This is a genomic window from Geodermatophilus sp. SYSU D00867 (assembly GCF_054050315.1).
Window position 1 is genome coordinate 1 of sequence record NZ_JBJGZC010000020.1, and the last position, 57,671, is coordinate 57,671.

General features: G+C 76.6%; 49 protein-coding genes (1 of these 49 running past the window's edge). 29 read left to right on the forward strand and 20 right to left on the reverse strand.

Annotation, left to right across the window (positions count from 1 at the left end; all coding sequences use genetic code 11):
* Positions 1-51 precede the first annotated feature (51 nt).
* The 4 genes from ACI8AK_RS18095 to serS form a co-directional block, all read right to left on the reverse strand.
* On the reverse strand, positions 52-1,692 hold the full coding sequence (locus ACI8AK_RS18095) for a methyl-accepting chemotaxis protein (protein ID WP_456957373.1): 1,641 nt from the start codon (positions 1,690-1,692) through the stop codon (positions 52-54).
* Positions 1,693-1,761: 69 nt separating this feature from the next.
* The gene (locus tag ACI8AK_RS18100) at positions 1,762-2,565 is read right to left on the reverse strand and encodes a Cof-type HAD-IIB family hydrolase (RefSeq protein ID WP_387990545.1); all 804 of its coding nucleotides are present in this window, start codon (positions 2,563-2,565) and stop codon (positions 1,762-1,764) included.
* Positions 2,558-3,484, reverse strand: coding sequence for an HAD family hydrolase (locus ACI8AK_RS18105; RefSeq protein ID WP_387990547.1), 927 nt, complete (start codon positions 3,482-3,484; stop codon positions 2,558-2,560). The genes ACI8AK_RS18100 and ACI8AK_RS18105 overlap by 8 nt, the downstream gene beginning before the upstream one ends.
* Positions 3,481-4,773, reverse strand: coding sequence for a serine--tRNA ligase (gene serS / locus ACI8AK_RS18110; RefSeq protein ID WP_456901508.1), 1,293 nt, complete (start codon positions 4,771-4,773; stop codon positions 3,481-3,483). The genes ACI8AK_RS18105 and serS overlap by 4 nt, the downstream gene beginning before the upstream one ends.
* A gap of 89 nt (positions 4,774-4,862) precedes the next feature.
* Between serS and ACI8AK_RS18115 the strand changes: the two genes are divergently transcribed.
* From ACI8AK_RS18115 to ACI8AK_RS18125, 3 genes are all read left to right on the forward strand, one after another.
* Positions 4,863-6,296 (forward strand): GuaB1 family IMP dehydrogenase-related protein, encoded by a 1,434-nt coding sequence (locus ACI8AK_RS18115; protein ID WP_387990553.1) that lies wholly within the window; start codon positions 4,863-4,865, stop codon positions 6,294-6,296.
* Positions 6,293-6,640, forward strand: a complete 348-nt coding sequence (locus tag ACI8AK_RS18120; protein WP_387990556.1) for a metallopeptidase family protein — start codon at positions 6,293-6,295, stop codon at positions 6,638-6,640. The genes ACI8AK_RS18115 and ACI8AK_RS18120 overlap by 4 nt, the downstream gene beginning before the upstream one ends.
* A 94-nt stretch (positions 6,641-6,734) precedes the next feature.
* Positions 6,735-7,070 (forward strand): GroES family chaperonin, encoded by a 336-nt coding sequence (locus tag ACI8AK_RS18125; RefSeq protein WP_387990558.1) that lies wholly within the window; start codon positions 6,735-6,737, stop codon positions 7,068-7,070.
* 90 nt (positions 7,071-7,160) lie between these two features.
* Here ACI8AK_RS18125 and ACI8AK_RS18130 read toward each other — a convergent pair whose 3' ends face one another.
* Positions 7,161-7,619, reverse strand: coding sequence for a MarR family winged helix-turn-helix transcriptional regulator (locus ACI8AK_RS18130; protein ID WP_387990561.1), 459 nt, complete (start codon positions 7,617-7,619; stop codon positions 7,161-7,163).
* Between the two features lie 58 nt (positions 7,620-7,677).
* Here ACI8AK_RS18130 and ACI8AK_RS18135 point away from each other — a divergent pair, with 58 nt between their 5' ends.
* The gene (locus tag ACI8AK_RS18135; RefSeq protein WP_456957375.1) at positions 7,678-9,774 is read left to right on the forward strand and encodes an MMPL family transporter; all 2,097 of its coding nucleotides are present in this window, start codon (positions 7,678-7,680) and stop codon (positions 9,772-9,774) included.
* A 61-nt stretch (positions 9,775-9,835) separates the two neighbouring features.
* Here ACI8AK_RS18135 and pheA read toward each other — a convergent pair whose 3' ends face one another.
* Positions 9,836-10,771: a prephenate dehydratase gene (pheA, locus tag ACI8AK_RS18140; RefSeq protein WP_456901504.1), complete on the reverse strand. Its 936-nt coding sequence runs from the start codon at positions 10,769-10,771 to the stop codon at positions 9,836-9,838.
* Between the two features lie 106 nt (positions 10,772-10,877).
* Here pheA and ACI8AK_RS18145 point away from each other — a divergent pair, with 106 nt between their 5' ends.
* Together ACI8AK_RS18145 and ACI8AK_RS18150 are read left to right on the forward strand one after the other, a co-directional pair.
* A complete protein-coding gene (locus tag ACI8AK_RS18145; protein ID WP_456957377.1) occupies positions 10,878-12,611 on the forward strand; it encodes a GGDEF domain-containing protein in 1,734 nt (577 codons plus the stop codon).
* Between the two features lie 113 nt (positions 12,612-12,724).
* Positions 12,725-15,349, forward strand: coding sequence for a diguanylate cyclase domain-containing protein (locus ACI8AK_RS18150; RefSeq protein ID WP_456957379.1), 2,625 nt, complete (start codon positions 12,725-12,727; stop codon positions 15,347-15,349).
* Positions 15,350-15,443: 94 nt separating this feature from the next.
* Here ACI8AK_RS18150 and ACI8AK_RS18155 read toward each other — a convergent pair whose 3' ends face one another.
* Positions 15,444-16,565 carry an MFS transporter gene (locus ACI8AK_RS18155; RefSeq protein ID WP_456957381.1) on the reverse strand — a complete coding sequence of 374 codons (1,122 nt, stop codon included), beginning with the start codon at positions 16,563-16,565 and terminating at the stop codon, positions 15,444-15,446.
* A gap of 323 nt (positions 16,566-16,888) precedes the next feature.
* Between ACI8AK_RS18155 and ACI8AK_RS18160 the strand changes: the two genes are divergently transcribed.
* The gene (locus ACI8AK_RS18160) at positions 16,889-17,488 is read left to right on the forward strand and encodes a TMEM165/GDT1 family protein (RefSeq protein ID WP_387990578.1); all 600 of its coding nucleotides are present in this window, start codon (positions 16,889-16,891) and stop codon (positions 17,486-17,488) included.
* Positions 17,489-17,549: 61 nt separating this feature from the next.
* A complete protein-coding gene (locus tag ACI8AK_RS18165; protein WP_456957383.1) occupies positions 17,550-18,986 on the forward strand; it encodes a diguanylate cyclase domain-containing protein in 1,437 nt (478 codons plus the stop codon).
* Between the two features lie 84 nt (positions 18,987-19,070).
* Here ACI8AK_RS18165 and ACI8AK_RS18170 read toward each other — a convergent pair whose 3' ends face one another.
* Entirely contained in the window at positions 19,071-19,961 is an 891-nt protein-coding gene (locus ACI8AK_RS18170; RefSeq protein ID WP_456957385.1) for a haloalkane dehalogenase, read from the reverse strand.
* Positions 19,962-20,117: 156 nt separating this feature from the next.
* Here ACI8AK_RS18170 and ACI8AK_RS18175 point away from each other — a divergent pair, with 156 nt between their 5' ends.
* A complete protein-coding gene (locus ACI8AK_RS18175) occupies positions 20,118-20,870 on the forward strand; it encodes a MerR family transcriptional regulator (protein ID WP_387990587.1) in 753 nt (250 codons plus the stop codon).
* A 45-nt stretch (positions 20,871-20,915) separates the two neighbouring features.
* Here ACI8AK_RS18175 and ACI8AK_RS18180 read toward each other — a convergent pair whose 3' ends face one another.
* From ACI8AK_RS18180 to ACI8AK_RS18190, 3 genes are all read right to left on the reverse strand, one after another.
* Positions 20,916-21,710: a methyltransferase domain-containing protein gene (locus tag ACI8AK_RS18180; protein ID WP_456957387.1), complete on the reverse strand. Its 795-nt coding sequence runs from the start codon at positions 21,708-21,710 to the stop codon at positions 20,916-20,918.
* Between the two features lie 74 nt (positions 21,711-21,784).
* Entirely contained in the window at positions 21,785-24,115 is a 2,331-nt protein-coding gene (locus ACI8AK_RS18185; RefSeq protein WP_387990593.1) for a glycoside hydrolase family 65 protein, read from the reverse strand.
* Between the two features lie 145 nt (positions 24,116-24,260).
* Positions 24,261-25,766, reverse strand: coding sequence for a glycerol-3-phosphate dehydrogenase/oxidase (locus tag ACI8AK_RS18190; protein ID WP_456957388.1), 1,506 nt, complete (start codon positions 25,764-25,766; stop codon positions 24,261-24,263).
* A 38-nt stretch (positions 25,767-25,804) separates the two neighbouring features.
* Here ACI8AK_RS18190 and ACI8AK_RS18195 point away from each other — a divergent pair, with 38 nt between their 5' ends.
* Entirely contained in the window at positions 25,805-27,508 is a 1,704-nt protein-coding gene (locus ACI8AK_RS18195; protein ID WP_456957390.1) for an FAD-binding oxidoreductase, read from the forward strand.
* Positions 27,509-27,697: 189 nt separating this feature from the next.
* Here ACI8AK_RS18195 and ACI8AK_RS18200 read toward each other — a convergent pair whose 3' ends face one another.
* Positions 27,698-29,149 (reverse strand): FAD-binding oxidoreductase, encoded by a 1,452-nt coding sequence (locus ACI8AK_RS18200; protein ID WP_456957392.1) that lies wholly within the window; start codon positions 29,147-29,149, stop codon positions 27,698-27,700.
* 130 nt (positions 29,150-29,279) lie between these two features.
* On the opposite strand from ACI8AK_RS18200, the gene ACI8AK_RS18205 reads away from it, so the two are divergent.
* Entirely contained in the window at positions 29,280-32,711 is a 3,432-nt protein-coding gene (locus tag ACI8AK_RS18205; protein ID WP_387990604.1) for a BTAD domain-containing putative transcriptional regulator, read from the forward strand.
* Here the strand turns inward: ACI8AK_RS18205 and ACI8AK_RS18210 are convergent.
* The gene (locus ACI8AK_RS18210) at positions 32,708-33,211 is read right to left on the reverse strand and encodes a GbsR/MarR family transcriptional regulator (RefSeq protein ID WP_456957394.1); all 504 of its coding nucleotides are present in this window, start codon (positions 33,209-33,211) and stop codon (positions 32,708-32,710) included. The genes ACI8AK_RS18205 and ACI8AK_RS18210 overlap by 4 nt on opposite strands.
* A gap of 74 nt (positions 33,212-33,285) precedes the next feature.
* On the opposite strand from ACI8AK_RS18210, the gene ACI8AK_RS18215 reads away from it, so the two are divergent.
* Together ACI8AK_RS18215 and ACI8AK_RS18220 are read left to right on the forward strand one after the other, a co-directional pair.
* Positions 33,286-34,212: an ATP-binding cassette domain-containing protein gene (locus tag ACI8AK_RS18215; protein WP_456957396.1), complete on the forward strand. Its 927-nt coding sequence runs from the start codon at positions 33,286-33,288 to the stop codon at positions 34,210-34,212.
* Positions 34,209-35,861 carry an ABC transporter permease gene (locus ACI8AK_RS18220; RefSeq protein ID WP_456957398.1) on the forward strand — a complete coding sequence of 551 codons (1,653 nt, stop codon included), beginning with the start codon at positions 34,209-34,211 and terminating at the stop codon, positions 35,859-35,861. Before ACI8AK_RS18215 ends, ACI8AK_RS18220 begins: the two co-directional genes overlap by 4 nt.
* Here the strand turns inward: ACI8AK_RS18220 and ACI8AK_RS18225 are convergent.
* A complete protein-coding gene (locus tag ACI8AK_RS18225; RefSeq protein ID WP_387990616.1) occupies positions 35,858-36,625 on the reverse strand; it encodes an SDR family oxidoreductase in 768 nt (255 codons plus the stop codon). The genes ACI8AK_RS18220 and ACI8AK_RS18225 overlap by 4 nt on opposite strands.
* A gap of 63 nt (positions 36,626-36,688) precedes the next feature.
* Between ACI8AK_RS18225 and ACI8AK_RS18230 the strand changes: the two genes are divergently transcribed.
* The 3 genes from ACI8AK_RS18230 to ACI8AK_RS18240 all read left to right on the forward strand — a co-directional run bounded on the left by ACI8AK_RS18230 (position 36,689) and on the right by ACI8AK_RS18240 (position 40,929).
* On the forward strand, positions 36,689-37,915 hold the full coding sequence (locus tag ACI8AK_RS18230) for an arginine deiminase (protein ID WP_387990619.1): 1,227 nt from the start codon (positions 36,689-36,691) through the stop codon (positions 37,913-37,915).
* Between the two features lie 96 nt (positions 37,916-38,011).
* Positions 38,012-39,496, forward strand: coding sequence for an MFS transporter (locus ACI8AK_RS18235; protein WP_456957400.1), 1,485 nt, complete (start codon positions 38,012-38,014; stop codon positions 39,494-39,496).
* Positions 39,493-40,929 (forward strand): M20/M25/M40 family metallo-hydrolase, encoded by a 1,437-nt coding sequence (locus ACI8AK_RS18240; RefSeq protein WP_456957402.1) that lies wholly within the window; start codon positions 39,493-39,495, stop codon positions 40,927-40,929. The genes ACI8AK_RS18235 and ACI8AK_RS18240 overlap by 4 nt, the downstream gene beginning before the upstream one ends.
* A 60-nt stretch (positions 40,930-40,989) precedes the next feature.
* Here the strand turns inward: ACI8AK_RS18240 and ACI8AK_RS18245 are convergent, their stop codons facing one another.
* Positions 40,990-41,925: a DUF5926 family protein gene (locus tag ACI8AK_RS18245; RefSeq protein ID WP_456957404.1), complete on the reverse strand. Its 936-nt coding sequence runs from the start codon at positions 41,923-41,925 to the stop codon at positions 40,990-40,992.
* 57 nt (positions 41,926-41,982) lie between these two features.
* On the opposite strand from ACI8AK_RS18245, the gene ACI8AK_RS18250 reads away from it, so the two are divergent.
* From ACI8AK_RS18250 to ACI8AK_RS18270, 5 genes are all read left to right on the forward strand, one after another.
* Complete coding sequence (locus tag ACI8AK_RS18250; protein WP_456957406.1) at positions 41,983-43,191, forward strand: cytochrome P450; 1,209 nt, start codon at positions 41,983-41,985, stop codon at positions 43,189-43,191.
* Positions 43,191-43,850 carry a DNA alkylation repair protein gene (locus ACI8AK_RS18255; RefSeq protein ID WP_456957408.1) on the forward strand — a complete coding sequence of 220 codons (660 nt, stop codon included), beginning with the start codon at positions 43,191-43,193 and terminating at the stop codon, positions 43,848-43,850. Before ACI8AK_RS18250 ends, ACI8AK_RS18255 begins: the two co-directional genes overlap by 1 nt.
* A gap of 93 nt (positions 43,851-43,943) precedes the next feature.
* On the forward strand, positions 43,944-44,480 hold the full coding sequence (locus ACI8AK_RS18260; RefSeq protein ID WP_456957410.1) for a SigE family RNA polymerase sigma factor: 537 nt from the start codon (positions 43,944-43,946) through the stop codon (positions 44,478-44,480).
* Complete coding sequence (locus ACI8AK_RS18265) at positions 44,477-45,418, forward strand: hypothetical protein (protein WP_456957412.1); 942 nt, start codon at positions 44,477-44,479, stop codon at positions 45,416-45,418. Before ACI8AK_RS18260 ends, ACI8AK_RS18265 begins: the two co-directional genes overlap by 4 nt.
* A gap of 49 nt (positions 45,419-45,467) precedes the next feature.
* Positions 45,468-47,084, forward strand: a complete 1,617-nt coding sequence (locus ACI8AK_RS18270; RefSeq protein ID WP_387990637.1) for a long-chain fatty acid--CoA ligase — start codon at positions 45,468-45,470, stop codon at positions 47,082-47,084.
* On the opposite strand, the gene ACI8AK_RS18275 is transcribed toward ACI8AK_RS18270, so the two are convergent.
* Positions 47,081-47,413: a rhodanese-like domain-containing protein gene (locus ACI8AK_RS18275; RefSeq protein ID WP_387990640.1), complete on the reverse strand. Its 333-nt coding sequence runs from the start codon at positions 47,411-47,413 to the stop codon at positions 47,081-47,083. The genes ACI8AK_RS18270 and ACI8AK_RS18275 overlap by 4 nt on opposite strands.
* A 64-nt stretch (positions 47,414-47,477) precedes the next feature.
* On the opposite strand from ACI8AK_RS18275, the gene ACI8AK_RS18280 reads away from it, so the two are divergent.
* Together ACI8AK_RS18280 and ACI8AK_RS18285 are read left to right on the forward strand one after the other, a co-directional pair.
* Entirely contained in the window at positions 47,478-47,996 is a 519-nt protein-coding gene (locus ACI8AK_RS18280; RefSeq protein WP_387990643.1) for a PH domain-containing protein, read from the forward strand.
* Positions 47,993-49,501 (forward strand): PH domain-containing protein, encoded by a 1,509-nt coding sequence (locus ACI8AK_RS18285; protein WP_456957414.1) that lies wholly within the window; start codon positions 47,993-47,995, stop codon positions 49,499-49,501. The genes ACI8AK_RS18280 and ACI8AK_RS18285 overlap by 4 nt, the downstream gene beginning before the upstream one ends.
* Positions 49,502-49,609: 108 nt before the next feature.
* Here the strand turns inward: ACI8AK_RS18285 and ACI8AK_RS18290 are convergent, their stop codons facing one another.
* Positions 49,610-50,251 carry a response regulator gene (locus ACI8AK_RS18290; RefSeq protein ID WP_387990649.1) on the reverse strand — a complete coding sequence of 214 codons (642 nt, stop codon included), beginning with the start codon at positions 50,249-50,251 and terminating at the stop codon, positions 49,610-49,612.
* 114 nt (positions 50,252-50,365) lie between these two features.
* Here ACI8AK_RS18290 and ACI8AK_RS18295 point away from each other — a divergent pair, with 114 nt between their 5' ends.
* From ACI8AK_RS18295 to ACI8AK_RS18305, 3 genes are all read left to right on the forward strand, one after another.
* Positions 50,366-51,112, forward strand: a complete 747-nt coding sequence (locus tag ACI8AK_RS18295; protein WP_387990652.1) for a sensor histidine kinase — start codon at positions 50,366-50,368, stop codon at positions 51,110-51,112.
* 192 nt (positions 51,113-51,304) lie between these two features.
* Positions 51,305-52,168 (forward strand): manganese catalase, encoded by an 864-nt coding sequence (locus ACI8AK_RS18300; protein ID WP_387990655.1) that lies wholly within the window; start codon positions 51,305-51,307, stop codon positions 52,166-52,168.
* 64 nt (positions 52,169-52,232) lie between these two features.
* Positions 52,233-52,490, forward strand: coding sequence for a hypothetical protein (locus tag ACI8AK_RS18305; protein ID WP_387990657.1), 258 nt, complete (start codon positions 52,233-52,235; stop codon positions 52,488-52,490).
* 117 nt (positions 52,491-52,607) lie between these two features.
* On the opposite strand, the gene ACI8AK_RS18310 is transcribed toward ACI8AK_RS18305, so the two are convergent.
* A complete protein-coding gene (locus ACI8AK_RS18310; RefSeq protein ID WP_387990660.1) occupies positions 52,608-54,251 on the reverse strand; it encodes a solute symporter family protein in 1,644 nt (547 codons plus the stop codon).
* Entirely contained in the window at positions 54,241-54,636 is a 396-nt protein-coding gene (locus tag ACI8AK_RS18315; RefSeq protein ID WP_387990663.1) for a DUF485 domain-containing protein, read from the reverse strand. The genes ACI8AK_RS18310 and ACI8AK_RS18315 overlap by 11 nt, the downstream gene beginning before the upstream one ends.
* Before the next feature lie 163 nt (positions 54,637-54,799).
* On the opposite strand from ACI8AK_RS18315, the gene ACI8AK_RS18320 reads away from it, so the two are divergent.
* The gene (locus ACI8AK_RS18320) at positions 54,800-56,038 is read left to right on the forward strand and encodes a Rieske 2Fe-2S domain-containing protein (protein WP_456957416.1); all 1,239 of its coding nucleotides are present in this window, start codon (positions 54,800-54,802) and stop codon (positions 56,036-56,038) included.
* An 83-nt stretch (positions 56,039-56,121) separates the two neighbouring features.
* Here ACI8AK_RS18320 and ACI8AK_RS18325 read toward each other — a convergent pair whose 3' ends face one another.
* Complete coding sequence (locus tag ACI8AK_RS18325) at positions 56,122-56,673, reverse strand: MarR family transcriptional regulator (protein ID WP_387990669.1); 552 nt, start codon at positions 56,671-56,673, stop codon at positions 56,122-56,124.
* A gap of 97 nt (positions 56,674-56,770) precedes the next feature.
* Here ACI8AK_RS18325 and ACI8AK_RS18330 point away from each other — a divergent pair, with 97 nt between their 5' ends.
* Positions 56,771-57,304 (forward strand): copper chaperone PCu(A)C, encoded by a 534-nt coding sequence (locus tag ACI8AK_RS18330; RefSeq protein ID WP_387990671.1) that lies wholly within the window; start codon positions 56,771-56,773, stop codon positions 57,302-57,304.
* A gap of 58 nt (positions 57,305-57,362) precedes the next feature.
* Positions 57,363-57,671, forward strand: partial view of an MBL fold metallo-hydrolase gene (locus ACI8AK_RS18335; RefSeq protein WP_387990674.1) — the start only. Its footprint extends 927 nt past the window's final position; 309 of the gene's 1,236 nt are visible here — the first part of the coding sequence; the start codon lies at positions 57,363-57,365; the stop codon falls past the right edge of the window.

The following is a 57,671-nucleotide window of genomic DNA, read 5'->3' on the forward strand; positions in this document are numbered from 1 at the left end:
GCCGTCCGCGCGCGGACGGCGGGACCGGGCCGCTGTGGTGCGGGCCCTGGGTCAGACCGCGAAGCGGGCCACCGCCTCCTGCAGCTCGCCGCTCATGCGGGCGAGCTCGGCCGCGGCGCGCTGGGCGTCGGCGACCCGGGCGCCGGTCTGCTGGGTGCCGGCGGCCAGCCCGCCGATCGCGGTGGCGATGTCCCGCGAGCCGCCCGCGGCCTCGGCCACGTTGCGGTTCATCTCGTTGGTGGTCGCCGTCTGCTCCTCGACCGCCGCGGCGATCGTGGCCTGGAAGTCGTTGATCTCGCCGATGACGGCGCTGATCCGGCTGATCGCCTCGACGGCGCCGGCGGTGTCGGCCTGGATGGCCTCGACCCGGCGGGAGATGTCCTCGGTCGCCCGGGCCGTCTCCTGCGCGAGCTCCTTGACCTCGCTGGCCACGACGGCGAAGCCCTTGCCGGCCTCCCCGGCGCGCGCGGCCTCGATGGTGGCGTTGAGCGCCAGCAGGTTGGTCTGCTCGGCGATGCCGTTGATCAGCTTCACGACCGTGGCGATCTCCTGCGAGGAGTCGCCGAGCTTGCCGACCGTGCGGGTCGTCGTCTCGGCGACGTCCACGGCCTGACCGGCCACGCGGGCGGCCTCGGCGGCGTTGTGCGCGATCTCCCGGATCGCGGTCTCCATCTGCGAGGAGCCGGTGGCGACGGTGTCGACGCTGGCGGCCACCTCACCGGCGGAGGCGACGACGGCGTCGGTCTGGTCGGAGGCGGCGCGGGAGAACTCGGCGATGCCGCTGGCGGCGGAGTCGAGCCGGGTGGAGGCACCCTGCAGCCGGCCGGCGGAGTCGCGGACGAGCACGAGCACGCCGCTGAGGGAGTCCAGCGTCCGGTCCAGCGAGCGGGCGACCTCGCCGAGCTCGCCGCCGCCGGCCTCGCCGGCGCGGACCCGCAGGTCGCCGCCGGCGACCTTGCCGAGCACCTCGCGGATCCGCTCGACCGGCCGGGTGACGCTGCGGGCGACGAGGACCGCGAGCACGATCGCGACGACCAGACCCAGGGCCATGATCACGAGGGTCAGGGTGCGGGCGGCGGCGTAGGCGTCGGCGGCGTCGGTGGCGGTCGCCTCGGCGTCGACCCGGGCGGTCTCGGTGGCCGCGGCGAGGGAGTCGGCGATCACGGCCTCGTTGGCGTTGAGGCGGGTGATGATCGCCTGCTGCTCCGCCAGGGGCAGGGTGCTGCCGGTCGGGGTCGCGCCGGCGACCAGCAGCTGCAGGTCGGCGAGGTAGGCCTGCGAGGCGCCGACGAACTCCTCGTAGGACGCGCGGGTCTCCGCCGACATGGGCAGCCCGGCCGCCGCGGCGGTGTCCTCGGTGAGCGTCTGCGCGGTCTCACCGGCCTTCTGCTGCGCGGAGGCGCGGCTCTCGGCCGGCAGGGTCACGATGTTGGCCCGCGCGGTGTGGGTCATGAGCTGCCACCAGTCGACCTGCAGCTGCTGCAGGCCGGCCACCGGCAGCGCGCCGTCGCTGTAGACCCGGTCGGCCCGGTCGCTGAGGCTGGCCATCCGGTCGATACCGAAGGCACCGATGCCGATCGTCGTCAGGGCGACGACGAGGATCGCGCCCAGCAGTCGCGTGCGCAGCCCCCACCCTCCCGTCACGGACTCGGCAGGAGGCGTCTGCGGGACGCGGGTCGGGGTGGTGCTCATGTGCTGCCCTCCGTGGCGCGCGATCGGTCGCGTTCCACATCGGCAGCCCGGCCGCGGGCTTGAGCCGGCTCAGAGCGAGGCGAGGAAGGCGGCCACGCCGTCGTCGTCGTTGGTGCCCGTGACGTCGGTGGCGGCGGCGAGCAGGTCCGGGTGGGCGTGCGCCATCGCGACGGCCCGGCCGCCGCCCTCGCGGACCCAGTCGAAGGCCGCGATGTCGTTGGGCATGTCCCCGAACACGACGACGTCGCCCGGGCCGACGCCGTGCCGGGCGGCGACCCGCGCCAGCCCGGTGGCCTTGGTGACGCCGCGGGCGGAGATCTCCGCGAGCGCGTCGGACGAGGAGTTGGTGACCGTCGCGCGGTCGCCGACGACGTCCTCGACCAGGGCGACGAACTCGTCGCGGCCCATGTCCTCGTGGCGGGCCAGCAGCTTGGCCGCGGGCACGGCGACGATCTCCTCCAGCGGCGCCTCGGCGACGCCGGGCGCGTCGACGTCCCAGCGCGGCCGGTAGACCGGCTCGTGCCGGAACTCCAGGCCGTACTCGACGGCGAACCAGGTGTCCGGCCGCACCCGGCGCAGGCCCTCGGTGACGTCGGCGAGCACGGCGGGCGGGAGCGCCTCCTCCTCGAGGATCTCGAAGGTCTCCAGGTCCAGCAGCACCGCGCCGTTGCAGCACACCGCGGTGCCCCGGCCCAGGACCTGACGGATGCGGTGCATCCACCGCGGCGGGCGGCCGGTGGCCAGGACGACCGGGACGCCGTCGGCCCGCCACCGCTCCAGCTCGGCCACGGTCGCCGGGCTCACGGTGTCGTCGGAGCGCAGCAGCGTGCCGTCCATGTCGCTGGCGATCAGCCGCGGGCGCCAGTCAGACACCGGCCAGCACCGCCTCGAGGTAGCGGGCCACGCCGTCGGCGTCGTGCCCGCCGGTGCGGCCCCGGGCGGCCGCGCGGACGGCCGGGTGCGCGTTGGCCACCGCGACCGCGTGCCCGCCGGCGTCGGTGACCGCGCCGATCATCGGCAGGTCGTTGGGCATGTCCCCGAAGACCAGGACGTCGCCCAGGTCCACGCCGTGGTGGTCGAGGGCGACGGCCAGGCCGGTGGCCTTGGTGACGCCCGGCGGCAGCACCTCGATGAAGCCGAGGCCGGCGTGGGTCAGCTCGGCCTCGGCCGGGTCGACGACGCGCCGGGCGCGGGCCAGCAGCTCGTCCTGCCCGAGCGTGGACGAGCGGAGGAACACCTTGAGCACCGCCCCCTCGGGGAGGACCGAGTGCCGGGGCAGCAGGTGCGCGGGCTCGGGGTAGGGCCAGTCGAAGCCGTGCTGCACGCGCAGCGCCGCCCGGGCCTCGGCCTGCTCGGCGGCGTCCTCGACGGCGAGCACGAGGTCCCCCGCCACCTCCTCGATCCGGGCGACGACGGCCTCGGCCTGCGAGCGCGGCAGGCCCACGGTGCGCAGCACCTCGTCGCGCTCGAGGTCGACGACGTAGCCGCCCTGCGCGAGGACGGCGATGCCGCGGCCGCCGAGCGCCGCCCGCACGCTGTCGACCAGCCGCGGCCCGCGGCCGGTGACCCCGACGACGGGGATGCCGGCGGCCCAGCAGGCGTCCAGCGCCGCGCGGGTGCGGGGGCTGACCTCGCCGGAGGAGTCGAGCAGGGTGCCGTCGAGGTCGGTGGCCACCAGGCGTGGCCGCCACGTCCCGAGCTCGTCGAGCACGCCGCCGAGGTCGACGACGTCACCGGCCTCCGGCACCGCCGCCCCGGGGACCGGGAGCGCGGCCGGCGGCTGGCTGCTCACGCGGGCACCGGCGCGGCCAGGGTCATGCCGGGGGTGAGGACCTCGTGGCCGCCCAGCCACGGCCGCAGCGCCGCCGGCACGTGCACCGAGCCGTCCGCGCGCTGGTGCACCTCGAGCAGGCAGGCGATGGTGCGGGCGATGGCGCACAGCGTGCCGTTGAGCGTGGCCGCCGTCTGCGGCCGCCCGTCCTCGTCGCGGTGGCGGATGGCCAGCCGGCGGGCCTGGAAGGTGGTGCAGTCCGAGGTGCTGGTCAGCTCGCGGTAGGTGCCCTGGCTGGGGAACCAGGCCTCGATGTCGTACTTGCGGGCGGCGCTGGTGCCCAGGTCGCCGGCGGCGATGTCGACCACCCGGTAGGGCAGCTCGAGCGCCTGGAGGAACTCCTCCTCCCAGGCGAGCAGCCGCAGGTGCTCGGCGGCGGCCTCCTCGGGCCGGCAGAAGCTGAACATCTCGACCTTGTCGAACCAGTGCACCCGGATGATCCCGCGGGTGTCCTTGCCGTAGGAGCCGGCCTCGCGGCGGAAGCAGGACGACCAGCCGGCGTAGCGGCGCGGTCCCGCCGACAGGTCGAGCACCTCGTTCGCGTGCATCCCGGCCAGCGCCACCTCCGAGGTGCCGACGAGGTACAGGTCGTCGCGCTCGACCCGGTACACCTCCTCGTCGTGCTCGCCGAGGAAGCCGGTGCCCTCCATCGCCTCGGGCTTGACCAGCGCCGGCGCGACGACGGGGGTGAACCCGGCGGCCACCGCGCGGGTGATCGCCAGCTGGGCGAGGGCGAACTCGAGCAGCGCGCCGGGGCCGGTGAGGAAGTAGAACCGGGCGCCGGAGACCTTCGCGCCGCGCTCCATGTCGATGGCGCCGAGCGCCTCGCCGACCTGCAGGTGGTCGCGCACCTCGAAGTCGTAGGACGGCACCTCGCCCACGGTGCGCAGGGTGACCGCGTCGTCCTCGCCGCCGGGCGGGACGTCGTCGTGGACCACGTTCGGGATGGCCAGGTGGGCCTCGCGCAGCGCGGCGTCGGCCGCGCGCTGGGCCTCCTCGGCCTCCTTGACCTGGGCGGCGAGCGCCTTCGCCCGCTCCAGGACGGCGGGGCGCTCCTCCTTCGACGCGCCGCGCACCGCCTGCGAGGCCGCCTTCTGCTCCGCGCGCAGGTCGTCGGCGCGCTTGACGGCGGCGCGGCGGGCCTCGTCGGCGGCCAGGAGCGCGTCGACCCGGGACTCGTCGGCGCCGCGGGCGCGCTGGCTGGCACGGACGACGTCGGGGTGCTCGCGCACCAGGCGCAGGTCGATCACGCCTCGATCGTAGGTGGGCCGCCGGTGATCACCCCGCGCACGCGACGACGTGCACCCCGCGAGGGGCAGGGGCTGGGACACTCGGGGGCATGCGGTTCCTCGACGGTCAGCGCCCGCCCACCGACCTGACCTACGCCGACGTGTTCATGGTGCCCAACCACAGCACCGTCGGCTCCCGGCTCGAGGTCGACCTGACCACGCCGGACCGGGTGGGCACGACCATCCCGGTCGTCGTCGCGAACATGACCGCCATCAGCGGCCGGCGGATGGCCGAGACGATCGCCCGCCGCGGCGGCCTCGCGGTGCTGCCGCAGGATATCCCCGTCGACGTCGTCGGGGAGGTCGTCTCCTGGGTGCACGCCCGGCACCCCGTCTACGACACCGCGATCACCCTGTCCCCCGGCTCGACCGTGGGCGAGGCGCTGTCGCTGATGACCAAGCGCGCGCACGGCATCGTGGTGGTGGTCGAGGACGGCGTGCCCGTCGGCGTCGTCACCGACGGCGCCTGCCAGGGCGTGGACCGGTTCAGCCAGCTCTCGCAGGTCATGGCCGAGCACCCGCTGACCATCCCGGCCGGCACCGAGCTGCCGAAGGTCTTCGACGTGCTGTCCGAGGAGCGGGTCAGCGCCGCGCCGGTGGTCGAGGGCGAGCGGCTGGTCGGCGTCATCACCCGCAAGGGCGCGCTGCGCTCGACGGTCTACACGCCCGCGGTCAACGCGCAGGGGCAGCTGCTCACCGCGGCCGCCGTCGGCATCAACGGCGACGTCGCGGGCAAGGTGTCCGCGCTGCTGGCCGCCGGGGTCGACGTGCTCGTCGTCGACACCGCGCACGGCCACCAGGAGAAGGCGGTCGAGGCGGTGCGCGCGGCCCGGTCGGTGGCCGGGTCGGTGCCGGTGGTGGCGGGCAACGTGGTCACCGCCGAGGGCACCCGCGACCTGGTCTCGGCCGGGGCCGACGTCGTCAAGGTCGGCGTGGGCCCGGGCGCCATGTGCACCACGCGGATGATGACCGGCGTCGGCCGGCCGCAGTTCTCCGCCGTCGAGGAGTGCGCCGCCGAGGCCCGCCGGCTGGGGAAGCACGTGTGGGCCGACGGCGGGGTGCGCCACCCCCGCGACGTCGCCCTGGCGCTGGCCGCCGGCGCGGCCAACGTGATGGTCGGCTCCTGGTTCGCCGGCACCTACGAGAGCGCCGGGGACATCCACGACGACGGCAGCGGCCGGTTGTACAAGGAGTCCTTCGGGATGGCCTCGGCGCGCGCGGTCAAGGCGCGGACGGCGCAGCAGAGCGGTTTCGACCGCGCCCGCGCCGCGCTGTTCGAGGAGGGCATCTCGTCGTCGCGGATGTACCTCGACCCCGCCCGGCCCGGCGTGGAGGACCTGGTCGACGGGATCGTCGCCGGGGTGCGCTCGTCGTGCACCTACGCCGGGGCCCGCACCGTCGACGAGTTCCACGAGCGGGCGGTGGTGGGGGTGCAGAGCACGGCCGGTTACGAGGAGGGCCGCCCTCTGCCCACCAGCTGGTGAGGCCGCTCCCCCGGGAGGTCTTCGAGTCCCTGGTCGCCGACGCGCTGGACGCGGTGCCGGCCGACCTGATGGCCCTGCTCGACAACGTCGTCGTGCTGGTGGAGGACCGCAACGAGGACGAGCCGGACCTGCTGGGCCTCTACGAGGGGTACGCGCTGACCGAGCGCGGCTGGCAGTACGGCGGCGCGCTGCCGGACCGGATCATGATCTACCGCGAGGCCATCTGCGACGTCTGCTCGACCGCCGAGGAGGTGGTCGAGGAGGTGACGGTCACCGTCGTCCACGAGATCGCCCACCACTTCGGCATCGACGACGAGCGCCTGCACGAGCTGGGCTGGGGATGACGGGAGGACCCCGTCCCCCTCACCCCCCGCACGCTCGGGGCGGGCCCCTGGACGGGGCCGTTCCAGCACCTCACCACCGCGTACCGTGATCACCGTGCCATCCGACGTCGCCAGGGGCAGCGGGCTGCCGATCAAGATGCTGCACGACCGGATCCTCGTGGCCCTGCGCAGGGAGGACGGGGAGCGGCGCTCGACCGGCGGCATCCTCATCCCCGCGACCGCGCAGGTCGCCAAGCGGCTGGTGTGGGGCGAGGCGCGCGGCGTCGGCTCGAGCGTGCGGCAGGTGAAGGTCGGCGACCAGGTGCTGTTCTCCCCCGAGGACCAGCACGAGGTCGAGGTCCACGGCGAGGAGCTGATCATCCTGCGCGAGCGCGACGTGCACGCCGTCGCCGCGGAGCGGATCGAGGAGTCCACCGGCCTGTACCTCTGACGCCGTGTGCACGCACCGCGGTCCGCGGGTGGGCCGCGGCACGGTGCGTGCACACGCGGAGGACGGCGCCCGGTCCGCGCGGGTCACTCCCTAGGCCCGGGCGTGGCGGGCCACGACGTCGGTCATCGCGGTCAGCCAGCGGCGGACGACGGCGACCTCGGCGTCGGTGAAGTCCTCCAGGGCCGCGAGCAGCTCCCGCTGCAGCCCGCCGAAGTGGGCGGCGCCGGCAGCCGTCGTCGGCGCGGTCATCTGCAGGACGACACGGCGCCGGTCGGCCGGGTCGCGCACGCGCTGCACGTGACCGGCCCGCTCCAGCCGGTCCACCAGCGCGGTCACCGACGCCGAGCTCAGCCCCACCGCGGCGCCCAGTCCGCCCGCGGTCAGCGGCTCCCCGGCCCGGGCGGCGTCCATGATCGCGATGACGGCGCGGACGTCGGTGCGCCCGAGACCGTGCCTGTCGGCGAAGCGTTGTCCGACGGCGTCGAGTTCCACCGTGAGCCGCCGCAGCAGCAGGGGGACCTCCGCCCGCTCGCCGTCGTTGCGCACCATCGACCCACCCCCTAATGTCTCGAACACCGAGATTATCGGCCCCCGAGAGGATCTCACCATGGCCCGTCGGGTCCGCTGGTTGCTCCCCCTGCTCGTCCTGCTGGCCTGGCTGGGCGCCGCCGGCCCGCTCAGCTCGCTGAGCGGGCAGCTCACCGGCCTGCAGGAGAACGACACCGCCGCCTTCCTCCCCGACAGCGCGGAGTCCACGCGCGTCGCGGAGCTCTCCCAGGCCTTCTCCCCCACCGAGGCCATCCCGGCGGTCCTGCTGTGGGAGGCCGACGGGCCCCTCGACCCGGCCACCCTCGACGCCGTCGGGCGGGCGCTCGCCGAGGCCACCGCGGTCGCCGAGGACGCCGGCGCCCTGGCCGGGCAGGCCTCGCCGCCGATCCCGTCGGAGGACGGCGAGGCGGTGCAGGCGGTGCTGCCGCTGACCCCCGAGCTGGGCGACGAGGTCGTGGCCGTGGTCGAGGACCTGCGCGCCGCGATCGCCGTCGACGGCACCGACGCGTTCGTCACCGGACCGGGCGGCATCTTCGCCGACTTCGCGAACGGCTTCGCCGGCATCGACGGGCTGCTGCTGGCCGCGGCCTTCGGCGTCGTGCTGCTCATCCTGCTGGTGGTCTACCGCAGCCCGCTGCTGCCCTTCCTGGTCATCGGCACCGCCGGCCTGGCGCTCACCGCGGGCAACGCGGTCGCCTACCTGCTCGCCGACGCCGACCTGATCACCGTCAACGGCCAGAGCCAGGGCATCGCGGCGATCCTGGTCGTCGGCGCGGCCACCGACTACGGGCTGCTGCTGGTCGCCCGCTTCCGCGAGGAACTGCAGCGCGAGCCGTCCCGGTTCACCGCGATCCGCGTGGCGCTGCGCCGCTCGTGGGAGCCGATCGTGGCCTCGGGCGCGACCGTCGTCCTCGGCGTCCTCTGCCTGCTGTTCTCCGACCTCGCGTCCAACCGCGGGCTCGGGCCGATCTCGGCGGTCAGCGTGGCGCTCGCCGTCGTCGCCGCGCTCACCTTCCTGCCGGCCGCGCTCGCGCTGCTCGGGCGGGCGGCGTTCTGGCCGTTCCGCCCGCACGTCGGCGACCAGCCGCGCGAGGGCCGCGGGTGGCGGCGGGTCGCGGCGCTGGTCGGCCGCCGGCCGCGGCGCGTCCTGGCCCTCAGCACGCTGGCGCTGGTCGCCGCGGCGGTGTTCGCGCCCACGTACGACGCGAGCGGCATCACCTTCAGCGACGCCATCCGCGGCGGGTCCAACGGCGTCGACGGGCAGGAGGCGCTGGCCCGCCACTTCGACGCCGGCTCGGGCAGCCCCACCGTCGTCGTCACGCCGGAGGGGACGTGGCCGGAGGTCGCCGAGGTCGCCGCGGCCACCGAGGGCGTGGCGTCGGCCGTCCCGTTCACCGGCGGCCAGCCGGGCGGCGACCCTCTCGTCGTCGACGGGCTGGTGCGCCTCGACGTCACCCTCGCCGTCCCGGCCGACAGCACCGAGGCCATCGACGTCGTTCAGGACCTGCGGTCCGCGCTCGACGACGCCGACCCGGCCGCGCTCGTCGGCGGCGACACCGCGAGCAACCTCGACGCCCGGGAGACCGCCGCGCGCGACCTGCGCGTGATCGTGCCGAGCGTGCTCGTGGTGATCACCGTCGTCCTGGCGCTGCTGCTGCGCTCGCTGGTGGCGCCGCTGCTGCTGGTGGCGACCGTGGTGCTCAGCGTCGGCGCGACGGTCGGCGTCGCCGCGCTGCTGTTCGACGGCGTCTTCGGCTTCCCGGGCAGCGACCCCGGCATCCTGCTCATCGGGTTCGTGTTCCTCGTCGCCCTGGGGATCGACTACAACATCTTCCTCATGACCCGGGCGCGGGAGGAGTCCGCGCGGCACGGCACCCGCGACGGCGTCCTGCGCGCGCTGGCCGTCACCGGCGGGGTCATCACCAGCGCCGGGATGGTGCTGGCCGCGACGTTCGGGGCGCTGGCGGTGCTGCCGCTGCTGTTCCTCACCCAGCTGGCGTTCCTCGTCGGGTTCGGCGTGCTGCTCGACACCTTCGTCGTCCGCTCGCTGCTGGTGCCGTCGGCGGTGGCGCTGCTCGGTGACCGCACCTGGTGGCCGAGCCGCCTGTCCCGCCGCCGCGCCACCGCCCCCGAGCGCGAGCTGGAACCCGCCTGACCGGCCCTCCCGCAGGGGCACGCCGCGGGCCTGCGGGCGGTGGGGGCAGGAGGGTCCTCCGTCAGACCTCGCCGGCGCGCAGGCGGGCGAGCCACTCGCCCGCCTCGGTGAACGCGGCGTCGGCGGCCTCGGCGGGCACCGGCCGGTTGGTGCGGCCGTCGGCGCGCGGGTAGGAGCCGAGGAAGCGCACGTCCTCGCAGACCCGGTGCAGCGCGGCCAGCGCCTCCCCCACCCGCGCCTCGGCGACGTGCCCCTCGCAGTCCAGCGAGAACGAGTAGACCCACAGCCGGTCGCGGGTGGGCCGGGACTCGATGCGGGTGAGGCTGATCCCGCGGACGGCGAACTCGCGCAGGACGTCGAGCAGCGCGCCGGTGCGGTCGGCGACGACGGCGACCAGCGAGGTCTTGTCGTCACCGGTCGGCTCCGGCAGCGCCCCGGGGCGGGACACGAGCACGAAGCGGGTGACCGCACCGGGGAAGTCGGCCACGTCGTCGGCCAGCGGGACCAGCCCGTACCGCTCGGCGGCGATCGGCGCGCACACCGCGGCGTCGGACCCGCCCTCGGCGACCGCCCGGGCCGCGGCCGCGGTGGAGGAGGCCGGCAGCGTCGGGACGCCGGGCAGCCGCTCGGCCAGCGTGCGCGCGGTCTGCGCCAGCGCGTGCGGGTGGCTGACGACGGCGCGGACGTCGCCGAGCCGGGTGCCCGGGCGCGCGGCGAGGACGAAGGAGACGGGGAGGAACACCTCGCGGGTGATGACCAGCGGGTCGCCGTCGGTCAGGCCGTCCATCGTGGCCGGGACCGAGCCCTCGACCGAGTTCTCCAGCGGCACGAGGGCGGCGTCGGCGTCCCCGGCGCGGACCGCCGCCAGCGCGGCCGCGACGCTGGCCGCGGGCCGGCGCACTCCCTCCCCGGGGGCAACGGCGCTGCTCAGCGCGGCTTCGGCGAAGGTACCCTCGGGCCCGAGATAGGCGAACCGCGTCGGAGGCGTCTGGGGCACCCGACGAGGGTAGTGCGGTCGGGCCGGGGCGCAGTCCGGGTCCGGGGGGAACTGCCTCGCCGCCGGCCCGTGCGGCCGGCCACCCGGCGTCGAGGAGGAGGGATGCGTGACCCCCGGCCCCGCACCCGTCACCGACGGTGACCTCGATGCTGCACTGCGGCGCCTGCTGACCGCGAGCAGCCGGGACGACGCCGACGCCTTCCGGGACGGGCTCGACGACGCCGAGGCCGCGTTCGGCGCGGCGAGCGACCCCCGCTGGGCGGCCTGGCGGCACGCGCTGGGCGCCCGCCGCGGCCTGCTCGACGGCGACCGGGACGCCACCGGCGCCGAGGTGGCCGCCGCGCGCGACGCGCTGGGCGCCTGTCCCCCGTCGGCCTCGACGGCCCTGGTCCTGGCCTACCTGGCGCACGTCGAGGCGACCGCCGACCACCCGGACGCCGCGATGCTGCTCGCCGTCGACGCGAGCCTGCTCACCGAGCAGCTGTCCCCTCCCGCCGAGGAGCCCTCGCGCGCGCTGTCCCAGGCGCACCTGTGGCTGTCGCTCACCCTCACCGCGCTGGACCTCGAGGAGCTCGCCGTGGCGCAGGCCGAGCGCGGGCACCGGGTGGCCGCCGCGCTGGCCGACCCCGCCGACCGGTGGCAGCTGCTGCAGCTGCGCGCCCAGCAGAACACCGAGCTGGCCCAGACGCTGCGCCGCCGCGGCGAGGCCGGGCGGGCCCGCGAGCTGGCCGGTGCTGCGCTGGCCTGCGCCGACGACGCCCGCGCGCTCGACGTCGAGCCCGATCCCGGCGACCTCGCCCTGCTCGACGTCGTCCAGGCCTGGGCGCTGGCCTGCCACGACGACCTCGACGACGCCCTCGGCCCCCTGCGCAGCGTGCACCGGCGGGTGCACCGCGCCGGCAGCACCTGGCTGCGCGGCTACGCCGACCTGGCCCTGTCCCGGCTGCTGTCCCGGCTGTCGCAGGTGCACACCGGCGGCGGGCACGGCGAGGAGGCCGCCGACCTGCTCGTCGACGCCGCGGGGGCCTTCGCCGCCACCGCCGACCGGCGCCGCTACCGGCAGTGCCTGCTCGAGCTCGGCCAGGCCACCGCCGCGATGGGCCGGCCCGCCGAGGCGCTGCACTGGCTGGACGCCTACCGCGCGGACACCGGCCGGGCGCACGCGCGCAGCCGGGAGCTGTGGGCGGAGATGTTCGTCCGCCGCAGCCGGCTGCGCGAGGTCGAGCGGCAGGCCGCCGTGCTGCGCCGGCACGCCCTCGAGGACCCGCTGACGGGGCTGGGCAACCGGCGCAGCGCCGAGCGCCGGCTGGCCGGGCTGCGGCTGGGCGCCGAGCCGCTGTCGCTGGCCGTCGTCGACGTCGACCGGTTCAAGGAGGTCAACGACGACACCTCCCACTCGCACGGCGACGAGGTGCTGCGCCGGGTGGCGACGCTGCTGCGCGAGCACAGCCGCGTCGGCGACGAGGTCTACCGCTGGGCCGGCGACGAGTTCCTCGTCGTCCTGCCCACGGCCAGCCCCGCCCAGGCCGTCGCCGCCGCCGAGCGGCTGCGCGCCGCCGTGGCCGACGCCGACTGGGCCGACCTCGCGCTCCCCGAGCCGATCACCGTCAGCATCGGCGTGGCCACCGCGCCCGCGGCCGAGGACGACACCGCGCCGGTCGGCTGGCGCTCGCTGTTCGACACCGCCGACCTGCACCTGTTCTCCGCCAAGCGGGGCGGGCGCAACCGGGTCCGCGCGCCGGGCCTCGTGGACGGGAGCACGGCCGACGGGAGCACGGCCGACGGGAGCACGGGGGACGGCGGGCCCGCCGGCGACGCGGCCGGGGGGACGCCGTCGTGAGCGCCGGCCGCGCCTGGGACGCCAGTGACGCGACGGGCGACGGGACCGGCGCCACACGGCGCGCCCGGCCCGCGCTCCCCGTGGAACCGCACGACGGCGTGCACAGTGCGGTGGTGCCACCGGGAGCCCTGCACCACCGGGTGACCGCCGCCCTCGCCAACTGGCAGCTCGACGACGCCGAGCGGCTGCTGTCGGTCGTCGACCCGTCGACGCCCTACGGGGCCGGGCCGTCCGGCGCCGCCACCGGGCACGACGGCGAACCCTCCCTCGGCCGCGCCTGGGCCGACACCCTGCGCGCCGAGCTGCTGGTCCGCCGGCTGCGCGTCGCCGGCTTCACCCTGGTCGGCGAGCCGCTGGACGCGCCGGAGGCGACCGAGTCGCTGGACCTGCACGCCGGCGTCGCGGGCCTGCTCGAGCGCGGCGACGACCGCGCCGCCGACCGGGCCTCCGGCGACGGCGACCCGCGCTCGGAGTCGGCCGCGCACGCCGCCGAGGCCATCGCCCTGGTGCGCTCGGCCAAGGCGGCCTTCGACGCCACCGACGACGCCGTCCAGCGCGCCGCGGGCCTGGCCCGGCACGCCCGCATCGAGCTGCTGTCGCGGCGGATCGACGCGGCGATGGACGAGGCGGTCGAGGCCGCCAGCCTGCTCGACCCCGCGCTCCCGCCCGACGCGCTGCTCGTCGACACCCTCGGCACGCTGGCCGGCGTCCTCGCCGACCTCGAGCTCATGCCGCTGGCCCTGGACTACCAGCGCCGCTCCCTGGAGACGGCCGCCGCGGCTGCCGGGCAGGGCACGCTTGGCCCCGACGACGGCGACCCCGACGTGCTGGTGGCGCGGGCGGCCACGTGCCTGGGCGCGCTGTGCGCGGAGCTGGGCGAGGCGCTGCTCGACGACGGCGAGCCCGAGGCCGCCGGGACCCACTTCGCCGAGGCCCGCGAGCTGGCCGAGCAGGCGCTGGCCCAGCTGCCGCCGGACGCCGACGGCGTGGTCGCCGCGCAGGTGGTGCACGGCTGGGCGCTGGTCGGGCTGGGCGAGCCCGCCGCCGCGGCCGGGCCGCTGCGCGCCGCCGTCCGCACCACCAGTGCCACCGGCGACCGCGCACTGCTCGCCTCGGCGCTGCTGGGGCTGGGCCGGGCGCTGCGCCGCCAGGGCGACGGCCGCAGCGCCGACGAGCAGCTGGCCCGGGCGCTGGCGCTGGCGACCGAGCACGGCCTGCCCCGGCTGCGGCGGGCGGCGCTGCGCGAGCTGTGCACGCTGCACGCCGAGCTCGACGACGCCGGCCGCGCGCTGCCCTACCTGCAGGCCTACCTCGCCGACGAGCTGGACCGGGTCGACGAGCGGCGCACCCGCTGGGTCGAGCTGTTCGGCCGGCGCAAGAGCCTGCTGGAGAACGAGCGCGCCGCCGGGCAGCTGCGCCGCCAGGCCTACGAGGACCCGCTCACCCACCTGCCCAACCGGCGCTACGCCGAGGCGCGGCTGGACGGGCTGCTCAGCGCGGGCACCACGCCGGCGCTGGCGGTCGTCGACGTCGACCGGTTCAAGGCCATCAACGACGCCGTCGGGCACCCCGGCGGCGACGCGGTGCTGCGCGCGGTCGCCGACCTGCTGCTGGCCGGGTGCCGCGACACCGACGAGGTGTGCCGGTGGGCCGGCGACGAGTTCGTCGTGCTGCTGCCCGACACCACCGCCGAGCAGGCCGAGCGGGCACTGGAGCGGATCCGCCGCGCCGTCGCCGCGCACGACTGGACCGCGCTCGGCCTGCCCGTGCCGGTGACGATCAGCGTCGGCATCGCCTCGGCCACCCGCGGCGACGACCGCCGCACGCTGTTCGCCGCCGCCGACGGCGTCCTCTACGACGCCAAGCGCAGCGGCCGCGACCGCGTCGTCCGGCTGTCGGCGGTCACCCAGACCCGCGCCCCGGACACGCCCGCGGAGCCCCCGCCGGCGCCGGCCCGGCCGGCCGCGCGCGCGTCGGTGCAGGTCGGCCCGGTGCAGTCCTCGCCGCTGGACCCGGTCGGCGGCTTCGCCGCGCTGCTGGCCGACCCGCCGCTGTCGCTCGGCAGCGCCGGCCAGCCCGCGCTCGCCCCGGCGCCCCCGGCCGCCCCGGCCCGCCTGGCGCCGGCCGAGCCCGACGTCGTCTGGGGCGTGGGCCGGTCCACCGAGCAGGTGCTGGCCCTGGTCCGGGAGACCCGCGCGGCGCACCCGGACCGGCCCGCGCTGGTCGTCCGGGCCAGCGCCGACACGCTGGTCGCGCTGGCCGCCGCGTACGACGGCTCCACCACGGTGGACGCGGCGGCGATGTCGGCCGCCGTCGGGCCGATCCCCGAGCCGCTGGGCCGGGTCGGCGTCCTGTGCGCGAGCACCGCCGACGCCTCGGTGGCCGCCGAGGCCGCGTTCGTCGCGCGGGTGACCGGCACCGAGGTCGTGCGGGTCGACGACGTCGGCGGCAGCCGGCTGCGCCCCCTGCTCACCGACCGCACCCTGCTCGACGACGTCGACTGCCTGGTCGTGGTCGCGGGCCTGGACGCCTCGCTGGCCGGCACGGTGGGCGCGATGACCGACGTGCCGATCGTCGCGGTGCCCACCTCGACCGGTCAGCCGGGCTCGTTCGGCGGGTTCGGCGCGCTGCTGACGATGCTGAACTCGGCTTCGCCCGGCGTCGTGGTCAGCAACATCGACAACGGCCACGCCGCCGGCGTCTTCGCCGCCCGCATCGCCCGCCGCACCGCCAGGTAGGGAGGGGCGCCACGTCGGGTGGCGAGCCGCCCTGCGGAGGACGGCGGACCGGTCGCGGGGCCGGAGGCTCCTGGCCGGGACGGCGTGGCAGGGCTCAGCGCCGCTCGGGGACGGCACCTGGCCGCGGTGTCGGCCGGAAGGCCGACCACGTGATCGGCACGACGGCGAGGAACAGCGCCGCGACGGCGAGCGCGGAGCCCAGCGCCCAGGCGGCGAACACCAGCAGCGACGCCAGCTCGATGCCCAGGCCCGCGACCGAGGTGACCGTGGCCCGCGCCGCGCCGGGCACCTGCTCCTGCAGCCGCGCCTCGCCCACCACCAGCACCGCCAGGTACAGGCCGTAGGACAGCGCGACGGCGGCCAGCGCGACGGGCGTCCCCGCGAGCGCCCCGGCCGCCAGCAGCGCCGCCGAGACGGCCAGCAGGACCGGCAGCGCCCGCGACGGCAGCCGCCCCAGCCGGCCGGCCAGCGCCGCGCCCGCCGCGCCGGCCAGTGCGACCCCCAGCACGGCGGTGGGCACCAGCTCGGTGGGGACGCCGCGGTCGCGGGCCATGACCGGGAAGTACTCCTCCAGCGCGTCCAGCCCGCCGAGCAGCGCGACGGCGACCACGGTCAGCCGCAGGGACGGCCGGCGCAGCGCCTCGCCCACGGCGGCACGCAGGCCCGGGCCGCCGTCGTCGTCCCCGGTGGGGGTGGTCTCGGGGAAACGGGTGGCCAGCGCCGCGGCGGCCAGGCACACCCCCACGCTCGCCCAGCCGACCAGCGCGTAGCCGCCGGCCTCGACGAGCACGCCGGCCAGCAGCGCGGTGGGCACCTGCACGAGCAGCTCGGTCGCCGTCATCGCGCCCTGGACGCGGACGAACTCCTCCTCCGCGCCGACGGCGGCCAGCGCCTCGTAGACCAGCGCCTCGGCGGCACCGGAGACCAGCGCGCCGCCCACGCCCCACACGACGAACCCGGCGGCGAAGCCGGGCAGCCCGGGCGCCACGGTCCAGAGGACGAAGCCGACCGCCTCCAGCACCCCGGCGAGCACCAGCGCGCCGCGACGCGACCAGCGGTCGGCCAGCACCCCGGTGGGCACCTCGGCGACCAGGCCGGTGACCGACCACAGCGCGAACAGGCCCGAGACCTGGGCCGGGCTCAGCCCGGTGTCGAGGAACAGCAGCGCGTAGAGCGGGTAGACGGGCGCCAGCCCGGACAGCGCGGTCCAGGCCACGGCCAGGCGGGCCAGCGGCCGGGCGGGCGACGGCGGTACGGCGGACGACGGGCGTCAACGGAACGGCACGGGACGACGGTAACGAGCCCCACACCCGGGCGCACCGGGTTTCCCGGGGCCCGTCGACTAGCCTGGGCGGCCGAGGAGGGGAGTAGCCCCCCGTCCGCTGGTCGACACGCTGGCGCGCTCCCCCGGGAGCCGCCCGGTCAGCGGGCCCGCGCCCCGCGCGGGTGGGCGAGACCTCCGGCCTGAGCAGTCGTCGCGCTGCCGGTCGGAGGCGTGCGCCCCCGCCCGGCCGTGCCGAGCGGAAGAGAGACCCACCCGTGATCGTCTGGTCCGTCGTCGTGACGGCGTTCGCCCTCGTCCTGCCGGTCGAGCTCCCGGACAAGACCCTGTTCGCCAGCCTCGTCCTCGCCACCCGGTTCCCGCCGCTGCCGGTGTTCGTCGGCGTCGGCACCGCCTTCGGCCTGCAGGTCGCCATCGCCGTCACCGCGGGCAGCCTGCTGTCGCTGCTGCCGGAGGCGCTGGTCAGCGGCGTCGTGGCGGTGCTGTTCCTCGTCGGGGCGGTCCTGCTGTGGCGCAGCGCGTCCGAGGGGCCCGAGGACGGCGGGGAGGCGGCCGACGCCCGGGAGCGGACGTCGTTCCTGCGCGCCGCCGCGATCTCCTTCGGCGTGCTGTTCGCCGCGGAGTGGGGCGACCTGTCCCAGCTGGCCACCGCGGGCCTGGCCGCCCGGTTCGACGCGCCGGTGTCGGTGTTCGTCGGCGCGTGGGCGGCGCTGCTGACCGTCTCGGGGCTGGCGGTGTTCCTCGGCAGGGCGCTGGCCGACCGGCTGCCGGTGGCGCTCATCCGCCGGGTGGCCGCGGGGCTGTTCGTCGTCTTCGCCGTGTTCGCCGCCGTGGAGACCGTCCGCGCCCTCACCTGATCGGGGCACGGCCGCGGGCGTGGCGGTGTGGACGACGGGCGAGACGGCCGTTGCCTCCGCCATGACCGTCTCCACCCCGCCCGACCGCGACGCCGTCGCCGATCTCGACGTCCGCGAGCTCGCCCGGGACGCCGAGCTGGCCGCCGTCGTGCGCGTCGCCGCGGACGTGGCGGGCGTGCGGTACGCGACGGTCAACCTGCTCGACGCCTGCGAGCAGCACCAGCTGGTGCCGCACGGCTTCCTGGGCTCCTCGTCGCCGCGCGAGGAGTCCCTATGCCACGTGATGAACGCGGGGAGCCCGCGGGTCCGGGTGCACGGGGACCTCGCCGCCGAGCCGCGGTACGCGGGCAACCCCTGGGTGGACGGCCGGCGCGCCCGCGTCCGCGCCTACGCCAGCGCGCCGCTGGTCGTCGACGGGGCGACGGTGGGCACCCTGTGCGTCTTCGACTCCGAGCCGCACGCCTTCGCCCCCGGCGCCGGGAACCGGCTGGCCGACCTCGCCGCGGTCGTGGTGGCGCTGTTCCAGCGGAGCCGGCAGGCCCGCCAGCTCACCGACCTCGCCACCGCCAACGCCGCCGCCCGCGACCAGGCCCGGGCCGCCGCGACGCACGCCGCCCGCTCCGAGGCCTTCACCCGCGCGCTGCTGGAGGCGCTGCCCGTCGGGGTGGTCGCCGCCGACGCCGAGGGGCGCATCACGCTGGTCAACCGGCTCGGCCGGCAGTGGCACGGGCTCCCCGAGGGGCACGCCGGCCAGGTCGAGGGCGCCCGGCTCACCGAGGACGTCGTCGAGGCCCTCGGGCTGAGCACACCCGACGGGCGGCGGCTCGGCCTGGCCGAGGTCCCCCTGGCCCGCGTCCACGCCGAGGGGCGGGTGCGCGACGCCGACATGGCGATCGACCTGCCCGGCGCTCCCCTGCGCGTGGTGCGCGCCTCGGGCACCCGCATCCGCGACGCCGCGGGCCGGCCCACCGGCGCCGTCGTCGCGATGATGGACGTGACCGCCCAGCGTGAGCTCGAGGCCCGGCTGCGCGAGGCCGCCCTGCACGACGCGCTCACCGGCCTGCCGAACCGGGCGCTGCTGCTGGACCGGCTCGCGCAGGCGCTGCAGGTCCAGGCGCGCGAGGGCCTGGCGGCCGCGCTGCTGTACTGCGACCTCGACGGGTTCAAGGCCATCAACGACACCCTCGGCCACGCCGCCGGCGACGCCGCCCTGCTGCGGATGGCCGCGGCGCTGCGGGGGGCGGTGCGCCCGGGCGACACCGTGGCCCGCATCGGCGGCGACGAGTTCGTCGTGCTGTGCCCCGGCACCGGCACCGAGGACGCCGCCCGGCGCCTGGTCGACCGGATCGCGGCCACCCTCGCGACCCCCACCGACGGCGGGCCGCCGCTGCGCTCGAGCACCGGCGTCGCCCTCTCCCGGCAGGGTGACACCGCCGACAGCCTGCTGCGCCGCGCCGACGCGGCGATGTACGAGGTCAAGCGCTCCCGTCGCCGCTGACCTCCGCGCCGGGGACGGGGCTCGGGCGGTGCTCGACCCTGCCGCCGCAGCCCGGGCGCCGTCCCGGACGGGCCCGGCAGCCGCTCAGGGCAGCGTGGGGATCCAGTCGGCCAGCGCCCGGCCGATCGCGTGCGGTGAGTCCTCGGGGACGAAGTGCGAGCCCGGCACGGTCACCTCGGTGACCGACGGCCACTTCCGCACCAGCCCGCGTGCCCGCCCGGTCAGCAGCCACCCGGGCTCGGCGTCGACGAACAGCTTCGGGACGGCGCTGGTCCGCAGCCAGTGCCCGTACCGCGCGACGACGTCGTGGACGGCCGGCGGCACGTTGGCGATGGGGAGCTGGCGCGGCCACTCCAGCGTCGGCCAGCGGTCCTCGCGCTCGCGGAACGGCTGCCGGTAGCGCTCGTGCACCTCCGGGGGGAGTCCGCGGAGCACGGACGCCGGGAGGATCCGCTCGACGAAGACGTTCTTGTCGAGGACGACGACCTCGCCGTCCTCGCTGCGCATGGCCCGGAAGATCTTCCGGCCGTCCGCCGGCCAGTCGGCCCAGGTCATCGGGGTGACGATCGCCTCGGTGAAGGCCAGGCCGCGGACCGCCTCGGGGTGGCGGTGCGCCCAGGAGAAGCCCAGCGCCGAGCCCCAGTCGTGCAGCACGAAGGTGACCCGCCGCTCCACCCCGAGCGCCTCGAGGAGCCCGTCCAGGTGCGCGGCGTGCGTGGCGAAGGAGTAGGTGCCCCGCTGCGGGTCGGGCAGCTTCCCGGACTCCCCCATGCCGACCAGGTCCGGCGCGATGCAGCGGCCGAGGTGCTGCACGTGCGGGATCACGTTGCGCCACAGGTAGGACGACGTCGGGTTGCCGTGCAGGAAGACGATCGGGTCGCCCTCACCCACGTCGACGTAGGCCATCTCGGTGCCCCGGACGGTCACCCGCTGCCGGGGGAAGGGGTCCTCGGGCGAGACGTCCTCAGCGGCCACCCCGGCATCCTCGCCCAGGCGCTGCTCCTCCGCCGTCCGGGGACCGCGCTCGGCCCTGACGCGACGATCGCGCCCGGCCCTGACGCGACGATCGCGCTTGACCCTGACGCAGCGTCAGGCTGTGCACTCGTCGCCGTCAGGGAGGAGGGACCCGGGGTGAAGGTGGGCGAGGTGGCGGCGCTGGCCGGCGTCACGGTGCGCACGCTGCACCACTACGACCGGATCGGGCTGCTGTCGCCGTCGGGACGCACCGCGGCCGGCTACCGCCGCTACTCGGCGGCGGACCTGGACCGGCTGCACCAGGTGCTGCTCTACCGCGAGCTCGGGTTCCCCCTCGAGGAGGTCGCGGCCCTGCTGGACGACCCGTCCGCCGACCCCGCCGAGCACCTGCGCCGGCAGCACCGGCTGCTGCGGGACCGGCTGGAGCGGACACAGGCGATGGTCGCGGCCGTCGAGAAGGAGATGGAGGCGAGGCAGATGGGGATCGCACTGACCCCGGAGGAGCGGTTCGAGGTGTTCGGCGAGCACGACCCGGAGCAGTACGAGGCCGAGGTGCAGGAGCGGTGGGGCGACACCGACGCCTACGCCCAGTCGAAGCGGCGGACCGCGGCCTACACCAAGGAGGACTGGCTCCGGATCAAGGCCGAGGGCGAGGACCTGGTGCGGCGGATGGCCGAGGCGCTGCGGGCCGGCGTCGCGCCCGGCTCGCCGCAGGCGATGGACCTCGCCGAGGAGCACCGGCAGCAGGTCACGCGGAACTTCTACGACTGCCCGCCGGAGGTGCACGCGGCGCTGGGCCGGATGTACGTCGAGGACGAGCGGTTCACGGCCACCTACGAGCGGGTCGCGCCGGGCCTGGCGCAGTGGGTGAGCACCGCCGTGCAGGCCAACGCCGCCCGCCAGGGCTGAGCCCGAGGGGCGGCAGGGACGGCCGTCCCCTGCCACCCCCGGGGCTCAGACGCGGACCAGCAGCTCGCCGTGCAGCATGGCGAGCCAGCCGTCGTCGGCGGCGGCCCAGCGCAGCCACGCGGCGGCGAGCTCCTCGAGCTCGTCCCGCGTGGCCAGGCCGTAGCCCAGCGCCTGCTCCGCGAACGCCGACGCCGTCGCGCGGCCGGCCCACGAGCGGCCCCACCACTCCCGCTCGGCCGGTGAGGCGTAGCACCAGGAGCCGGTCGTCGCGGTGGTGTCGCGCAGGCCCGCGGCGTGCGCCCAGGACAGCAGCCGCCGGCCGGCGTCGGGCTCGGCGCCGTTGGCGCGGGCGACCGAGTGGTAGAGCTCCAGCCACCGGTCCAGGCCGGCGTCGGCGGGGAACCAGCACGTGGCGGCGTAGTCCACGTCCCGGACGGCGAGCAGCCCGCCGGGGCGGCAGACACGGGCCATCTCGCGCAGCGCCGCCACCGGGTCGGTGAGGTGCTGCAGCACCTGGTGGGCGTGGACGACGTCGACCGAGTCGTCGGGCAGGTCGAGGGCGTACACGTCGCCGACGGCGAAGGTCACCGCGACGCCCTCCCGCCCGGCGAGGTCCCGGGCCTCGCCGAGCGGGTCGGCCGAGACGTCGAGGCCGAGCACCCGGCCGGGCGCGACCCGGCGGGCCAGGTCGACCGTGATCGTGCCCGGCCCGCACCCGACGTCGAGCAGCTCGAGCCCGGGGCGCAGGTGCGGCAGCAGGTACGCGGCGGAGTTCTCCGCGGTGCGCCAGCGGTGTGACTGCAGGACCGGTTCGGCGTGCCCGTGCGTGTAGGTGTCCACGCCGGCATCCTGCTCCGTTCGTCCCGTACAGCGGAACGGTCATCTCACTGGACGGGATGGGACCGAACGGGGCGTCAGGTCCGCGGCTCGCGCCCGGCCGGCTGCCGCGGCTCGCTGAGCAGCGGCGTGGGCGCGCGCAGGGGCACGCGCACCGGGGTGGTCGTGACCGCCTGCGCGGCGCCGTCGACGACGACGGTCATCGGCCCCTCCCCGCGCACCAGCGTGAGCGTGGTGCCCTGCTGCGTCGTCTCGACGCGGAGCACGCTGCCGCGCCAGGTGACGTGCCACGCCGTGCGGGACAGCGACGACGGCAGCAGCGGCGCGATCTCGAGGTCCCCGTGGTCCTCGCGCATACCCCCCAGACCCGCGGTGAGCGCCAGCCAGGCCCCGGCCACCGAGGCCAGGTGCAGCCCCTGGGCCGTCCCCTGCCGGACGTCGCGCAGGTCCACGAGCGCGCACTCGCGCAGGTAGCGCAGGGCGAGGTCGGGGTGCTGCGCCTGCGCGCACACCACCGCCTGCACCGCGGCCGACAGGGAGGAGTCCCGCACGGTGCGCGCCTCGTAGTACTCGAGGTCGCGCGCCACCTCCTCGTCGGTGAACTCGTCGCGGCACCACCACAGCGCCTGGACGAGGTCGGCCTGCTTGAGCACCTGCCGCCGGTAGAACGTGGCGTAGTGGTTGTGCTCCTGCACCGGGTAGGCGTCGCACTGCTCCTCGAAGGGCCACTCCTCGTACGACGTGAAGTTGGCGTTCATGGGGTGCACGCCCAGCCCCTCGTCCCACGGCACGTGGACCGCGTCGGCCGCGGCCCGCCAGGCGGCGGTCTCGGTGTGGTCCACACCGAGCTCCGCGGCCCGCGCCTCGTACCTGCGGCAGGCGTCGGCCGCGCGCCGCAGGTTGGCCCGCGCCATGAGGTTGGTGAAGACGTTGTCGTCGACGACGCCGGTGTACTCGTCCGGACCGGTCGTGCCGAACAGGTGCCACGCCCCGGCCGCGTCCTCGTGCCCCAGCGACATCCACAGCCGCGCCGTCTCCACCAGCACCGGCAGGCCGCCGACGTCGTCGAGGTCGGCGCCGGTGGCGTTCTCGTACAGCCAGAAGGCGCGGGCGACGTCGGCGTTGACGTGCATCGCCGCCGTGCTCGCCGGCCAGTACGCCGACACCTCGGGCCCGCTGATGGTGCGCCACGCGAACGCCGCGCCCGCCCGGCCCAGCGTCCGGGCGCGCTCGCGGGCGGAGCCGATCGTCTCCGCCCGCCACCGCAGCAGGCGGGCCGCCGTGTCCGGGCGCAGCAGGGTCAGTGCCGGCAGCACGAACCCCTCGACGTCCCAGAAGGTGTGGCCGCTGTAGCCCATGCCGGTCAGGCCCTTGGCCCCGACGGGGGCGCCGGAGATGCAGGCGGCGGAGCAGAACAGCTGGAAGACGCTGTAGCGCAGCGCCTGCTGGAGCTCGGGGTCGCCGTCGACCTCGACGTCGGCCGTGGCCCAGAACTCGTCGAGCACGCCGCGCTGCGCCGCCAGCAGGCCCTCCCACCCCAGGTCGAGGGCGGAGGCCAGCGCCGCGGACGCCTGGCCCACGAGGGAACCCGCCCACGCGTCGAGCGACCAGGTGTGCGCGACCACCTTGGTGATCGCGAGGGCCCCGCCGGCGGCCAGGTCGGCGGCGACCGTGGTGACGACGCGGTGCTCGTCGGCGTCGGAGCTGACGTGCCCGCGGTCGACCACGTGGTCGACCGCGGCCGCGACCGTGATGCCCGACCGCCGGGTGCGGGCCGCGAGGGTGCCGCCGGTCGCCGCGGAGGCGTGCACCAGCGGCTCGAAGGCGTTGTCGAGGCACTCCGCGACGCGCGGGTCGTCGTTGTCCACGCCCGTGGGCGTCACCGCCCCGCTGGCCAGCTCGGACCGCACGACGACGTGCGCCGGCCCGTCCAGCGCGCGGACCTCGTACCGGACGGCGCAGATCGACCGCTCCGCCAGCGAGACCAGCCGCCGCGAGGTGACCTCCATCGTCGTCCCGCGCGGCGTCGTCCAGCGCACGAGCCGGTCGAGCGTGCCGGCGCGCAGGTCCAGCGTGCGCTCGTGGACCTCCGGCCGGACCTCCCGCACGTCGAGCGGGATGCCGTCGACCAGGAGGCGCAGCGGCGTGCCGTCGGTGACGGTGAGCAGCGCCTGCCCCTCGCCGGGCTGCCCGTAGCCGCCCTCGGGATAGGACAGCGGGTGGGTCTCGTAGACCCCGGACAGGTAGGTGCCGCGCATGCCGAACGGCTCGACCTCGTCGAGCGTGCCCCGGATGCCGACGTAGCCGTTGGACAGGCTGAAGAGGGACTCGGCGACGTCGAGCGTCCCGGTGTCCACGTGCGGCTCGCGGACCGTCCAGGGGGCGACGTCGAGTCTGGGGGCGCTCACGGCGGGTCCTCGCGGTCTCGGAGGGCTGTCGGGGGCACCCGGCCGGGTCCCGCTCCCCGTCCTACCGCCCGGCGCGCACCCGCGCGACCGGCGGCGGCACAGGACGCTCCCCCCACGCCGGGGGGCCGCGGGTGCGGACCGCCTCCTATGCCCCGGCCAGGACGGACTCCGCGACGGGCACGGCGGCGGCGCGGTCGGCGGGGACCAGGCCGAGGCGCACCCGCCGGTCGAGCAGGTCGGCCACGCTCCGCGCCCCCTCGGCCAGCGCGCCGAACCGCAGCTCCCCCACCGTCTCCGGACGGCCCCCGACCACCGGCTCCGTCCCCAGCGCGGCCACCCGCGGCGCCTCGGTGCCGTACCGGGCGACCAGCCGCGCCGGGGCGGCCACCCGCGCCAGCTCGGCCGGGGACGCCGCCCCGACCAGCGGCAGCCGGGCGGTCGGCGAGCGGCGCGCGCCCCGGCCCAGCCGCGCGACGACGGCGTCGACGGCCTCGGCGGCCATCGCCCGGTAGGTGGTCAGCTTGCCGCCGACGACCGACAGGACCGGTCCGTCCCACCGCAGCAGGTGCCGCCGCGAGAGGTCCGCGGTGGCGTCGCCCGGCCCCGCCCCCGCCGACCGGGGCAGCACCAGCGGCCGCAGCCCGGCGTAGGAGCCGACGACGTCGTCCCGGGTCAGCGGCACGGCCAGCACCCGGTTCACGGTGTCGAGCAGCTGCCGCACCTCGGCGTCGGCCGGCACCGGGTCCTCCTCCGGGACCGGCCCGGGCACCGGCTCGTCGGTGAGCCCCAGGTACACCAGCCCGCCCGGCTGCGGCAGCGCGAACACGTACCGGGAGCGCGAGCCGGGCAGCGGCACGGTGAGCGCCGCGACCGGGTCGCCGAGCCGGCCGGCGCGGACGACGAGGTGCGAGCCGCGCGAGGGCGCCAGCCGGATGCCCGGCGCCAGCGCCTGCGCCCACACGCCGGTCGCGTTCACCACCGCGCCCGCCCGCACGGTCAGCGCCGCGCCGTCGACCTCCACCGCCACCTCGCCCCCGTCGACGGCGGTCACCCGGGCGCCGGTGAGCACCCGCGCGCCGTGCGCGGCCGCGGTGCGGGCCAGGGCGACGACGAGCCGCGCGTCGTCGGTGAGCTGACCGTCCCAGAACACCGCGCCGCCGCGGCCGGGGCGCACCGCGGGCGTCAGCCGCGCGACCTCCGCGGCGCCGGCGCGGCGGGTGCCGGGCAGCGAGCCGCGCCCGCCGCGCACCGACCGGCGCACCGCGTCCCCCAGCCGGCCGCCCAGCGCGCCGACGGCGCTGACGTCGCGGCCGGCGGCGTCGGGCACCAGGAACGGCAGCGCCCGGACCAGGTGCGGCGCGGTGGTGCGCATGAGGACGGCGCGCTCGCGGGCGCTCTCCCGCGCCAGGCCGACCTCGCCGTGCGCCAGGTAGCGCAGGCCGCCGTGCACCAGCTTGCTCGACCACCGGCTGGTGCCGGCGGCGAGGTCGGTGCGCTCGAGCAGCGCCACGGACAGCCCGCGGGCGGCGGCGTCGAGGGCCACCCCGGCGCCGGTCACGCCCCCGCCCACGACGACGACGTCGACACCGCCGGCCAGGGCCTCGAGGTCGGCCGCGCGGCGCTCCGGGGTGAGGTCGGGCCCGCCGGTCACGTGCGGGGTCCCGGTCGGAGCACCGGCAGACTGTAGCCGTGTCCGAGCAGCCGGAACTGACCGTCCAGGGGTGGGGGCCCGGCAGCTCCCGGGTGGCCACGGTGGCCGAGCCGGGGGACGCGGCGGAGGGCTCCCTCGAGCTCACCCGCGACCCCGACCTCGCCACCGCGCTGCCCAAGGCCGCGCGCCGCCACCTGGCCGGGGAGCTGGGCTGGGAGCCGCGGCCGACCCCGCCGGTCGCCGTCGCCGACATCCGGCTGGCGCCCTCGCGGCTGCCGGCCGACGTCCACGACGCGCTGGTCGCGCTCCTCGGCGCCGACCACGTGCGCACCGACCGGGAGGCGCGGCTGCGCCGGGCCGGCGGCAAGAGCTACCTGGACCTGCTGCGCCGGCGGGAGGGCGACGCCTCCGACGCGCCCGACGCCGTCGTCCTGCCCGGCAGCACGGAGCAGACCGCGGCGCTGCTCGCGCTGTGCGCCGAGCAGGGGGTCGTCGTCGTCCCGTTCGGCGGGGGCACCAGCGTCGTCGGCGGGCTGTCGGGGATGGACCCCGACGACCGGCCCTCGCTGTCGGTCGACCTGTCCCGGATGGCGGCGCTGACCGACGTCGACGTCGCCTCGTCGCTGGTCACCGCCGGCCCCGGCATGCGCGGCCCGGCGCTGGAGGAGGCGCTCGGGGCCCACGGGCTGACGCTGGGCCACCTGCCGCAGAGCTGGGAGTACGCCACGCTCGGCGGCTACGCGGCGACCCGCTCGGCCGGGCAGTCCTCCACCGGCGTCGGCCGCTTCGACGACCTCGTCGCGGGCCTGACCCTGGCCACGCCGTCGGGGGTGCTGGAGCTCGGCCACCCGCCGGCGTCGGCGGCCGGACCCGACCTGCTCGGCCTGGCGCTGGGCTCGGAGGGCGCGCTCGGGATCATCACCGGGCTGCGGCTGCGGGTGCGCCCGGCGCCGCGGGCCCGGCTGTACGAGGGCTGGTCGTTCCGCACCTGGGCCGACGGGCTCGCCGGGCTGCAGCGGCTGGCGCGGCACGACCTGCTGCCCGACGTCGTCCGCCTCTCCGACCCCGACGAGACCCGCGCCACCCTGCTCAACGCCGGCGGCACCGGCGCCCGGCTGCTGCGCGGCGTCCTGCGGGCCCGCCGCCGCGGCGAGGGCTGCCTGCTCGTCGTCGGCTGGGAGGGCCTGCCGCAGGTGGTGCGGGCCCGCCGCCGGGCGGTGCTCGCGGTGCTGCGCGAGCACGGCGCGGCGCGGGTCGGCCGCCGGGTGGGCGAGTCGTGGCGCCGGCACCGGTTCGCCGCCCCCTACCTGCGCGACCGGCTCATGGACGCGGGCCTGCTGGTCGAGACGCTGGAGACGGCGGCCACCTGGACCGCGCTGCCGGCCGTCTACGACGCCGTCCGCACCGCGCTGCAGCGGTCGCTGGGCCGGCCCGGCAAGCGGCCGCTGCTGATGACGCACGTGTCCCACGGCTACGCCACGGGCGCCTCGCTGTACGTCACCGTGCTCGCCGACCGCGACGACGACCTGCCGCTGCAGCAGTGGCTGACCGCCAAGCGGGCGGCGACCGAGGCGCTGCTGGCCGCCGGCGGCACGCTCACCCACCACCACGCCGTCGGTGCCGACCACCGCCCCTGGCTGGAGCGCGAGGTCGGCCCGCTCGGCGTCGAGGTGCTGCGCGCGGTCAAGGCCCGGCTGGACCCCCAGGGCATCTGCAACCCCGGGGTCCTCCTGCCCGACTGACGCCGCGGATGATCAGCTGAGCTCACCGCCGCGCGTCCTGGCTCACCGTGGGTGGTGAGCCAGGACGCCGCAGGATCAGCTCACCTGATCGTGCTCGTCTCCGGCGGGGTCCAGCCCGGCGGGGGCAGGGCCGGCGGGATCCCCATCCGCCGCCGCAGCCAGGCCGGCGGCCGCGGGCGGGGCGGCTGCTCAGGCACCCCGGCCCCGCAGCGCGTACCCGGTGGAGAAGACGTCGTCGGGGTCGACCGCCCGCTTGACGGCCAGCAGCCGCTCGGCCGAGGCCGGGTCCCAGGCGGCGAGGACCTCCTCGGGACCGCTGACGTCGCCGAGGAAGTTGACCATCCCGCCGGGCGCGGCCCACGGCGCCAGCGCGGCGAGCACGCCGCGGCCGACCGCGGGCACCACCTCGGCCAGCTCCGGCACCATCGGGCCGATCACGAACACCGACCAGGCGGCGCCGCGGCCCGGGACGGCGTCGGGCACCCGCGCCGGGCGGGCGAGCGCACCGCCCATCTGGCGGATCTCGGCCATGACCAGCGGCACCTGCACGTCGGGGCCGGCGGCGGCGAGGAACGCGTCCACGGTCTCCCCGGTCAGCTCGGCGAGCAGCATCCCCTTCTCCCAGCCGGGCATCGGGTCGGTCGGGTCCATGTGCACCGCGTCCAGGGCCGTGGTCGGCATCGGCCCGACGCCGCCGAGCAGCACCTCCCCCGCGGCCTGCATCGGCGCTACCAGCGCGGTCCCGAGCTCGGGGTCCTCGCCGGCGTAGACGTAGCGCAGGTGGACGACGGTCTGCCCGCGCAGCGGCGGCGGCAGCTCCTCCACCGGAGGCAGCCGCAGCACGGCGACCGAGGTGCCGACCTCCTCGGGCAGCGTCGGCGCCCAGGCGCGGTAGGCGTGCAGCACCGCGGCCGCGTCCCTGCCGGCGAAGAACAGCCCGCCGGCGACCAGCGCCGGCACGGGGAACAGCTCGAACTCCAGCGCGGTGACGACGCCGAAGTTGCCCTTGCCGCCGCGCACCGCCCAGAACAGCTCGGGCTCGGTCTCGGCGCAGACGGTGCGCAGCACGCCGTCGGCGGTGACGATCTCCACGCTCACGACGGCGTCGGCGGCGAACCCGTGCCGGCGGCCCAGCGGCCCGAGCCCGCCGCCCAGGGTGTAGCCGACCACCCCGACGTCGGACGACGAGCCGCACAGCCCGGCCAGCCCGTGCTCGGCGGCGGCCGCGACGACCTTCTGCCACTTGACGCCCGCCTCGACCCGCGCGGTGCGGCGGGCCGGGTCGACGGCGACGCCCTGCATGCGGCGGGTGGTGATCATCAGCGCGCCGTCGGCGTTGCGGACCGGGCCGTGGCCGGTGGCCTGGACGGCGACCGGCAGGCCGTGCGCGGCGGCGAAGGAGACGGCGGCCGCGACGTCGGCGGCGCAGGTGGCACCCACCGCGACGGCGGGCGTGTGGGTGACGGCGAGGTTCCAGGCCGCGACCTCGGCCGCCATGCCGTCGTCGCCCGCGACGTAGACCGGCCCGTGCACCCGGCCGCGCAGCTCCGCGACGGCGGCGGGGTCGAGGGCGGCGGGCACGGCGTCGTCGAGCGGTGTGCGCGGGAGCGGGGCGGCGGCGGGGGTCTCGGTCAGGCTCATGTCGGGTCCTCGGGGCAGGGGGGATGGCCGGGGACCACCGTGGCCGCCCCGCCTTGACCGCCACTTGCGCCCGACTTGAGGCGCACGAACCCCTCCCCAGGCGGCGCGCGACCTGTCACGATGCCCGATCGTGCGGTTCCGCGTCCTCGGTCCCCTCGAGGTCACCGGTCCCGACGACCGCCCCGTCGACGTCGGCGGGGCCAAGCCCCGCGCGCTGCTGACCCTGCTGCTGGCCGAGGCCGGCCGGGTGGTCCCGATCGACCGCATCGTCACCACGCTGTGGGGCGACGAGCCGCCGCCCACGGTCACCGGGACCCTGCAGGCCTACGTCTCGCACCTGCGCCGGGTGCTCGAGCCCCAGCGCGGGCCGCGCGAGGCGCCGACGGTGCTGCTCACCCGGGCGCCGGGCTACCTGGTGCAGGTCGGCGCCGAGGACCTCGACAGCCTGCGCTTCGCCCGCCTGGTCGAGGAGGGCGACCGCGCCGTCGAGGCCGGCGACCCCGCCGGCGGGGTCGCCGCGCTGGACCGCGCGCTCGAGCTGTGGCGGGGCGAGCCGCTGGCCGAGCTGGGCGACGGGCCGGGCGCGGCCACCGACCGGCTGCGCCTCACCGAGCTGCACGTGCGCGCCCGCGAGCGCCGGTGCGACGCGCTGCTGGCCGTCGGCCGCGCCGACGCCGCCGTCGCCGACCTGCAGCGCCTGGTCGCCGAGCACCCGCTGCGCGAGCGGCTGTGGGCCCGGCTGGTCACCGCCCTCTACGCCGCCGACCGGCAGGCCGACGCGCTGGACGCGCTGCGCCGCTGCACCGAGCTGCTGCGCGACGAGCTGGGCATCGACCCCGGCCCCGAGCTGCGCGACCTCGAGCAGGCGGTGCTCCGGCAGGACCCCAAGCTCGCCTCACGGGTGCCCCGGCCGGTGCTGTCGGTGGTCCCGCCGCCGGCACCCACCGCGCTGGCGGTCCCCGGCGACGAGACTCTGGTCGGCCGCCGCGCCGAGCTGGCCCGGCTGCGGGCGGCCGCCGAGCAGGTCGCCGCCGGGCGGCCCGCCGTCGTCGTGCTGGCCGGCGAGGCCGGCATCGGCAAGACCCGGCTGGCCGAGGCGGTCGCGGACACCACCCGGGCCGCGGGGTGGGCGGTCGCCGAGAGCCGCTGCGCCGACGACGCCGGCGCCCCGGCCCTGTGGCCGTGGACGCAGGCGCTAGAGCAGCTGGGCCAGGAGCCGCCCGCGCCCGCCGGGGACGACGGCGACGACGCCGACGCCGCCCGGTTCCGGCTGTTCCAGGAGCTGCGCGGCAGGCTCACCGCCGCCGCCCGGCAGCGGCCGGCGATGGTCGTCCTCGACGACCTGCAGGGCGCCGACACCACGTCGGTGCAGCTGCTGACCCTGCTGGCCCGGCACCTGCCGCGGGTGCCGCTGCTGGTCGTCGTGACCGTGCGCAGCGTCGGGGAGGACCTGCCCGAGGCGGTCGCGGACTGCCTGGCCCGGCTGGCCCGCGAGCCGGCCGCCACCACGATCACCCTGCAGGGCCTGGACGCCGAGGACGTCGGCTCGCTGCTGGCCGCGCAGCTGGGCTCTGCCGGCGACCCGGGCCTGGCCGCCACGGTGCACGACCGCACGGCGGGCAACCCGTTCTTCGTCGTCGAGCTGTCCCGCTGGATGCGCGGCGGCCGCGACCTGCACGCGGTGCCGGTGCCGCCGTCGGTGGGCGAGGTGCTGCGGACCCGCCTGGCCCGGCTGCCCGCCGGCGCCCGCCCGGTGCTCGAGCTCGCCGCCGTCGCCGGCCGGGAGGTCACCCTCGACCTGCTCGAGGCCGCCGGGGAGCCGGCCGAGGCCGCGCTGGCGGCCCTGGACGCCGCGGTTGCCGCGGGCCTGGTCGTCGAGGGCGGCACGCCGTGGAGCTGGCGGTTCACGCACGCGCTGGTGCAGGAGGTCCTCGCCGACGACCTCCCCGCGCTGCGCCGGGCCCGCCTGCACGCCCGGCTCGGCGAGGCGCTGGAGCGGCAGGTGGCCGGCGGCCGCCCCGACGACGCCGTGGTCGAGCGGCTGGCGCACCACTTCGTCGAGGCCGCGCCGGTGGCCGGCCCCGCCGCCGGGCTGCGGTGGTCCACCGCCGCGGCGGCCAACGCCCGGGCCCGCCTGGCCGACGGCGAGGCCGCGGTGCACACCCGCCGCGCGCTGCGGCTGGTCGACCCGGCGCAGCCCGGCGCGGTCCGCACCCGGCACGACCTGCTCACCGCGCTGGGCAACGACCTGCTGCGCAGCGGCGAGCGCACCGAGGCCCACCAGGTGGTCGGCGAGGCGATCGCGCTGGCCCGCGAGCTCGGCGACCCGCGCTGCCAGCTGGAGTCGGCCGCGGTCTGGGGCGAGGTCACGCTGTGGAACTGGCGGCCGCACGGCGTCGTCGACGCCGAGATGGTCGCCCTGCTGGAGGACCTGCTCGAGCACCGCGACGAGATCGCCCCGGACGCGACCGAGGCCGAGCGGGACCGGCTGACCGCGCGGCTGCTGGGCACCCTCGGCGTCGAGCTGGCCTTCAGCGAGGACCTGCAGCGCGGCGTGCGGTACGCCGAGCGGGCGGTGGCGCTGGCCCGCGGCGTCGGCGACCCGGAGCTGCTGGGCCGGACGCTGAACAACTACTCGCTCGCGGTGTGGGGCCGCCCCGGTGCCGCCGAGCTGCGGCTGGCCGCGACCGACGAGGCGCTGGCCCTGGCCGGGCGCGGGCTGCCGCGGCGCACCGAGTTCTACGCCCGGCTGCACCGCGCGGCGATCCGGCTGCACCTCACCGACCGCGCCGGTTTCGAGGCCGACCTGGAGGCCGGGCGGCGGCTGGCGTTCTCGCTGTCGGGCCCGGAGGTGCGCCCGCACGTGCTGTGGCAGCAGGCCGGCGCCGCCTGGCTGGCCGGGGACGCCGCCCGCGCCGAGGACCTGACCACCGAGGCGCACGAGCTCTACCGCCGGGTGACGCCCCACTCGCGGCACGCCTACGCCGCGCACCTGTTCGCGCTGCGCCGCGGCGACCACCGGCTGCCCGAGGCGATCGACCTGCTCGTGGAGACCGGCGACGAGGGCAACCCGCTGCTGCAGCTCATGGCCGTGGTGGCCGCCGCGGAGTCCGGCGACCTCGCGGTGGCCCGGCGGCTGCGCGCCCGCTGGGGCCGCACCCAGATCCGCGACTGGGCCAGCGACGTCGCGGTGCTGCTGCAGGCCGAGGCCGCGCTGCACCTGGGCGACGAGCCCGAGCTGACCGTGGCCACCGTGCAGCTGCTGCCCTTCCGCGGGCGGCAGGCGGTGCTGGGCACCCCGGCGTTCAGCCTGGGCGCCTACGACGAGCTGCTGGGCCGGATCGCCGAGCGCACCGGCGACACGGTGGCCGCCCGCGACTGGTGGACCGGCGCCCGCGAGCAGGGCCGGAGGGTCGGCTCGCCGCACCAGGTGGCGCTGGCCGAGTCCCACCTGGCCCGGGTGCCCGCCGAGCAGGCGCACCGGCCGCCGCGGCGCCGGCGCTCCGAGCCCCCGACGCCGCGCCCTGCCGTGCACCCACCGGTCGAGGAGCGTCCCGCCTAGTCCGACCCGGCGCCCCGCCGTTCCCGTTCCTGGGGCCAGCGGGCGACGGCGTCGGCGAGGACCTCGCGCAGGAACGCCAGGAAGTCGCGCGTCTCGGCGAGCCGCCGGCCACCGGGCCGGTCGGCGCCGAGCAGTTCGATGCCGGACGCCGCGACGTCCTCGAACCGCCGGAGCGTCTGCAGCTCCGCCGTGATGGCACGGGTCCAGAGGTTGGCGTCGTCCAGCACGTACAGGTCGCTGCGCGTACCGGGCTCACGCTCGCGCACCAGGAAGCCGACCTGGACCAGCTGCCGGACGGCCCCGCTGATCGCCGCCGGGCTGACCTGCAGGCCCTCCGCGAGCTCGGCGGCGGTGTAGCGGTCGGCGTCGTCGGCGAGCGCGTAGGCCATGACCCGCGCCTGCATCGGCTGCATGCCCGACTCGCGCAGCACGAGCGCGAACCGCTCCACGAACCGCAGGAGGGTCGCCCGCTCGGCGTCCAGGTCGTCCGCAACCGCCACGCCGCCCATCGTACTTGGCCTCCTGGCGCTCAATACTGTTCACGATGTAGTGAAAGTTCTGTAAGTTCACGGCCATGACGGCGATCTTCATCGCGGGACTGGTCAAGACCTTCGGCGCCACGCGCGCCCTGGACGGGCTCGACCTCGAGGTCGACACCGGTGAGGTGCACGGCTTCCTCGGCCCGAACGGGTCCGGCAAGTCCACGACCATCCGGGTGCTGCTCGGCCTGCTGCGTCCCGACGCCGGCCGGGTCCGCCTGCTCGGCGGCGACCCGTGGCGCGACGCCGTGGCCCTGCACCGGCGCCTGGCCTACGTGCCCGGGGACGTGACCCTGTGGCCGACCATCTCCGGCGGCGAGGCCATCGACCTGATCGGGCGGCTGCGCGGCGGGCTCGACCCGCGACGTCGCGCCGAGCTGCTCGACCGGTTCGACCTCGACCCGCGCAAGAAGGCCCGCACGTACTCGAAGGGCAACCGGCAGAAGGTCGCCCTGGTGGCCGCGCTGGCATCCGACGCCGACCTGCTGGTGCTCGACGAGCCGACGTCCGGACTCGACCCGCTCATGGAGGCGGTGTTCCAGGAGTGCATCCGCGAGGTCCGCGCCGAGGGCCGCACGGTGCTCCTCTCCAGCCACATCCTGGCCGAGGCCGAGGCCCTGTGCGACCGGGTCAGCATCATCCGGCACGGCCGGACGGTGCAGAGCGGCAGCCTCGGCCAGTTGCGGCACCTGACCCGCACGTCCGTCGTCGCCGAGACCGCTCGCCCGGCGAGCGGCCTGGCGGCACTGCCGGGCGTCCACGACCTGCGGCACGAGGACGGCCGGGTCCGCTTCGACGTCGACACCGACGCGCTGGACGGCACCCTCAGGTACCTGACCACGCTCGGTGTCGTGGCCCTGACCAGCACGCCGCCCACGCTCGAGGAGCTCTTCCTGCGGCACTACGGCGACGAGCTGGCGGAGAACGGCGTCCCCTCCGGGTCCGAGGCGGTGCGGTCGTGACCACCCGGCTGTCGGAGGCCCCCGCCCGGCCGGTGCCGCCGGTGACCGGGACCCGGCCGTCGACCACCACGGGCACCGGCACGCTCCTCCGGTTCGCGCTGCGCCGTGACCGGGTGCGGCTGCCGGTGTGGATCGCCGCCGGCACGTTCCTGGTGGCACTGCAGTCGGTCTCGAGCCAGTCGCTCTACGACACCGCCGAGGCCCTGGCCGCCTACCGCGCATCCGTGGGCAGCAACGCGGCGACGATCGCCCTGGCCGGCCCGCCCGTGGGGCTCGGCACGGTGGCCGGGGCGGTCGCCTTCGAGATCTCCGCGACCGTGATGCTGGTCGCCGCGCTGATGGCGACGTCCACCGTCACCCGGCACACCCGGGCGGACGAGGAGGCCGGCCGGACCGAGCTGGTCCGGTCGGCGCGCGTCGGCCGGCACGCGCCGCTGCTGGCCGCCGTCCTCCTGTCGTCGCTGGCGTGTGCGGTGCTCACCGTCGCCGTCTGGACCGCCGCCACGGCGACCGGACTGCCGGCCGTCGGCTCCCTGTTCCTCGGCGCCTCGTTCGGGGCGTGCGGGCTGGTGTTCACCGGGATCACCGCCGTGGCCGTGCAGGTGACCGGACACACCCGGGCGGTCCACGGCCTGGTGGGTGGGCTGTTCGCGGTGTCCTTCGTGCTCCGTGCGCTCGGCGACGTCGAGGGCAGCTGGGTGGTCTGGACCTCGCCGATCGGCTGGGCGCAGGCCACCCACCCGTTCTCCGACGACGCCGTCGCACCGCTGGTGCTGTGCGCGGTCGTCGCCGTGGCGCTGGTCCTGGCCGGGTTCGCCCTGCTCGACCGCCGCGACCTGGGCGCCGGCCTCGTCCAGCCGCGGCCGGGCCCGGCGCACGCCCCGTGGTCGCTGCGCTCGCCGCTCGGCCTCGCCGTCCGCCTGCAGCGGGGGGCGTTCGTCGCGTGGACGCTGGGCCTGGCCCTGCTGGGGGTGGTGCAGGGCGCCCTCGCGGAGTCCGTCGAGACGCTGGTCGCCGGCAACGAGCAGGCGCTGGCCGTCTTCGGCGACCCGGACGTCGGCGAGCTGGTGGACGCCTACCTCGGCACCACGTTCGGCGTCACGGCACTGCTGGCCGGCGCCTACGCGGTCTCCTCGGTGCTGCGCGCCCGCGGCGAGGAGTCCGGCCAGCGCGCCGAGCCGGTGCTGGCGACGGCCACCAGCCGGTCCCGGTGGCTGGGCAGCCACGTCGCCGTCGCCCTGGCGGGCTCGGGGCTGGCCCTGACGGCATCCGGTCTCACCACGGGCGTCGTGCGGGTGGTGCAGACCGGCGAGGCGGCCGCCCTGGGCCGGATGGTGGGTGCCGCCGTGGCGTACGTGCCGGCGGTCTGGGTGGTCGCGGGCACCGCGGTGGCGCTGTTCGGGCTGCTCCCCCGGGCGGCGACCGCGCTGGCGTGGACCGCCGTCGGCGTCTCCCTCGTCCTCACCCTGTTCGCCGGGTCGTTCGACTGGCCGGGCTGGGTCGGTGGCCTCTCCCCGTTCGGCTGGGTGCCCCTGATGCCGCTGGAGCCCTGGACCGCAGCCCCGGTGCTCGTGCTGACCGGGGTCGCCGCCGTCCTGCTCGTCGCCGGCTCCACGGGCTTCGCCCGCCGGGACCTGGCGACCGGTTAGAGGGTGGTGGCCCGGCCGCCGTCGACGGGGATGACGGCGCCGGTCACGTACGCCCCGGCCCGGCTGGCCAGGTAGACGACGACGCCGGCCATGTCGTCGGGGCGGCCGATGCGGCCCAGCGGCGAGCTGGCGGCGATCTCGTCGCCGCGGGCGGCCAGGGTGGCGGCCATCATCTTCGACTCGAACGGCCCCGGCGCGACGGCGTTCACGGTGATCCGCCTGGGCCCCAGCTCCTTGGCCAGGTGCCGGGTGAGCTGGTGCACCGCGGCCTTGCTGGAGGAGTACGAGTAGGTCGGCAGGACCGGCACGTGCAGCCCGTCGATGCTGCCGACGTTGACCACGCGGGCCGGGTCGTCGTCGGTGGCCGCGGCCTCGAGCAGCGGCAGCACCGCCCGGGTCAGGAAGAACGGCGCCTTGACGTTGAGGTCGAGGACCTTGTCCCACGCCGAGGCGGGGAAGGTCTCGAGCGGCTCGCCCCAGGTGGCGCCGGCGTTGTTGACCAGCACGTGCACGCGCTCCTCGCGGCGGCCGACCTCCTCGGCCAGCCGGACGCACTCGGCCTCGGTGCTGATGTCGGCGGGGATCGACTCCACCCTCCCGAACGCCGACAGCTCCGCCACCGCCTGCTCACCGGCCTCGGGCTTGCGCGAGCTGACGTAGACCGACGCCCCGGCCTGCAGCAGGCCGCGCGCCATCATCAGGCCGATGCCGCGGGTGCCGCCGGTGACGACGGCGACCTTCCCGGTGAGGTCGAACAGGTCCACGCGGTGCCTCCTCCTGTGGCGGTGCCGTGCGCCGGCCGGGCCACTGTGCCAGCCTCTCCCCCCGTGACCACCGCGGCCCCCAGTCCCCTCGGCGTGACCAGCGAGGTCGGCCCCCTGCGGACGGTGGTCCTGCACCGGCCGGGCGCCGAGCTGCGCCGGCTCACGCCGCGCAACAACGACCAGCTGCTCTTCGACGGCGTCCCGTGGGTGGCCCGCGCGCAGGAGGAGCACGACGCGTTCGCCGCCGCCCTCACCGACCGCGGCGTCGAGGTGCTCCACCTCGACCGGCTGCTGACCGACGTCCTGGACCACCCGACGGCCCGCGAGGAGCTCGTGGCCGCCGCCGTCGACGACCCGCGCCTGGGCGCCACCCTCCAGCGCACGGCCGCCGGCCACCTGTCCGGCCTCGCGGCCGACGACCTCGCCGGCGCGCTCATGGCCGGCGTGGCGCACCACGAGCTGCGCGGCGGGCGGGGCCTGGCCTACGAGCTGATGGACCGGCACGACTTCGTCGTCCCGCCGCTGCCCAACCTGCTGTTCACCCGGGACTCGTCGGTGTGGGTCGGCGACCAGGTCGCCGTCACGTCGCTGGCGATGCCGGCCCGGCACCGGGAGAGCACGATCCTCCGCGCCATCGCCACGTACCACCCGCGCTTCGCCGGCGCCGAGCAGCTCTACGACTCCTCGCTCGAGCACCTCGAGGGCGGCGACGTCCTGCTGCTGGCCCCCGGCGTGGTGGCCGTGGGTGTGGGCGAGCGGACGACGCCGGGCGGCGCCGAGCGGCTCGCGCGCCGGGTGTTCGCGCGGGGGCTGGCGCACACGGTGCTCGTCGTCCCGATAGCCCAGGAGCGGGCGACCATGCACCTGGACACCATCGCCACGATGGTCGACGTCGACGCGATGGTCATGTACCCCGCGGTGGCGGACACCCTCGTCGCCTGGACGGTCACCGCCGACACCCCGCCCGACGACGCCGACACCACCGACCTCGTCGTCCGCGGCCCGGCGCCGTTCGTGGTCGCCGCGGCCGAGGCGATGGGCATCGACCGGCTGCGGGTGATCGACACCGGCCTGGACCCGGTCACCGCCGAGCGCGAGCAGTGGGACGACGGCAACAACACCCTCGCGCTGGCCCCGCGGCTGGCGGTGGCCTACGAGCGCAACACCGTCACCAACGCCGCACTCGAGGCCGCCGGCATCGAGGTGGTGCGGATCGCGGGCTCGGAGCTCGGCAGCGGACGCGGGGGGCCGCGGTGCATGTCGTGTCCCGTGTGGCGCGATCCGCTGTGACCCCTCCCGGACCGGCCGCGAGGTCCGTACGGTGCCGTACCGGGTCTCCTCCCCGGAGGTCCGGACGGGAGGACCCGCCGTGAGGGGCAGCAGGGCGTGACCGGCACGCAGACGCGGCGGCGCGGCGGCCGCATCGCGGGGCTCGGCGGGGGGCTGGTCGGCTGGCTCGTCTTCGTCGAGTTCACCAGCGGGGTGCTGCAGGGCTACTACGTCCCGCTGCTCACCGACGTCGCCCGCCACCTGGGCATCCACGACGCCGACGTGAACTGGCTCGAGGCCGCCCAGCTGATGACGTCCGCGATCGCGGTCCCGGTGCTGGCCAAGCTGGGCGACCTCCACGGCCACCGCCGGATGCTGTGGACCTCGGCGGCGGTGGTCGCGGCGGCCACCGTCGTGCTGGCGTTCGCGCAGGACTTCGGCGTCTTCCTGGTGGCCTGGGCGGTGCAGGGCGTCTACGCCGCCTGGCTGCCGCTGCAGGTGGCGCTCATCCACTCGCGGTCGCGCGGGCAGGCCGACGCGGCCGCCCGCACCCGCCGGGCGACGGGGCTGGTCGTCGCCGCGCTCCAGGCCGGCGCGATCGTGGGCGCGCTCGGCGGCGGGCAGGTCGGCGACGCGCTCGCCGGGCGGTTCTGGCTGGTGCTGCTGCTGCCGGGCCTGCTGGTGGCCGGCGTCTGCGTCGTCGTGCTCACCCGCGTGCCCGAGAGCACCGACTGGCGGGCCGGCGACGTCGACGTCCCCGGGGTCGCCCTGCTCAGCGTGGTGCTGCTGGTGATCACGGGCGGGCTGAGCTTCGTCCGGGTCAACGGCGCCGGCGAGGTGTGGCCGTGGCTGGTGACCGCGGCCGGCGTGCTGCTGGTCGTGCCGTTCGTCCGGTACGAGCTGCGCCGCGCGGACCCGCTGGTCGACTTCCGCGTGCTGCGCTCCCCCAGCACGTGGCCGGTGCAGCTCACCGCCGGGCTGTTCGGGGTGAGCGTGCTCGGCGCGCAGGGGCCGCTGTCGACGTTCGCCCGCACCGACCCCGACACCTACGGCTACGGCCTGGGCCTGTCGACCAGCCAGGTGTCGATCGTCATCGGCGGCTACGTCGTCTCGATGCTGGTCGGCGCGAGCTCGTTCTCCCGGGTCTCCGCGGCCACCACGCCCAGGGTCACGCTGATCGGCGCCGCCACGCTCACCGGCCTGGGCTACCTGCTGCTGGTCCCGCTGCACGCCACGCTGCCGCAGGTCCTCGGGGCGATGGTGGTCGCCGGCCTCGGCTCGGGGGCGCTGGTGGCGGCGCTGCCCGCGGCCGCGGCGGCAGCGGCGCCCGCCGGTCGCACCGGCGTCGCGACCGGGTTGACCAACACGACCAAGGTGCTCGGCGGCAGCTTCGCCTCCGCCGTCTTCGCCGTCGCCCTGGCCGCCGGCGCGCCGGCCGCCGCCGACGGGTCCGAGGGCACCGCCGGGTCGCTGTCGGGCTACGTCACGGTCTGGGTGGTCTGCGGGGTGACGGCGTGGCTGGCCGCGCTGTCGCTGGTCTTCGTGCCGCGCCTGGCCTTCTCCGACCGGCCCGAGGCCGTGGGCGTGCGGGAGGTCGCGTGAGGACCGCCCCGCTCCTGCTCGGTGCCGCGGCCGCCGCCGGCGCCGCGGCCGTGCGGCGGGTCGCCCGCTTCCGGCCGGTCCCCGCGCCGGTCGAGCCGGCGGATGCCTCGGGTCTGGACCCCGACGCCGCCGCGGCCCGGCTGGCCGAGCTGATCCGCGTCCCCACCGTCTCCTCGCGCGACCCCGGGCAGGCCGACGCCGCGGCGTTCGAGCGGTTCCGCGAGCGCCTGGCCGAGCTCTACCCGCACACGCACCGGGCGCTCGAGCGCGAGCTGCTGCCCGGCGGGTCGCTGCTGTACCGCTGGCGCAGCGGCACCGACGCACCGCCGCTGGTGCTCATGGCCCACCACGACGTCGTCCCGGTGACCGGCCAGGACTGGTCCCGCGACCCGTTCTCCGGCGCGGTCGAGGACGGCTGGGTGCACGGCCGGGGCGCCGTCGACGACAAGGGCTCGCTGGTGGCGGTCCTCGAGGCGGTCGAGTCCCTGGCCGCCGGGGGACACACCCCGGCACGCGACGTGTACGTCTTCTCCGGCAACGACGAGGAGGTCCTCGGCGTCGGCGCCCAGGAGGCGGTGGCCGTGTTCCGCGGGCGGGGCATCCGGCCGTGGGCGGTGGTCGACGAGGGCGGTGCCGTGGTGACCGGCGTCTTCCCGGGCGTGCCGGGGCAGATCGCCGTCGTCGGGCTGGCCGAGAAGGGGCTGCTCGACTGCGAGCTGGTCACCACCGACCCCGGCGGGCACGCGTCCTCGCCGACGTCGGGCGGTGCCCCGGCCCGCCTGGCCCGCGCGATCCTCCGGCTGGACGCCGCGCCGTTCCCGGCCCGGCTGCACGACGTCGTGCTGGCGATGGTCGACGCCGCGGGCCGCCACGCCCCCGGCGCCCACCGCGCGCTGTTCGCGCACGCCCGCCCGCTGCGGCCGCTGCTCGCGACGGCGCTGGCCCGGGCGAGCCGCGAGGCCAACGCGCTGGTGCGGACGACGGTGGCGGTGACCGAGCTCGAGGGCAGCAGCGCGCGCAACGTGCTGGCCACCCGGGCGCGGGCACACCTGAACGTCCGGATCGCGCTGGGCGAGACCGTGCAGTCGACGGTCGAGCGGCTGCGCCGGGTGGTCGCCGACGACCGCGTCGAGGTCCGGGTGCTGTCGGGCAGCGACCCCTCACCGGTCTCGCGGACCGACACCGAGGCCTACGCGGCGCTCGGGGCCGCGGTGCGGGCGGTGTACCCGGGGGCCGCCGTCGCGCCGTACCTGATGGTGCAGGCCAGCGACGCCCGGCACTTCGCGCAGATCAGCGACAGCGTCTACCGGTTCATGCCCTTCGACCTGTCCCGCGGCGAGCTCGACGCGCTGCACGCCGCCGACGAGCGGATCAGCGTCGCCGCCCTGCACCGGGGCGCGGTCTTCTTCCGGCACCTCATCACGCACCTCTGAGCGCGCTCGTGCTCTGCCCCCGGAAGTGGGCAGAGCACGAGCGGCGGCGGGAGGAGGGCCCTACCGGAGCGTGATCTGGCGGGAGAGCAGGCCGGCGCGGGCGCGGCGCTCGTCGGCGGTCAGCGGATCGGTCACCGTCAGCGCCTGCTCCAGGCGGGTGGCGAACTCGGCCGCGGGGCCGGCCCACTCCTGCGCGGGGGTGTCGGCCGGCAGGTCCCACACCGGGACGACGAGCCCGTGCGCGCGGAAGGCGCCGGCGTACCGGGTCCCCTCGCCCAGCAGCAGCTGCTCGGACGCCGAGAGCCGGGCCAGCGCGTCGAGCAGCGGCTCCTCGGCCTCGGGCCGCACCCAGCGCAGGTGCGCCCGCTCGTTGCCCGGCCGCACCCAGTAGGCGGCCCCCAGGCCCTCCAGCCGCTCGGTCGGCAGCACCGCCTCGTTGGCCCGCTCCAGCCCGGCCTGCGCGGCGGGGTTCGGGTCGGTGCCCTCCAGCCAGAAGCCGAAGTCGGGGTGCACGGTGACCTCGAGCGGGACGGTGGGGTCGAGCAGTTCCTGCAGCCGCGGCCCGGCCGAGCCGGCCGCGCCGATCGGGCCCGGGTCGACCGGCGCGCCGGCCGGCGAGTCCAGCGCGGCGGCGAGCGCGGTGCCGATGTCCCTGCTGACGTCGTCGGAGGAGGCCTGCAGCTGGACGCCGAGCAGGATCTCGCCGTTGCTGCGGACCAGCGCCGGCGCACCGCCGGGCAGCACGCTGGCGAGGGTCACGTCGCGGCCGTCGGTGGTCCTCAGCGGCGCCGTGGCGGCGGGCACCAGCTCGCGCAGCGCCACCCAGTCCGGCTCGCCGGGCAGGCCCTCGAAGGGGCGGGTCACCGGGGGTGCGTAGCCCGAGCCGTGGCAGTGCTTGTACCGGCGGCCCGAGCCGCACGGGCACGGGGCCTTCGGGTTGATCCCACCCTCGACGGCGGCGGGCGCGGAACGGCGGCGGGTCGCGGAACGGGCCATGCGGCCCAGGGTATGTGGGGCCGGGACGGGGTCCCGCGGGCCATAGGCTTCGGCGTCGTGACCTCCCTGGCGGCACCGCTCGACCTCACCGACCCGGCCGTCGTCGCCGACCCCTACCCCGCCTTCGCCGCCGCCCGCGCCGTCGCCCCGGTCCAGTGGCACGAGGGCCTGCGGCTGTGGCTGGCGTTCACCCACGCCGGGAGCAACGCCGTCCTGCGGGACCGGCGGCTGGGCCGGATCTGGCGGGACCGGGAGCCGGAGGAGCGGTTCGGGCAGTTCAACCTCATCCACCGCAACGCCGTCCTCGAGATGGAGCCGCCCGACCACACCCGGCTGCGCCGGCTGGTCAGCGCGGCCTTCGCCCGCGGGCACGTCGAGCGGCTGCGCCCGTGGGTCGAGCACCTGGCCGGCGAGCTGGTCGACGGGCTGGTGGAGCGCTCCGGCGGCAGCGAGCCCGTCGACGTCCTCTCGGGGATGGCCGAGGAGCTGCCGGTCGCGGTCATCGCGGAGCTGCTCGGCGTCCCGGAGGCGGACCGGCCGCTGCTGCGCCCCTGGTCCAACGCGATCGTGAAGATGTACGAGTACGGCCGGACCGCGGCGGTCGAGGACGCCGCCGAGCGCGCCGCCGCGGAGTTCGTCGCCTACCTGCGCGACCTGGCCACCGAGCGCCGCCGCGCCCCCGGCGAGGACCTGCTGTCGCACCTGGTCACCGTGCGCGACGCCGACGGCGACCGGCTCACCGAGGACGAGCTGGTCACCACGTGCATCCTGCTGCTCAACGCCGGCCACGAGGCGACGGTCAACGTCAGCGGCAACGGCCTGCTCGCGCTGCTCGAGCACCCCGACCAGCTGGCGCGGCTGCGGACCGACCCGACGCTCCTGCCGACGGCGGTCGAGGAGCTCATGCGGTTCGACTCGCCGCTGCAGCTGTTCGAGCGCACCGCGACCGCCGACGTCGAGGTCGGCGGCGTCACCGTGCGGGAGGGGGAGAAGGTCGCCGCGCTGCTGGGTGCCGCCAACCGCGACCCCGCCGTCTTCGCCGCCCCCGACACCCTCGACGTCGGCCGCAGCGACAACCCGCACATCTCCTTCGGCGCGGGTGTGCACTTCTGCATCGGGGCGCCACTGGCCCGCGTGGAGCTGCAGGCCTCCTTCGGCGCGCTGCTGGGGCGCACCAGCGACCTGCAGCTCGCCCGCCCGGCGCGGCGCCGTCCGGAGTTCGTCATCCGCGGCCTGGCCGAGCTGCCCGTCGTCCTGACCCGGTAGTGGCCGCGACCGCGGAGGTGCTCGGCCGGCTCCGGGAGCTGGCCGACCCGTCGCGGCTGGCCGGCATGGCCCGTCACGGCGTCGGCGGCGCGCAGACCCTCGGCATCACGGTCGCCGAGCTGCGCACGCTGGCGAGGGAGCTGGGCCGCGACCACGCGCTGGCCGCCGGGCTGTGGGACTCCGGCGTCCACGAGGCCCGGATCCTGGCCGGCATGGTCGAGGAGCCGGCCGCGGTGGACGCCGCGCAGCTCGACGCGTGGGCGGCCGGGTTCGACTCCTGGGACCTGTGCGACCAGGTCTGCCAGAACCTCGTGCGGCACACCCCGTTCGCCTGGGACCGGGCGCTGGCGTGGAGCGGGCGGCCGGAGGAGTTCGTCAAGCGCGCCGGGTTCGCCGTCATGGCCGGGCTGGCGGTGGCGGACAAGGGCGCGGACGACGGGTTCGAGCCGTTCCTGCGCGCGGTCGCCGAGCGGGCCGACGACGACCGGCCGATCGTCCGCAAGGGCGCGAGCTGGGCGCTGCGGCAGGTCGGCAAGCGCAGCCCCGGCCTGCACGGCCGCGCCGTCGCGACGGCACGGGAGCTGCGGTCGGGCGGCCCCGGCGCCCGCTGGGTCGGCACCGACGCCCTGAGGGAGCTGGAGCGGCGTCCTCCGCGGTGACCGGGCCGTGACCGGATCGTGACCGGATGCGACTGAGGCGGGCCGGCCCTGCCGATGCGTCTCCAGGGTGGGACGGAGCGGCGAGGAGGACCGGTGGCAGCAGAGCAGGACGCGGAGTTCACCGCGTTCGTCAGGGACGCCGGCCCGGCGCTGCTGCGCACCGCCTGCCTGCTCACCGGCGACCGGCACCGCGGCGAGGACCTGCTGCAGACGGCACTGGCGCGCACCTACGCCCGCTGGGCGCGGGTGCGGGAGACCGACGACCCGACGGCCTACGTACGCCGGGTCGTCGTCAACAGCCACCTCAGCTGGCGGCGGCTGCTGAGCAGTGGCGAGCAGGTGGTCGAGTCGCTGCCCGACCGCTCCGACGGCCGCGACCTGCAGGTCGCGTACGCCCAGACCGACGAGCTGCGAGCCGCGCTGCTGCACCTGTCGCCGCGAGTCCGCACCGCTGTCGTCCTCCGCTACTACGAGGACCTCAGCGAGGCCGACACCGCCCGGCTCATGCGGTGCTCGACCAGCACCGTCAACAACCACGTCACCCGCGGGCTCGCCGTCCTCCGGACGCTGCTCGCCCCCGCCGGCCTGACCACCCCCACCGCGGCACCCGTGTCGAGGAGGTCCTCGTGACCGACGTCGAGTCCCACCTGCGCGCCCGGCTGGGCGCCGTCGCCGAGGACCTGACCGGCCCTGACGACACCGTGTCGGCGCCGGCGGCCATCGCCCGGTACCGGCAGCGCCGGAGGACCCGGGTCGTGCTGACCGCCGCGACCGCGGCCGTCGCCGCCGTCGTGGTCGCCGTCCCCGCCGCGGTGGGCGGGCCCGCACGTGGCTCCGGCGAGGTCGCCGGTGCGGACCGCACACCGGCACCCACTCCGACCTCCACCCCGGACCGTGAGGCCGAGCTCGCCGCTCGTGAGGCGGCCGCGCGCGCGGCAGCGGCGTCCCGGTCGGCGCAGTGGGCGGCCGAGGCCGCTGCCGCCCAGGCGGCCGCACAGCCCGAGCTCGACGCCGTCGTCTCGGAGCTCGGCGGCCCGGTCACGCTGGGCTCTCCGGCGGAGTGGGACCGGTGGCTGCCGGACGGCAGGCCGTACCCCGGCGACGACCTCGAGGACGACCTGTCCACCTGCCCGGTCCTGTCCGCCCGGCTCGGTGAGGTCACCGGCCGGGAGATGAGCTACTGGGCCGGGACGCTGCCCAACGGGCCCGCCGGGTGCACCTGGGTCCCCGTGCCCCTGGTGTACGACACCGTCGACCACGACACCGTGGTCAGCGTCGGCTTCCTCGCCGACGGGACGACCGTGGAGGAGTACGCCCGGGACGCGCGGCAGGGCCCCGGCCAGGGCGTCGCACCGTGCCCGCGGGCCGACGTGCCCTCCGCGCCCGGAGGTGCTCTGCTGCTGCGGTGCGAGTCGTCGGGCACGACCAGCTACACGCTCGTCGTGCCCGACACGCGGCTCGAGGGCGGGGTCTGGTTCCTGGTGGTCTCCACCGACGAGCGGGCGACGGCCCCCGCGGCCGACGTCCTCCCCGCGCTGGTCGAGGGTGCGACCGCCGCGTTCGGCTGACCGGCCGGCACCTGTGGATCGTGAGCGCGGTCACTGGCACGATGCCGCCATGCGCGGCCTCATGCAGGACTTCCCTCTCACGATCGACGCGATCTTCCGGCACGTCGAGCAGCACTACGGCGACGGGACGATCGTCACCGGCAGCCCGACCGGACCGGTGCGCAGCACCTACGCCGAGTGGGCCGATCGGACCCGCCGGCTGGGCGGGGTCCTCGACACCCTCGGCGTCAGCGAGGACGGCCGGGTCGGCACCTTCGGCTGGAACAGCCAGCGGCACCTGGAGCTGTACTTCGCCGCGCCGGCCACCGGGCGGGTGCTGCACACCCTCAACATCCGGCTGTTCCCCGAGCAGCTGACCTACATCGCCAACCACGCCGAGGACGAGGTGGTCTTCGTCGACCGCACCGTCCTGCCGCTGTTCTGGCCGCTGGTCGACACGATGAAGACGGTCAGGCACGTCGTCGTCATGGACGACGGCGGCGACAACGAGATCCCCGACGACCCGCGCGTCCTGGACTACGAGACGCTGCTGGCCGAGGCGCAGCCGGTCGACTTCCACGTCGAGGACGAGAACCGCGCCGCCTCGATGTGCTACACGTCCGGCACCACCGGCAACCCCAAGGGCGTCGTCTACAGCCACCGCTCGACGTTCCTGCACACCATGGGCGTGATGCAGCCGAACGCCTTCGGCCTCGGCATCCAGGACGTCGCCATGCCGGTCGTGCCGATGTTCCACGCCAACGCCTGGGGCATCGCCCAGGCCGCCCCGGCCGCCGGCGCCTCGCTGGTCATGCCCGGGCCGATGATGCAGCCCGAGGCGCTGGCGAAGCTCATCGTCGAGGAGGGCGTCACCTTCACCGCCGGCGTCCCTACCATCTGGCAGGGCGTGCTGCCGCACCTGGCCGGCAAGCCGCACAAGCTGCGCGACATCGGCTGCGGCGGCTCCGCGGTGCCCAAGGCGCTGTCGGAGGCCTACCGCGAGCAGGTCGGGCTGCCGATCCTGCAGGCCTGGGGCATGACCGAGACCCACCCGGTCGCCTCCTCCGGGGTCCTGCCCAAGCGGTACGCCGACGCCGACGACGAGACCAAGGCGGCCCAGCGCGCCCGCGCCGGCATCCCGTTCCTCGGTGTCGAGGCGCGCATCGTCGACGCCGAGACCCTCGAGCCGCAGCCGTGGGACGACAAGGCCACCGGCGAGCTGCAGGTCCGCGGCCCGTGGTGCGCGAAGGACTACTACAACCCCGACGCCGGCGTCGTCCTGACCACCGACGACGGCTGGATGCGCACCGGCGACGTCGCGGCGATGGACCCCTTCGGCTCCATCCGCATCGCCGACCGCACCAAGGACCTCATCAAGTCCGGCGGCGAGTGGATCAGCTCGGTCGACCTCGAGAACGCGATCATGAGCCACCCGAAGGTCAAGGAGGCCGCGGTCGTCGGCATCCCGCACCCGAAGTGGGACGAGCGGCCGCTGGCGTGCGTCGTCCTCAAGGACGGCGAGGAGGCGACCGAGGAGGAGATCCTCGAGCACCTGAAGCCGCTGGTGGCCAAGTGGTGGATGCCTGACGCCGTCGAGTTCATCGACGAGGTGCCCAAGACCAGCGTCGGCAAGTTCTCGAAGAAGGACCTGCGCACCCGTTTCGCGGAGTACGCGCCGAAGTCCTAGCGGACGAAGGGCGGCCGGCCGGTCTCGCTCACCAGGGGCCGGCCCGCCGCCTCCCACTCCCCCATGCCGCCGCCGACGTTCACCGCGTCGTAGCCGTTGAGGTTGAGCCACGCGGCGACCCGCGCCGAGCGTCCGCCGCTGCGGCAGACGACGTAGACCGGGTCGCCGTCGGGGACCTCGTCGAGCCGGGCCGGGACGTCGCCCATCGGGATGTGCGTGGCGCCCTCGGCGTGCCCTGCCACCCACTCGCCGTCCTCGCGGACGTCGAGGAGCACGGCGTCCTCGGGCACCTCGGCGGCGGACACGGTCGGGACCTGCTGGGGCATCATGCGCCCGATCCTCCCAGCCCCGGCGCAGGGACCCGGCCGCGCCGGGGGCTGGGAGGATCGGGCCGTGACGTCCGCTCCCCCCGCGCCCCCGGTCCGCGAGCCGGCCTGGTCGCTGTCGCGCTCGGCCATCTGGCTGTGGGTCACCCAGGGCGTCATCGGCACGCTCGTCTACGGCGTGCTCGTGGCGGTGCTCGTGCTGACCGTGCCGGCGTCGGTGGGCGGGCCGGTGCCGGTCCTGCGGTGGCTGCTGCCGGTGCTCCTGGTCGGGTACGCGGTGGTGGCGATCGGGGTGCGGCCCTGGATCCGCTACCGGGTGCACCGCTGGGAGGTCACCGCGGACGCGGTGCACACCCTCACCGGCTGGCTGAGCCGCACCTGGACGCTGGTGCCGGTCGCCCGGATCCAGACCGTCGACGTCACCCGCGGCGTGCTGCAGCAGCTCTACGGGCTGGCCAGCGTCGCGGTGCTGACCGCCTCGTCGCAGGGCACCGTCCGGGTGCCGCACCTGGAGGTCGCCGTCGCCGAGCGGGTGGCCGACGACCTGGCCCGCCGGGCCGAGCAGGTGCGGGACGAGGCCACGTGACGGACCCGGTCCTGACGGCGCCCGAGACGACCGCCCCTCGGCGCACCTCGCCGCTGGTCGTGCTCGTGCACACCGTCACCTTCCGCCAGGCCCGGCAGGTGGTGCCGGCGGCGATCCCCGTCGTCGCCGCGGTGGGCGTGGACGGGCCGGGGGTCGTCGTCGCGCTGGTCGTGGCGGTGACGGCGCTGTCGCTGCTGTTCGCCGCGCTGACGTGGTGGCGGACCACCTACCTCGACACCGCGTCCGCGGTGGTCGTCACGCGCGGCCTGCTCGCGCGGTCGGTGCGCACGGTGCCCAACGACCGGATCCGCGGCGTGGAGGTCGAGGCGCCGGCGCTGCACCGGCTGTTCGGGCTGGTCCGCGTCCGCGTCGACGCCGCGGCCGGCACGCTCACCGGCGGGGACGAGGAGGTCGTCGTCGACGGCGTCCCGCGGGCGGAGGGCGACCGGCTGCGGACCTCGGTGCTCACCCACCGGCGGGCCGCGGCGGTGTCCCCCGGCACGGACCCGTCCGCCCCGCCGCCGGAGGAGCCGGCCGAGCAGGAGCTGGCCCGGTTCGACCGGCGCTGGCTGCTGTACGCGCCGCTGGTCGCGAGCTACCTCGCCGTGCCGCTGGCCGCCGTCGGCGCGCTGTCGCGGCTGCTGCAGGAGCTGCCCCGGGACCTGCGCCCCGACCTCACCGGCCCCGACCTCACCGACGTCCGCGTCCTCGTCGTCACCGCGGTGGTCGCGGTGGTGCTGCTCGCGGTCGGGGCGGTCGCCGGGGCGGCGGTGGTCAACTGGGGCTTCCGGCTGGTGCGCCGCGGGGGCTCGCTGGTCGCCGTCCGCGGGCTGGTGACCCGGCGGCACACCGAGCTGGAGGTGGACCGGATCCGCGGCGGCACCCTCGCCGAGGGGTTGGGCATGCGGCTGGTGCGGGCCGCGCGGGTCAACGCCCTGGTCACCGGCCTGGGCGCGGCCAGCCGGCGTGGCCAGCTGTTCCCCCTGGGCCCGCGCGCGGAGGCGGTGCGGCTGCTCGGCCTGCTGGTCGACGACCCGGGCCCGCTGGCGCCGCACCCGCCCGCCGCCCGCCGGCGGGCGGTGGTCCGCGCGGTCGGCGCCGGGCTGCTCGTCGCCGCGGCCGGGGCCGCGCTGACGGTCCTCACCGGCTTCTGGGGCGTGCTCGCCGCCGGGATCGTGCTCACCGTGCTCGGCGTGCCGCTGGGCCTCGGCCGCTACGCCGCGCTCGGCCACGCCACCGGGCCCGGCTCGTTCAGCGTGCGCAGCGGGCTGCTGGTGCGCGAGCAGGCGGTGCTGCAGCGGCGGGCCGTCGTCGGCTGGCAGGTCCGGCAGACCTGGTTCCAGCGGCGCGCGGGCCTGGCCACCGTCGTGGCCTGCGTCGGCGCGGGCAACGGCGGCTACGCCGCGGTCGACATGGCCGCCGACGACGTCGCGGCCTTCACCGTCGCCGCGTCGGGACCGTGGGCCGCGGCGCCCGGCACGGGAGCGCCCCGCCCGACCGGCTGACCGGGGAGGTCGCTGGCCCGTCGGGGCCAGGTCACCGGAACGCGGGAGTGTCGATCATCCGCCCGGGTAGCCCGGCGCTCGATGACCGCTGCCACGCGGTACGCCCGCTCAGCGCAGGCCGCCGCCGGCCCCCTTGCCGAGGCCGACGCGGCCGGCCAGCGCGGCCGCCTCCACGCGGGTGGCCACCCCGAGGCTGCGCAGCAGCGAGGCGACCAGCCGCTTGGCGGTCCGCTCGGACACGTGCAGCGTGGTGGCGATGTCGACGGTGCTCGTGCCGTCGGCCACCAGCCGCCACAGCCGGCGCTCGTCGCTGGTCAGCCGGTCGGCGACGGTCTGCTCGCCGGTGGGCGCGGCGTCGTCGAGCAGCTGGCGCAGCAGGGCCTCGGGGATGACCGACCAGCCGTCGAGCACCGACAGCAGCGGGCGGACGAGGTGCTCCGGATCCGCGGACTTCGGCAGGAAGCCCGCCGCCCCCGCCCGCAGCGCCTCGAGCGCCGCGTCGGCCTCGGCCAACCCGGACAGCGCCACCACGCGCACCGCCGGGTCGGCCCGCCGGATGGCCGCGATGGCGCGCACGCCGCCCGGGGGCGGCATGTGCAGGTCCACGACGGCGACGTCCGCGTGGTGGCGGCGCACCAGCGCGGCGGCCGCCGAGGCGTCGTCGGTGGTGGCCACCACGCGCACCCGGCCCTCGCTCACACCGGGGAGCAGCAGGGACAGCCCCCGGCTGAACAACGGGTGGTCGTCCACCACGACCACGTCCACGTACGTCTGACGCCCAGCCCCGGCGTCGGTCGACCCCACGACCCTCCTCACCTGGCCCGATGCGTCCGCGCACCGGGCTCCCCGCACCCGGAGGTGCCCGTGACCCTGGCCCCCGACACACCCCGTACCGTCCGGCCCGGTTCCGGACGGCTGCTCACCGACCTGGCTCGCGTGGTGCGCGAGCACGTCGTCCGCGCCGCCCGCGGCCCGCGGCCGGGCCAGGAGCCGCCACCCACACCGGAGGGCGCGCTGCTGCGGGCGATGTGCCACGACATGCGCAGCCCGCTGGCCTCGCTGGAGGCGCTGCTCGGCTCGCTGGACCGCCAGCCCACCCAGCGCGAGGAGCTGCTGGAGCTGGCCCGCGCGCAGACCGCCCACCTGTCCTCGATGCTGCGCACCGCCGACGCCTCCGGCGGGGCGACGCGGCAGGCCCCGAGCGGCCGGCGGCTCGGCGACGTCGTCCGCGCGTCGGTGGCCGCCTCCGGGCTGCCGCCGCGGCAGCTCACCCTGGCGGTGCAGGAGTGCGCCGCCGGGGTGAACGTGGCCGACGCCCGCGTGCAGCGGATCCTCACGAACCTGCTGGAGAACGCCCACCGGCACGGCGACGGCGCCCCCGTGCTGCTCACGGCGGTCCACCGCGACGGCTGGGTCCGGCTGGCGCTCACCCAGGACGTGGCGCACCCGCAGCGGGTCGTGCAGTACCTGCGCCACGACTCGCCGCCGGTCGACCTCACGGGCCTGGGCCTGTGGTCGGTGCAGCGCCACGCGCACGACCTCGGGGGCGCCGTCGTCTGGGCCACCTCCGACGCCGGCCTCACCCTCTGCGTCCAGCTCCCCGACCGGTGAGGTCCCCCTCCTGACCGAGTCCCCTGACGTGAGCCGCCCCGCGAGGCGGCGCGAGGAGTGGGGCCCGGAGGCCGGACGACGTGGCACCGGAGGGCCACGGGACGGCACGGGCGGGCCACCCCGCGGGGGCAGATCCGGGGTGTCGCCGCAGCGGCGGCGGCGCGACGACGCAAGCCGAGTGAGGGAGAACCCGTGTTCACGCACACCCACGCCCTGCAGTACGAGGCCAAGCCCGACGGCCCCGACCCGGACTTCGCCCGCAAGATGCAGGAGATCCTGGGCGGTCAGTGGGGCGAGATGACCGTCGCCACGCAGTACCTGCTGCAGGGCTGGAACACCCGCCTGCCCGGCAAGTACAAGGACATGCTCCTCTCGATCGGCACCGAGGAGCTGGCCCACGTCGAGATGATCGTGACGATGATCGACCGGCTGCTCGACCACGCGCCGCTGAAGCCGGACTCGGCCGACCGCACCAAGGAGGCCGCGGCCGGCTACGGCCAGCACAACCCGCAGCACCTGATCCAGAACGGGCAGGGCGCGTCCTACATGGACTCGATGGGCAACCCGTGGTCCGGCGCGTACGTCACCGCCTCCGGCAACCTGATGGCCGACTTCTACTACAACGCCACCGCCGAGATGCAGGGCCGGCTGCAGGTGGCCCGGCTCTACAACATGACCGACGACCCGGGCGTCAAGGACATGCTGCGGTTCCTCATCACCCGCGACCACATGCACCAGCAGCAGTGGCTGGCCGCCGTCGAGCAGCTGAAGGAGGACGGTCTCGAGGGGCTGCCGGTGCCCGAGGCCTTCCCGCTGTCGGACGAGGTCGGCGACCTGGGCTACACCTTCATCCAGGCCTCCGACGGCCCCGAGGCCGCCAACGGCCGCTGGGCCTCCGGCCCCGCGCTCGACGGCACGGACAACCAGTTCCGTGCCGCGGCGATCGAGGCGACGGCCGACGCCCCGACGCTGGTCCCGGGCGACCCGCGGCTCTACGACACCCCGCAGACCGAGGCCCACACGCTGCTGCAGAAGGCCAAGGACCTGCTCAAGTGAGCCGCTGAACTCCCGATTCCCGCGCCGTCGCCGCGCCCCAGAACGGCAGTCCCCGGAGGTCCCCGTGCACCTGCCCACCCCCGCCGTCGTCCTGACGGCGGTCTACGCCGCGGCGCTCGCCGTCGCCGTGGCCGGCGCCGCCACCGGCTCGGTCCGCGAGGCCCTGGCCGGCCTGGTGGTCCTCGCCGCCGTCGTCACCCGCTGGGCGCTGCGGCGCTCCCGCCGCGCCGCTCCCTCCACCGCGGCGGCCGTCGTCGCCGTCGACGCCGCGCTGCCCGACACCGCCCTCCCCGAGGCCGTGCCCGCCGCCCGCGCCGCCTGAACGCGCGAGGCGCGCGCCCCGTCGGGGACGCGCGCCTCGGCAGGTGAGGTGCTGGAACGGCCCCCTGGCAGGGTCCCGCCCCGAGCGGAGCGAGGGGTGGGGGGCCAGGGGGTCCTCTCAGTGGGCGACGGCCTTCTCCGCACCGATCCCGGTGAGCGAGCGGACCTCCAGCTCGGCGGTCTTGTCCAGGTCCGGCTTCTCCTTGGACAGGACCGTGCCCAGCCAGCCGAGGAAGAACGACAGCGGGATGGACACGATGCCGGGGTTGTTCAGCGGGAACCAGTGGAAGTCCACGTCCTGGAACAGCGACGGGGACAGCCCGGTGGCCGGGTTGACCGGCGCACCCGACACGACCGGCGAGAAGACGATCAGCACGATGCAGGCGATCAGGCCGCCGTACATCGACCACAGCGCGCCCTGGGTGGTGAACCGCTTCCAGAACAGCGTGTAGAGGATCGTCGGGAGGTTCGCCGACGCCGCGACGGCGAAGGCCAGGGCCACCAGGAAGGCGATGTTCAGCCCGGCCTGCAGGGCGAGGATGCCCAGGCCGATCGAGATCGCCCCGATGACGACGGCGGTGATGCGGGCGACCCGCACCTCGCCGTTGGGCGGCACGTTGCCCTTCTTGATGACCGACGCGTAGACGTCGTGCGCGAACGAGGCCGACGCGGTGATCGTCAGGCCGGCGACCACCGCGAGGATCGTCGCGAACGCGACGCCCGCGATGATGCCGAGCAGCACCGTGCCGCCGAGCTCGAAGGCCAGCAGCGGCGCGGCGGAGTTGACCGCACCGGGTGCGCCGAGGACGGTCTCCGCGCCGACCAGGGCGCCCGCGCCGTAGCCGATGACCAGGCTGAACAGGTAGAAGATGCCGATCAGCCAGATCGCCCAGACCACCGAGCGACGGGCGTCCTTCGCCGTCGGCACGGTGTAGAAGCGCATGAGCACGTGCGGCAGGCCCGCCGTGCCGAGCACCAGGGCCAGGCCCAGCGAGACGAAGTCGAGCTTCGACGTGCTGGTCGCGCCGTACTGCGCGCCGGGCGCCAGGACGTCGCGGCCCTCGACCGCGTTGGCCTGCGCGCCGCCCAGCAGCGAGGACAGGTTGAAGCCGAACTCGCCGAGCACCCACAGGGTCATGACCAGCGCGCCGGCGATCAGCAGCGAGGCCTTGATGATCTGCACCCAGGTCGTGCCGCGCATGCCGCCGACCAGCACGTAGATGATCATCAGGGCGCCGACGAGGACCACGACCAGCGCCTGCGCGGCCTCGCCGGTGACCCCCAGCAGGAGGGTCACCAGCCCGCCGGCGCCCGACATCTGGGCCAGCAGGTAGAACAGCGACACCGCGAGCGTGGAGATGGCCGCGGCGGTGCGCACCGGGCCCTGCCGCATCCGGAAGGCCAGGACGTCGGCCATGGTGAACCGGGCGGTGTTGCGCATGAGCTCGGCGACCAGCAGCAGCGCCACCAGCCAGGCGACGAGGAAGCCGATCGAGTACAGGAAGCCGTCGTAGCCGTAGACGGCGATGGCCCCGGCGATGCCGAGGAACGAGGCAGCCGACAGGTAGTCGCCCGCGATGGCCAGGCCGTTCTGGGTGCCGCTGATGTTGCGGCCCGCGGCGTAGTAGTCCGCCGCGCTCTTGTTGTTGCGGCTGGCCCGGAAGGTGATGACCAGGGTGACCAGCACGAACGCGCCGAAGATCGCGATGTTGAGCGCCGGCGTCCCGATGGTGGCGTCGGCGGCGAGCACGTCAACGGGCACGCGTGGCCCCCTTCCCGAGGTCGGTGGCGGCGCGGTGGCCGGCGGCGTACTCGTGGTGCTCGAGCCGCTCGCGCATCTCGTCGGCGATCGGGTCCGTGCGCCGGTTGGCGTGCGACACGTACACGTGGGTGATCACGAACGTCGACAGGAACTGGCCGAGCCCCAGCAGGAGCCCGAGGTTGACGTTGCCGAACACCCGGGTCGCCATGAAGTCCGGCGCGTAGGTGGAGAGCAGGACGTAGAGCAGGTACCAGGCCAGGAAGGCCACGGTCATCGGGAACGCGAAGGCCCGGAAGCGCCTGCGCAGTTCCGTGAACTCCGGCGAGTCCTGTGCCTGCCGGTACTCCTCCGGCGTCAGCAACCGCCGTTCGGCGGGTTCGGTCACGGCTGTGCCCCCTCGTGTCGACCTGTTCCGGACGTGTGACGGCGCTCACCATAGGTCGGCGACGGTTGAGTCGGAAATGATCGAAACTATCGGTGCGGAGCCGTGACCTGAGCTTCCGACCGCCGTAACGCCGCGGTAGTGCGCCGGCGGTGCACTGGACGGCATGACCGCGACGGCAGGCACGTCGACCGGACGGTCGACGGGGTGGTTCCCGGTGGCCCGCTCCACCGAGGTCGGGACGACGCCGGTGCCGGTGGGCGCCGGGGGACGCGCGTACGTCGTCGTCCGGCTGCGGCCCGGCGGGGAGGTCAGCGCCTTCCCGGCCCGGTGCCCGCACCGGCTGGTCCCGCTGGCGGCGGGCGCCGTCGTCGGGGGCCGGCTGCAGTGCCCGTACCACGGCTGGCGCTTCGACGCCGACGGCCGCTGCGTGGACGTCCCCTCCCTCGGGCCCGACGGCAGCCCGCCGCCGCGGGCGGACCTGCCGGTGCCGTGGGCGGTGGAGGAGCGGCACGGCTGGGTCTGGCTCGCGCCCGAGCGGACCGTCGTCGCCCTCCCGCCGGCCCCCGCCGCAGAGCCGGTGCCCGAGCCCGCTCCGGCCCCCGGGCCGCCGCCGGGGCCGGTGTTCGGCAACCTCGACCCGTCGCTGGAGCACGCCTGGCACCCGGTCGCGCTGTCCCGCGAGCTGCGGCCCGGTGGCTGGTTGCAGGTCCGGCTGCTCGGCCGCACGTGGGCGCTGTCCCGCGGCGCGGACGGCCTGTCGGCGGACCCGCCGGCGTGGGGCGTGCGCGAGCGGTTCGGCGTCGTCTGGCTGGCGCCGGCCGAGCCCCGCGACGTCCCGCTCGAGCTGCCCGAGGACGGCGACCGCCGCTTCGTCCGCGGCTGGCTGACGCCGGTCCGCTCGGCCGGCCCCGCCGGACCGCTGGCCGACGCCCTCCTCGATCCCACGCACGGCCCGTTCGTGCACGGCGATCCCGAGGACGGCGCGTCGGCCCCCGAGGTGACGCCGGAGCCGGGCGGGTTCACGAGCGTGCGCGAGCAGGGCGCGACGGTGGCCACCGCCGTCCACCGCGCGCCGTTCCAGCTGCGGCGGCGGCTGGAGTCCCCGGCCTCCGGCGCGGCGACGACGACGCTGTTCCTCCTGCAGCCCGAGGACGCCGACTCCACCCGCGTCCACGCGTGCGTGCTGCTGCGCGCGGGGCACGGCGAGCCGCTGCCGGGGCCGGACGTGGTGGCCGCCGAGGTCGCCCGCACCCAGCGGGCGCTGGCCGAGGACCTCGAGCTGCAGGCGCAGCTGGCCAGCACCGGGCTGCCGCTGTCGGCGCGCGACGAGCTGCACGTGCGCTCCGACCGGCACGGCCTGGCGCTGCGCCGCGCCCTGGCCGACTTCGCCGCCGGCCGCTGAGGCACCGCCCTTCCCCTGCGGTGCCCGACCTCGCCGCGCGCGGTGGGGACGGGCACCGCGGGCCGGGGTCCGTGGCGCCGTCGTCAGGCCGACTCGAGCCGCTCGCCGCACGCGGGGCAGCGGGTGGGCGGGTCCTCGTCGGCCATGCGCCCGCACGCCGGGCACACCCGCGCCAGCCAGCACGCCGGGTCACCGCCCTCCTCGGGCACCTCCCGCCGGGACGGCGTCCCGCTCACCGCGCCGGCGAACTCCCCGAGTGCGGCGAGGACCGGCTCACGGCGGTCATCGGGCAGGGCGGCGACGGCGGCCCGCAGCTCGGTCAGCCGCAGGGCGTCGTAGCGGTCGAGCAGCTCCTCCCCGGCGGCGGACAGCCGGAGGCTGACCGAGCGGCGACTCGCCGGGGAGGGGCGGCGCTCCACCCAGCCCGCCGCGACCAGCCGGTCGACCAGCCGGCTCGTCGTCGAGATGCTGCCGCCGACCCCGGAGGCGAGGTCGGCGAGGGAGGCGCCCGACCGCGCGCGCAGGACGGTGAGCGCCCGCAACTGCACGACGGAGACCTCCCCCAGGCGTGCGGCCGCCCGGGTGGAGACCCCGACGACGGCCCGGGCCAGGCCGAGCAGCACCTCGTCGTCCACGCCTCCCCCTTCGTGTTGCATTAGGGCAACAGTTGGCATCGTGCACCGGTCGAGGGGCACACCCTACGGCACCGACCCCGAGACGAGGAGGACGACGATGCCCCGCACCGCACTCGCGATCCCCGCCGCCCTGGTCCTCACCGTGTGTGCCTGCACCGCCGAACAGCCGCTGTCGACCCCGGCCCCCGAGGTGGCGGGCGGCGCGATCGGTCCCGATGAGGCCGTCACCGGCGACCTGTCGGTGCTGCAGGTCCAGCTCGAGTACCCGCTCGACGGGCTGTACGAGGAGGGCGAGGACGCCCGGCTGTTCCTCGGCATCGCGAACTCCGGCGCCGAGGACGACACCCTGGTCGCCGTCGAGGGTCCCTTCGCCGGGGCCGTCGACGGGGACGGCGGCGCGTTCGCGATCGCCGTCCCGGCCGACGACAACGTCTATGTCGGCGCGGAGGGCGCCCCGTCGGTCACCCTGGTCGGCCTGGAGCGGTCGCTGCGGTCCTCGCAGTCGATCCCGGTGGCCCTCGAGTTCGCCCGCGCCGGGGAGGTGACCGTCGACGCGATGGTGGCCGCCGAGCGCCAGCACCCCGAGCCGCCGTACGACTTCCCCGATCCCGCGGAGGACCCGAGCACCTGACCCTCCGGCGCCGGACGGTGACGCGGGTCGCGGCGGCCGCCCGGGCGCGGCTGGGAACATGGACGTCGTGCCGTCGCCCGCCCTGCGCCGAGACCGAGCGCGCCGCACCGCCCTGACCGCCGCCGCCCTGGCCCTCCCCGCGGGCTGGCTGGCCCGCGCGCTGTGGGGGCTGCCCACGGCGATCGGTGCCGGCCGGCGGGAGATCCGGCCCACGGCGGCCGGCTCACCGCAGTGGTCGCACGGGAAGTTCCACAACACGCTGCCCACGCCCACGCTGCCGCCGCCCAACGCCCGCCGCGGCCTGCTCCGGCAGTGGCACGACGACCGGCACGTCGGCCTGCCGGCCCGCCCGGTGCCGCTGGCCCGC

What these genes read in the sequence shown, in the direction of transcription:
- ACI8AK_RS18330 (WP_387990671.1), top strand. Translation starts at nt 56,771, where the DNA reads ATGCCCCGCACCGCACTCGCGATCCCCGCCGCCCTGGTCCTCACCGTG.
- ACI8AK_RS18095 (WP_456957373.1), bottom strand. Translation starts at nt 1,692, where the DNA reads ATGAGCACCACCCCGACCCGCGTCCCGCAGACGCCTCCTGCCGAGTCC.
- ACI8AK_RS18320 (WP_456957416.1), top strand. Translation starts at nt 54,800, where the DNA reads ATGACCGCGACGGCAGGCACGTCGACCGGACGGTCGACGGGGTGGTTC.
- ACI8AK_RS18215 (WP_456957396.1), top strand. Translation starts at nt 33,286, where the DNA reads ATGACGGCGATCTTCATCGCGGGACTGGTCAAGACCTTCGGCGCCACG.
- ACI8AK_RS18130 (WP_387990561.1), bottom strand. Translation starts at nt 7,619, where the DNA reads ATGGTGCGCAACGACGGCGAGCGGGCGGAGGTCCCCCTGCTGCTGCGG.
- ACI8AK_RS18200 (WP_456957392.1), bottom strand. Translation starts at nt 29,149, where the DNA reads ATGAGCCTGACCGAGACCCCCGCCGCCGCCCCGCTCCCGCGCACACCG.
- ACI8AK_RS18245 (WP_456957404.1), bottom strand. Translation starts at nt 41,925, where the DNA reads ATGGCCCGTTCCGCGACCCGCCGCCGTTCCGCGCCCGCCGCCGTCGAG.
- ACI8AK_RS18135 (WP_456957375.1), top strand. Translation starts at nt 7,678, where the DNA reads ATGGCCCGTCGGGTCCGCTGGTTGCTCCCCCTGCTCGTCCTGCTGGCC.
- ACI8AK_RS18275 (WP_387990640.1), bottom strand. Translation starts at nt 47,413, where the DNA reads ATGATGCCCCAGCAGGTCCCGACCGTGTCCGCCGCCGAGGTGCCCGAG.
- ACI8AK_RS18270 (WP_387990637.1), top strand. Translation starts at nt 45,468, where the DNA reads ATGCGCGGCCTCATGCAGGACTTCCCTCTCACGATCGACGCGATCTTC.
- ACI8AK_RS18115 (WP_387990553.1), top strand. Translation starts at nt 4,863, where the DNA reads ATGCGGTTCCTCGACGGTCAGCGCCCGCCCACCGACCTGACCTACGCC.
- ACI8AK_RS18165 (WP_456957383.1), top strand. Translation starts at nt 17,550, where the DNA reads ATGACCGTCTCCACCCCGCCCGACCGCGACGCCGTCGCCGATCTCGAC.